Source organism: Neomesorhizobium albiziae, from assembly GCF_900114255.1.
Taxonomy (GTDB): Bacteria; Pseudomonadota; Alphaproteobacteria; order Rhizobiales; family Rhizobiaceae; genus Neomesorhizobium; species Neomesorhizobium albiziae.
In genome coordinates, this window is record NZ_FOSL01000026.1 from 1 (window position 1) to 55,800 (window position 55,800).

56 protein-coding genes and 10 pseudogenes (1 of these 66 only partly in view) are annotated in these 55,800 nt (G+C 60.3%); 34 read left to right on the forward strand and 32 right to left on the reverse strand.

The annotated features are described in order from the left end of the window. The 4 genes and pseudogenes from F3H98_RS25755 to F3H98_RS25770 all read left to right on the forward strand — a co-directional run. Positions 1–219: pseudogene (locus tag F3H98_RS25755) on the forward strand (IS110 family transposase); the annotation flags it as partial. Between the two features lie 672 nt (positions 220–891). Continuing rightward, positions 892–2,367, forward strand: a complete 1,476-nt coding sequence (locus F3H98_RS25760; protein WP_188130560.1) for a coproporphyrinogen-III oxidase family protein — start codon at positions 892–894, stop codon at positions 2,365–2,367. A 17-nt stretch (positions 2,368–2,384) separates the two neighbouring features. After that, a complete protein-coding gene (locus tag F3H98_RS25765) occupies positions 2,385–3,578 on the forward strand; it encodes a hypothetical protein (RefSeq protein ID WP_149763199.1) in 1,194 nt (397 codons plus the stop codon). Between the two features lie 74 nt (positions 3,579–3,652). Continuing rightward, positions 3,653–4,141, forward strand: a complete 489-nt coding sequence (locus F3H98_RS25770; RefSeq protein ID WP_149763200.1) for a GNAT family N-acetyltransferase — start codon at positions 3,653–3,655, stop codon at positions 4,139–4,141. On the opposite strand, the pseudogene F3H98_RS32600 reads toward F3H98_RS25770, so the two are convergent. From F3H98_RS32600 to F3H98_RS25790, 5 genes and pseudogenes are all read right to left on the reverse strand, one after another. After that, a pseudogene (locus F3H98_RS32600) lies at positions 4,105–4,359 on the reverse strand (ATP-binding protein); the annotation flags it as partial. The gene F3H98_RS25770 and the pseudogene F3H98_RS32600 sit on opposite strands and share 37 nt — an antisense overlap. An 835-nt stretch (positions 4,360–5,194) precedes the next feature. Next, a complete protein-coding gene (locus tag F3H98_RS31915) occupies positions 5,195–5,536 on the reverse strand; it encodes a hypothetical protein (protein ID WP_244621902.1) in 342 nt (113 codons plus the stop codon). Further along, complete coding sequence (locus F3H98_RS25780; RefSeq protein ID WP_244621903.1) at positions 5,533–6,828, reverse strand: S8 family peptidase; 1,296 nt, start codon at positions 6,826–6,828, stop codon at positions 5,533–5,535. Before F3H98_RS25780 ends, F3H98_RS31915 begins: the two co-directional genes overlap by 4 nt. A 27-nt stretch (positions 6,829–6,855) precedes the next feature. Then, positions 6,856–7,536 carry a hypothetical protein gene (locus F3H98_RS25785; protein ID WP_149763201.1) on the reverse strand — a complete coding sequence of 227 codons (681 nt, stop codon included), beginning with the start codon at positions 7,534–7,536 and terminating at the stop codon, positions 6,856–6,858. 12 nt (positions 7,537–7,548) lie between these two features. Further along, positions 7,549–8,544 (reverse strand): AAA family ATPase, encoded by a 996-nt coding sequence (locus F3H98_RS25790; RefSeq protein ID WP_149763202.1) that lies wholly within the window; start codon positions 8,542–8,544, stop codon positions 7,549–7,551. A 713-nt stretch (positions 8,545–9,257) separates the two neighbouring features. Here F3H98_RS25790 and F3H98_RS25795 point away from each other — a divergent pair. Next, a complete protein-coding gene (locus F3H98_RS25795; RefSeq protein WP_149763203.1) occupies positions 9,258–9,683 on the forward strand; it encodes a hypothetical protein in 426 nt (141 codons plus the stop codon). On the opposite strand, the gene F3H98_RS25800 is transcribed toward F3H98_RS25795, so the two are convergent. Beyond that, the gene (locus F3H98_RS25800; RefSeq protein ID WP_149763204.1) at positions 9,680–10,069 is read right to left on the reverse strand and encodes a hypothetical protein; all 390 of its coding nucleotides are present in this window, start codon (positions 10,067–10,069) and stop codon (positions 9,680–9,682) included. The genes F3H98_RS25795 and F3H98_RS25800 overlap by 4 nt on opposite strands. A gap of 866 nt (positions 10,070–10,935) precedes the next feature. On the opposite strand from F3H98_RS25800, the gene F3H98_RS25810 reads away from it, so the two are divergent. Both F3H98_RS25810 and F3H98_RS25815 read left to right on the forward strand, forming a co-directional pair. Then, positions 10,936–11,190, forward strand: a complete 255-nt coding sequence (locus tag F3H98_RS25810; RefSeq protein WP_149763205.1) for a helix-turn-helix domain-containing protein — start codon at positions 10,936–10,938, stop codon at positions 11,188–11,190. 15 nt (positions 11,191–11,205) lie between these two features. Then, on the forward strand, positions 11,206–11,583 hold the full coding sequence (locus F3H98_RS25815) for a hypothetical protein (RefSeq protein ID WP_149763206.1): 378 nt from the start codon (positions 11,206–11,208) through the stop codon (positions 11,581–11,583). Positions 11,584–11,674: 91 nt separating this feature from the next. Here the strand turns inward: F3H98_RS25815 and F3H98_RS25820 are convergent, their stop codons facing one another. From F3H98_RS25820 to F3H98_RS25910, 19 genes are all read right to left on the reverse strand, one after another. Further along, positions 11,675–13,588: an ABC transporter ATP-binding protein gene (locus F3H98_RS25820; RefSeq protein WP_149763207.1), complete on the reverse strand. Its 1,914-nt coding sequence runs from the start codon at positions 13,586–13,588 to the stop codon at positions 11,675–11,677. Next, entirely contained in the window at positions 13,588–15,456 is a 1,869-nt protein-coding gene (locus tag F3H98_RS25825) for an ABC transporter ATP-binding protein (protein WP_149763252.1), read from the reverse strand. Before F3H98_RS25825 ends, F3H98_RS25820 begins: the two co-directional genes overlap by 1 nt. A 73-nt stretch (positions 15,457–15,529) precedes the next feature. Next, positions 15,530–16,435, reverse strand: coding sequence for an SIR2 family NAD-dependent protein deacylase (locus tag F3H98_RS25830; RefSeq protein ID WP_149763208.1), 906 nt, complete (start codon positions 16,433–16,435; stop codon positions 15,530–15,532). A 42-nt stretch (positions 16,436–16,477) separates the two neighbouring features. Beyond that, on the reverse strand, positions 16,478–16,690 hold the full coding sequence (gene nifT / locus F3H98_RS25835; RefSeq protein ID WP_149763209.1) for a putative nitrogen fixation protein NifT: 213 nt from the start codon (positions 16,688–16,690) through the stop codon (positions 16,478–16,480). Then, a complete protein-coding gene (locus F3H98_RS25840) occupies positions 16,687–17,007 on the reverse strand; it encodes a nitrogen fixation protein NifZ (protein WP_149763210.1) in 321 nt (106 codons plus the stop codon). The genes nifT and F3H98_RS25840 overlap by 4 nt, the downstream gene beginning before the upstream one ends. Before the next feature lie 98 nt (positions 17,008–17,105). Next, positions 17,106–17,300, reverse strand: a complete 195-nt coding sequence (locus F3H98_RS25845; protein WP_149763211.1) for a 4Fe-4S binding protein — start codon at positions 17,298–17,300, stop codon at positions 17,106–17,108. Between the two features lie 32 nt (positions 17,301–17,332). Next, positions 17,333–18,814 (reverse strand): nitrogenase cofactor biosynthesis protein NifB, encoded by a 1,482-nt coding sequence (nifB, locus tag F3H98_RS25850; RefSeq protein ID WP_149763212.1) that lies wholly within the window; start codon positions 18,812–18,814, stop codon positions 17,333–17,335. Between the two features lie 239 nt (positions 18,815–19,053). Continuing rightward, on the reverse strand, positions 19,054–20,823 hold the full coding sequence (nifA, locus tag F3H98_RS25855) for a nif-specific transcriptional activator NifA (RefSeq protein ID WP_149763213.1): 1,770 nt from the start codon (positions 20,821–20,823) through the stop codon (positions 19,054–19,056). A 99-nt stretch (positions 20,824–20,922) separates the two neighbouring features. Next, entirely contained in the window at positions 20,923–21,222 is a 300-nt protein-coding gene (locus F3H98_RS25860; RefSeq protein ID WP_149763214.1) for a ferredoxin family protein, read from the reverse strand. 12 nt (positions 21,223–21,234) lie between these two features. After that, a complete protein-coding gene (locus tag F3H98_RS25865) occupies positions 21,235–22,542 on the reverse strand; it encodes an FAD-binding protein (RefSeq protein WP_149763215.1) in 1,308 nt (435 codons plus the stop codon). An 11-nt stretch (positions 22,543–22,553) separates the two neighbouring features. Continuing rightward, positions 22,554–23,663, reverse strand: a complete 1,110-nt coding sequence (locus F3H98_RS25870) for an electron transfer flavoprotein subunit alpha/FixB family protein (RefSeq protein WP_149763216.1) — start codon at positions 23,661–23,663, stop codon at positions 22,554–22,556. 16 nt (positions 23,664–23,679) lie between these two features. Further along, entirely contained in the window at positions 23,680–24,531 is an 852-nt protein-coding gene (locus F3H98_RS25875; protein ID WP_149763217.1) for an electron transfer flavoprotein subunit beta/FixA family protein, read from the reverse strand. Positions 24,532–24,716: 185 nt separating this feature from the next. Continuing rightward, positions 24,717–25,097, reverse strand: a complete 381-nt coding sequence (gene nifW, locus F3H98_RS25880; RefSeq protein WP_149763218.1) for a nitrogenase stabilizing/protective protein NifW — start codon at positions 25,095–25,097, stop codon at positions 24,717–24,719. Beyond that, positions 25,094–25,804: a serine O-acetyltransferase EpsC gene (epsC, locus tag F3H98_RS25885; RefSeq protein ID WP_244621904.1), complete on the reverse strand. Its 711-nt coding sequence runs from the start codon at positions 25,802–25,804 to the stop codon at positions 25,094–25,096. The genes nifW and epsC overlap by 4 nt, the downstream gene beginning before the upstream one ends. An 8-nt stretch (positions 25,805–25,812) precedes the next feature. After that, the gene (nifV, locus tag F3H98_RS25890; protein WP_149763219.1) at positions 25,813–26,964 is read right to left on the reverse strand and encodes a homocitrate synthase; all 1,152 of its coding nucleotides are present in this window, start codon (positions 26,962–26,964) and stop codon (positions 25,813–25,815) included. Then, positions 26,961–28,178, reverse strand: a complete 1,218-nt coding sequence (gene nifS / locus F3H98_RS25895; protein WP_149763220.1) for a cysteine desulfurase NifS — start codon at positions 28,176–28,178, stop codon at positions 26,961–26,963. Before nifS ends, nifV begins: the two co-directional genes overlap by 4 nt. A gap of 11 nt (positions 28,179–28,189) precedes the next feature. Then, positions 28,190–28,456 (reverse strand): NifU family protein, encoded by a 267-nt coding sequence (locus F3H98_RS31920; RefSeq protein ID WP_149763254.1) that lies wholly within the window; start codon positions 28,454–28,456, stop codon positions 28,190–28,192. 33 nt (positions 28,457–28,489) lie between these two features. After that, a complete protein-coding gene (nifU, locus tag F3H98_RS25905) occupies positions 28,490–29,146 on the reverse strand; it encodes a Fe-S cluster assembly protein NifU (RefSeq protein ID WP_149763221.1) in 657 nt (218 codons plus the stop codon). 24 nt (positions 29,147–29,170) lie between these two features. Further along, positions 29,171–29,491, reverse strand: a complete 321-nt coding sequence (locus F3H98_RS25910) for an iron-sulfur cluster assembly accessory protein (RefSeq protein WP_149763222.1) — start codon at positions 29,489–29,491, stop codon at positions 29,171–29,173. A 727-nt stretch (positions 29,492–30,218) separates the two neighbouring features. Between F3H98_RS25910 and F3H98_RS25920 the strand changes: the two genes are divergently transcribed. From F3H98_RS25920 to F3H98_RS25945, 7 genes and pseudogenes are all read left to right on the forward strand, one after another. After that, positions 30,219–31,280: a hemin-degrading factor gene (locus F3H98_RS25920; RefSeq protein ID WP_149763224.1), complete on the forward strand. Its 1,062-nt coding sequence runs from the start codon at positions 30,219–30,221 to the stop codon at positions 31,278–31,280. Between the two features lie 11 nt (positions 31,281–31,291). Next, positions 31,292–31,894 (forward strand): annotated as a pseudogene (locus F3H98_RS25925) (ABC transporter substrate-binding protein); the annotation flags it as partial. A 450-nt stretch (positions 31,895–32,344) separates the two neighbouring features. Continuing rightward, complete coding sequence (gene fdxB, locus F3H98_RS25930; RefSeq protein ID WP_149763226.1) at positions 32,345–32,659, forward strand: ferredoxin III, nif-specific; 315 nt, start codon at positions 32,345–32,347, stop codon at positions 32,657–32,659. 31 nt (positions 32,660–32,690) lie between these two features. Further along, the gene (locus tag F3H98_RS25935) at positions 32,691–33,311 is read left to right on the forward strand and encodes a nitrogen fixation protein NifQ (protein ID WP_149763255.1); all 621 of its coding nucleotides are present in this window, start codon (positions 32,691–32,693) and stop codon (positions 33,309–33,311) included. Between the two features lie 141 nt (positions 33,312–33,452). Further along, positions 33,453–33,617: pseudogene (locus tag F3H98_RS25940) on the forward strand (ABC transporter permease); the annotation flags it as partial. Further along, a pseudogene (locus F3H98_RS31290) lies at positions 33,595–33,774 on the forward strand (phosphorylase family protein); the annotation flags it as partial. The pseudogenes F3H98_RS25940 and F3H98_RS31290, both read left to right, overlap by 23 nt. A gap of 25 nt (positions 33,775–33,799) precedes the next feature. Further along, positions 33,800–34,390, forward strand: a complete 591-nt coding sequence (locus tag F3H98_RS25945) for a hypothetical protein (protein ID WP_244621905.1) — start codon at positions 33,800–33,802, stop codon at positions 34,388–34,390. Between the two features lie 52 nt (positions 34,391–34,442). Here the strand turns inward: F3H98_RS25945 and F3H98_RS25950 are convergent, their stop codons facing one another. From F3H98_RS25950 to F3H98_RS25960, 3 genes are all read right to left on the reverse strand, one after another. Beyond that, positions 34,443–35,660, reverse strand: a complete 1,218-nt coding sequence (locus tag F3H98_RS25950; RefSeq protein ID WP_149763227.1) for an MFS transporter — start codon at positions 35,658–35,660, stop codon at positions 34,443–34,445. A gap of 56 nt (positions 35,661–35,716) precedes the next feature. Beyond that, positions 35,717–37,156: an RNA polymerase factor sigma-54 gene (gene rpoN, locus F3H98_RS25955; RefSeq protein WP_149763228.1), complete on the reverse strand. Its 1,440-nt coding sequence runs from the start codon at positions 37,154–37,156 to the stop codon at positions 35,717–35,719. A gap of 76 nt (positions 37,157–37,232) precedes the next feature. After that, positions 37,233–37,781: a peroxiredoxin gene (locus F3H98_RS25960; protein WP_149763229.1), complete on the reverse strand. Its 549-nt coding sequence runs from the start codon at positions 37,779–37,781 to the stop codon at positions 37,233–37,235. A 1,326-nt stretch (positions 37,782–39,107) separates the two neighbouring features. Between F3H98_RS25960 and F3H98_RS25965 the strand changes: the two genes are divergently transcribed. From F3H98_RS25965 to F3H98_RS25995, 8 genes and pseudogenes are all read left to right on the forward strand, one after another. Then, on the forward strand, positions 39,108–40,325 hold the full coding sequence (locus F3H98_RS25965) for a cytochrome P450 (RefSeq protein WP_149763230.1): 1,218 nt from the start codon (positions 39,108–39,110) through the stop codon (positions 40,323–40,325). A gap of 39 nt (positions 40,326–40,364) precedes the next feature. After that, positions 40,365–40,610, forward strand: coding sequence for a ferredoxin (locus tag F3H98_RS25970; protein WP_149763231.1), 246 nt, complete (start codon positions 40,365–40,367; stop codon positions 40,608–40,610). Positions 40,611–40,703: 93 nt separating this feature from the next. Continuing rightward, positions 40,704–40,808: pseudogene (locus F3H98_RS31925) on the forward strand (IS6 family transposase); the annotation flags it as partial. A 49-nt stretch (positions 40,809–40,857) separates the two neighbouring features. Then, positions 40,858–41,397, forward strand: coding sequence for a nuclear transport factor 2 family protein (locus tag F3H98_RS25975; protein WP_149763232.1), 540 nt, complete (start codon positions 40,858–40,860; stop codon positions 41,395–41,397). A 76-nt stretch (positions 41,398–41,473) separates the two neighbouring features. Continuing rightward, positions 41,474–41,926, forward strand: coding sequence for a flavin reductase (locus F3H98_RS32605; RefSeq protein ID WP_149763233.1), 453 nt, complete (start codon positions 41,474–41,476; stop codon positions 41,924–41,926). Positions 41,927–41,951: 25 nt separating this feature from the next. Next, positions 41,952–43,547, forward strand: a complete 1,596-nt coding sequence (locus F3H98_RS25985; protein ID WP_149763234.1) for an SDR family oxidoreductase — start codon at positions 41,952–41,954, stop codon at positions 43,545–43,547. Then, the gene (locus F3H98_RS25990; protein ID WP_149763235.1) at positions 43,544–43,837 is read left to right on the forward strand and encodes a hypothetical protein; all 294 of its coding nucleotides are present in this window, start codon (positions 43,544–43,546) and stop codon (positions 43,835–43,837) included. Before F3H98_RS25985 ends, F3H98_RS25990 begins: the two co-directional genes overlap by 4 nt. Before the next feature lie 32 nt (positions 43,838–43,869). After that, complete coding sequence (locus F3H98_RS25995; RefSeq protein WP_149763256.1) at positions 43,870–44,925, forward strand: LLM class flavin-dependent oxidoreductase; 1,056 nt, start codon at positions 43,870–43,872, stop codon at positions 44,923–44,925. Between the two features lie 21 nt (positions 44,926–44,946). Here F3H98_RS25995 and F3H98_RS31585 read toward each other — a convergent pair whose 3' ends face one another. Then, positions 44,947–45,102, reverse strand: a complete 156-nt coding sequence (locus F3H98_RS31585) for a hypothetical protein (protein WP_210249710.1) — start codon at positions 45,100–45,102, stop codon at positions 44,947–44,949. Positions 45,103–45,247: 145 nt separating this feature from the next. Here F3H98_RS31585 and fdxB (F3H98_RS26000) point away from each other — a divergent pair, with 145 nt between their 5' ends. Further along, positions 45,248–45,532, forward strand: coding sequence for a ferredoxin III, nif-specific (gene fdxB, locus F3H98_RS26000; RefSeq protein WP_149763236.1), 285 nt, complete (start codon positions 45,248–45,250; stop codon positions 45,530–45,532). Here fdxB (F3H98_RS26000) and F3H98_RS26005 read toward each other — a convergent pair. After that, positions 45,529–45,726, reverse strand: a pseudogene (locus F3H98_RS26005) (RNA polymerase factor sigma-54); the annotation flags it as partial. The gene fdxB (F3H98_RS26000) and the pseudogene F3H98_RS26005 sit on opposite strands and share 4 nt — an antisense overlap. A gap of 140 nt (positions 45,727–45,866) precedes the next feature. On the opposite strand from F3H98_RS26005, the gene F3H98_RS26010 reads away from it, so the two are divergent. From F3H98_RS26010 to F3H98_RS26025, 4 genes are all read left to right on the forward strand, one after another. Next, complete coding sequence (locus F3H98_RS26010) at positions 45,867–46,997, forward strand: Fic family protein (RefSeq protein ID WP_149763237.1); 1,131 nt, start codon at positions 45,867–45,869, stop codon at positions 46,995–46,997. Beyond that, positions 46,957–47,820, forward strand: a complete 864-nt coding sequence (locus tag F3H98_RS26015; RefSeq protein WP_149763238.1) for a DUF2971 domain-containing protein — start codon at positions 46,957–46,959, stop codon at positions 47,818–47,820. Before F3H98_RS26010 ends, F3H98_RS26015 begins: the two co-directional genes overlap by 41 nt. Continuing rightward, the gene (locus F3H98_RS26020) at positions 47,817–48,776 is read left to right on the forward strand and encodes a lipase family protein (RefSeq protein ID WP_149763239.1); all 960 of its coding nucleotides are present in this window, start codon (positions 47,817–47,819) and stop codon (positions 48,774–48,776) included. The genes F3H98_RS26015 and F3H98_RS26020 overlap by 4 nt, the downstream gene beginning before the upstream one ends. Before the next feature lie 364 nt (positions 48,777–49,140). After that, positions 49,141–49,614: an ArdC-like ssDNA-binding domain-containing protein gene (locus F3H98_RS26025; protein ID WP_149763240.1), complete on the forward strand. Its 474-nt coding sequence runs from the start codon at positions 49,141–49,143 to the stop codon at positions 49,612–49,614. Here the strand turns inward: F3H98_RS26025 and F3H98_RS31930 are convergent. Continuing rightward, positions 49,524–49,731, reverse strand: a pseudogene (locus F3H98_RS31930) (SMC-Scp complex subunit ScpB); the annotation flags it as partial. The gene F3H98_RS26025 and the pseudogene F3H98_RS31930 overlap by 91 nt on opposite strands. Before the next feature lie 205 nt (positions 49,732–49,936). On the opposite strand from F3H98_RS31930, the gene F3H98_RS26035 reads away from it, so the two are divergent. From F3H98_RS26035 to F3H98_RS32610, 5 genes and pseudogenes are all read left to right on the forward strand, one after another. Continuing rightward, complete coding sequence (locus tag F3H98_RS26035) at positions 49,937–50,464, forward strand: antitoxin Xre/MbcA/ParS toxin-binding domain-containing protein (RefSeq protein WP_149763241.1); 528 nt, start codon at positions 49,937–49,939, stop codon at positions 50,462–50,464. Further along, on the forward strand, positions 50,461–51,138 hold the full coding sequence (locus F3H98_RS26040; RefSeq protein ID WP_149763242.1) for an RES family NAD+ phosphorylase: 678 nt from the start codon (positions 50,461–50,463) through the stop codon (positions 51,136–51,138). Before F3H98_RS26035 ends, F3H98_RS26040 begins: the two co-directional genes overlap by 4 nt. Before the next feature lie 380 nt (positions 51,139–51,518). Next, positions 51,519–52,205: pseudogene (locus tag F3H98_RS26045) on the forward strand (IS6 family transposase); the annotation flags it as partial. Positions 52,206–52,621: 416 nt separating this feature from the next. Continuing rightward, entirely contained in the window at positions 52,622–53,488 is an 867-nt protein-coding gene (gene aepX, locus F3H98_RS26050) for a phosphoenolpyruvate mutase (protein WP_280178026.1), read from the forward strand. A 53-nt stretch (positions 53,489–53,541) separates the two neighbouring features. Next, on the forward strand, positions 53,542–53,829 hold the full coding sequence (locus tag F3H98_RS32610; protein WP_425294873.1) for a hypothetical protein: 288 nt from the start codon (positions 53,542–53,544) through the stop codon (positions 53,827–53,829). Here F3H98_RS32610 and F3H98_RS26060 read toward each other — a convergent pair. Continuing rightward, positions 53,769–54,566: pseudogene (locus F3H98_RS26060) on the reverse strand (IS5 family transposase). The gene F3H98_RS32610 and the pseudogene F3H98_RS26060 sit on opposite strands and share 61 nt — an antisense overlap. 200 nt (positions 54,567–54,766) lie before the next feature. Between F3H98_RS26060 and F3H98_RS26065 the strand changes: the two are divergent. Together F3H98_RS26065 and F3H98_RS26070 are read left to right on the forward strand one after the other, a co-directional pair. Beyond that, complete coding sequence (locus tag F3H98_RS26065) at positions 54,767–55,561, forward strand: phosphocholine cytidylyltransferase family protein (RefSeq protein WP_149763244.1); 795 nt, start codon at positions 54,767–54,769, stop codon at positions 55,559–55,561. A gap of 29 nt (positions 55,562–55,590) precedes the next feature. Then, positions 55,591–55,800, forward strand: partial view of a pyridoxal phosphate-dependent aminotransferase gene (locus tag F3H98_RS26070; protein WP_149763245.1) — the start only. 987 nt of this gene lie beyond the right edge of the window; 210 of the gene's 1,197 nt are visible here — the first part of the coding sequence; it begins with the start codon at positions 55,591–55,593; its stop codon lies off the right edge, out of view.

A 55,800-nucleotide genomic window follows, 5' to 3' on the forward strand; every position in this document is an offset into this window, starting at 1 on the left:
CGCGGAGACACCCATGTGCGTTCCCTTCTCTATGAAGCCGCGGTAGTGATCCTGACACGCAGCCAGGCCGACAGCGATCTGCGTAGATGGGGTATAAAACTACGCGAGAAGATTGGCTTCAAACGCTCCGCGGTCGCTGTCGCCCGCAAACTCGCCGTCATCATGCATGCGATGCTTCGCTCCGGTGAGCTCTTCAACAGGGCGACAGCCACCACCTAACTCTCTAGCTCTGTAACGCCCATGGCGGGAAGAGGCGTCCCTGCCGGGACCGAGGCTGGTCCATTCCGTTAAGACCGTTGCACCACGAGTTTGCTCGGAGCGTGCGAGACATACATTGGAAGGACCCGTCCCGCGAAGCACCATAATGCGGCGACCCATGTCGACCGCGTAGACGACCATGCTCTCGGCAAACAGCCTCTCACACCTAAAAAGGCGCTTGCAAATCTCGCTATTAGACGACGGTCTAACTGTTCAGCCGTGTCCGGTTAAAGACGTGTATGTTCGAAAGCCGACGCTGAGGCGCGAGTATTCCGTCGGCGGGGCCACGCGGTGCACATGGTTTTCCCGTCTTTCAAGCAAGGTCCGCAAAAAAAGTCTTTGGTGGCACGTCGATTGCAAGGACACGGTAAAGGACCCGCACGACCACGGCGGTCTCCCAGTTGTCGCCGCAGGAGTTCAAATGAAACTTCCTCGATTGGTCCAAATCAATACCATGGACGCTGCACTGTTGAGTGCGTTCCCGCCTAAACCTTCGCCCGCGTCGACTGGGAGCCAGCGACTCCGGATCGCTGATCGAAATGCACTGCTTCGCCAAGAGAAGACAGCGATGTAGCGCGAACGCAACTGCCATCGCGCCTTGCCGTCCCACGAAAGCCAAAGGAGGTCCTAAAGATGCACGTGCCGAGCTATTCCGAGGCCTTGGAAGCTGCGATCGACCGCTCGTACGACATCAATCTAGATATGTTGAGGTCGCGAAATTTGCAGCTTGACACGTACAACGATTATCTCGTCGGCACATATCCTCCCCTCAAGGCAATGGGCGACCTCAATGCCGAACAGTTGTTGGCTCAGGTTGCATCGTCAATTGACCTATATTTCCACATTCCCTTCTGTAACCAGTATTGCACCTTTTGCCACTTCGGCAAGGAAATCAATCCATCCTCCGAGCGAGTGGAACGATATTTGGCGGCCCTATATAAAGAGATGAGTTGGTCAGACGCAGCGCTTGATGGCAGAGCTATTGAAACTGCTTTTTTTGGCGGTGGCACTCCCTCATTTTTGACCAACCATCAACTCAAAACGCTATTTGATATGACGAACAAGCGCTTTGATCTATCGAAATCCGAAGTAAGTTTCGAATTGCATCCCTCCCTTGTAAAGCATGTGGATGCTGCGGATCGTGTATCCACTCTACTTAGAGGCGGCGTAAACCGCTTCGTTCTGGGCGTTCAAACTCTAGATCGGAACATTCTGCGCATATTAAACCGCGGGCACGGTGTGGAGGAGGTGATACAACTCGTAAAATTACTGAATGAGATGGGCGTTGAGAACCTATCCCTTGACCTTATGTATGGGCTGCCGGAGCAAACGCTCCGGAGCTGGTACGACTCACTTATCGGCTTATTGGACATGGGAATAGAGAAGTTCAATATATTCCCATTGATGTTCAAATCGACGGACCCCGTAGCCCGCCAATTGGCTAGTGGACGATATCAATTCGCTGGGGCTAAGGAGCGCATCATAATGCATTTTATGGCAGAGCACATCCTCACGAGGCTTGGCTATCGCCATGGGCCGATTTTCTATTGGACTAAGAGGTCGCAGCCGCACTCCGTTCAACAGCGCCGTAAATACGATTCCTGGAACGACAATAATCTTGTCCCGTTTGGAGTTGGCGGATTTGGCTACATGAGTCAGTGCCAGTTCTATAACGAGGCAGATTTGGATCGCTATCTGTCTAGAGTTGAAGCGGGCGAAAAACCAGTGTGGAAAGGTGCTGTACTGTCGCAAGACGATCTCATTCGCAGAACAATAATGTTTGCCTTGCGAAGCAGCGGAGTGTTGCTCTCTCGCTTCGAGCAGGAATTTGGGGTTTCAATGGAAAAATACTTTGGCCGCGAGATTAAAACCTTAATGGAGGCGGGACTCGTCAGCATCTCAAACGATGGCGTGCTTTCGTTAACTGCAGCCGGCATTATCAATTCGGGCGCTGTATCGCTGCTATTTTTCTCGGACAATGTGCTTGAGCGGGTCGCGTACAACGATAGCAGGATAACAGACAAACGAACAGATCTGCTCGAAAAACACGATTACTCGCCGGCGGGAAGATACGGGTCAAGTGCAGAAATGCAAGCTGTCTTTCGGTGAAGTCGGGGGGCTCGTCAATGGTCGTTAGGTCGTCCTTTTCTGTCCCGGACCAGACGCCCCATCGGGCGCAGGGGATTTTTTCTCATCTGACCGACAGCATTGATCGCCGGCAGCGAAAACGCCCGCTTGGGATTGTTAGCGATTTTGTCGCCGACCAACTCCCGCACTATATTGCGGAGATCAAAGGTAGTGAACGGCCAGATGAAGCGGTCAAGGCGCTTGGGCATAACATTAACGCGATGATAGCGGGAACGGACTATGAGGCGCACCTACTGAATCTGCCCCAGTGCGAGTTTGGGGTGGCTAAGACAGACATCCAGTATCTCGTCAATTGTGCTTATCAGATGTCTGCGTTTGCTGGCCTTCATCCCGTCGATGCCGAGTTAACGGTGGGAGAGTCGCTAAGGCGTATTGCACGCTTAAGTTGTCAGCGGCAGCCCAGCATTGATGTTCTCTCCTATGAAGATATGATCCTTACCAATCCGCTGGAGAGCGATCCTCGCGTATATTGCCTCGGCTCAGCTGGGGTCGAGGAGCGAGATTTTTGCCTGGGTCATCAACTCATTGAGAGCGACTTACAGTCGGCAATGGACGCTCTACTTGAGTTGCGTGACGCGGTCGGGGCGGATGCGCGCCAGTGTCTTGCGCTGTGCGTGAAGTCCCTGGAGGCGGCGAATTATGTTCTGGCGCGCTTTTATGAACATATGTCGCCCGATCTATTCGGCGAATTTCGTATGTTCTACGGAAAAAGCCCTTACAAGGATAGGCTTGGCCCAAGCGGCCGTTTCTCTGCCCGGATCGTGGCGGTCTCGGTGCTACTGATCGGTGAAGAACTCTTCCACCAGAAACCGCAATTTTATAGGGATGTATATCGGCTGTCAGAGTACTATCCGCAGGGATGCATTCACGAGGTGTTCCGCTGGTTGTCACCAGACAAGGGGAGCGCGGGGCTCCAGCCAAGCTGGCTAGAAGGAAAAGCGGACTTTCCTAAGTTTGCAACCATCTTGCCCGTCTTGGAGCGCCACGGCAGTGAAATCAGAAAGCTGCGCGCGTCTTGTGTTTGTGCGCTGGATCGGTTTACCCGGATGCACCGCAGTACGGCATTGAAATATACGATTGAACCGGGTCGTCCAATCGTCGGAGTTGAGGCGGCGGAAAGCGTTGAGGCTGTACTTTCACAGCGGCTGTTAACGGCGGCGCATCAAAGCTAACGGCGGTACTTGCCTAGGTAAAAACATATCATGATGCCACGCACAGGCGTCCGACACCAGAAAGGTGATGGTCGATGTCTCAAGACGAAGTGATCTTTCGTCGGTTCGAGACAGGGGATGCCGATGATGTATGGCATCTGCATAGAAGCGCATCTGAGGCTGTTGGTGTGTGTGGTCCGCAAGGGGTGTGGGAGGATGATTTACGCAATGTCGGAGAAGTATACATCGCGTCAGGCGGAGACTTCGTAGTTGCCCATATTGGCCCCCAACTCGCTGCTATGGGTGGATTGAAACCTATTAACGACGGTGTCGCAGAGCTGAAGCGTATGCGGGTCGATCCCGCCTTTCAACGACGAGGGCTTGGAAGGAGGATTCTTAGTGAACTGGAATCGCGAGCCGTTGCTCTGGGATTCAAGTGGATAGTGCTCGACACGACAACCATCCAAATAGGGGCTCAAAGAGTTTATGAGACGGCTGGCTATATTCGCCGCAGGGAAGGGATGTTGCACGGATATGCAGTGATCTTCTACGAGAAGCGGCTCGCCGGCCAGGATGACTGTTGATTTCTGCTGAGAAATGACCCGGGATTTTCACCGAGAGCTGACCCGCCTTTTATGTATGTTTCGAGTTTCGGGTTGAGGTCGAGTTTGGGGGCCTCTCCTTTCGGTTCGTGGGCGGTGCTGTTTTTGAAGCGGAAGCTGTCGTTTCCGGTTTCGAGGATGTGGCAGTGGTGTGTGAGACGGTCGAGCAAGGCCGTCGTCATCTTGGTGTCACCGAAGTTGTCATGATGCCTCCAATGAAAGAACTCAAGGGACAAAGCACCCTCTTGCGGTGCCGCTCCTTGGGTTCGGTTTGCGTTCTGACCGGCGTTGGGGGCCGGTCGGCTAATATTTCCCTGCGCGCAGAGCTGACCTTGCTCTGCGGTTCTTGAACCATTCTCCAATCCGTGACCCTGATGCCGTTGTCTCTTTGGCTTCGGTCACATAGTGGCGTTCGGCTCCCGGCTTCCCATTCTCCTTCAGGAGCGCAACCCGGCGCTGCCGAGCTCGCTAAGGCGTCATCAGGACAGTCGGGATATCGTGGACGCGCATTCCTGGCTTTCGATTGCCCACATCTCTTGCGGGGCATGAATCATGCGTGATTCCTTGTCTGGCACCGAATCGCGGAGGACGGTGCCATGGAGGGAACGGCAGACGCATGGTTTGATCGTGAGCTTAGCGCGCGGTTTCGCCCGACTGCAGTCAAAACCGGGACCACACGGGATCCGAACATCGGCTCGTAGTTCCAAACATGATCGATAAATGCCTCAGCCAGAAACAGATACCATCCGAACGTATCCCGGGAATCGAGGAGCCGCCCTTTGACGTCAGGGTCGGTCATTCCATAGGCGCGTCGGTGTAGGAGCACGAAAGCTGCGACTCGCCGGGCATGCCATTCCTCTTCCGGCATCAACGACTTGAACCAATCCATTGCGGCTCGGAGGTCCGGGTTGTCCGGCCACTCTGGTCCGCGCGGTTTGGGTGGGCCGAAGACGCCGTCGGGCAGTTCCGGCGGATTGTCTGGGGGGCGCGTTGAGGAAATCTTCTCTTGAAAGGGCCACGATTAAGTTAGCCCCTTTAACCGCGCAGCTGGATACGGTGCCGTATCTGCTGGTAAATCTGTATGTTGGCCTCGTGCGCGACTTCGACGACGAGCGCGAATCGTTGGCTTGCAAGCTCTGTCGCCCATCCGGATTCGCATCGCACCACGACGTAGTAGCGGTCGCCGTAGTTTGAAATGTCCGTCTTGAACGTGGCCACGGCCGATTGCAGGATGCTCTTTCCCCGAAGCTGCGGGCTTGGAGCCATCTTGCACTGGAAGCGTCCGGCGATTTCCGGCACCTCCTCATCGCGCGGGCGCCGCTTGTAATGCTCCGAAATCAGTGCAGGCTCGCAGCCGCGCACCAGACGGAAACTCATACCAACGCAACGCCGGCGTAGTCGTTCCGGCTATGCCGAACGGGTGGATCGAACGCGAGCGTAATCTTTATTGTTCGACGACCATTGGTGCTCTGGAAAAGTTGCGGTATTGGCAACTCGTAGATCGCGAAATGATCGATCGCAAGCTCATCCTCTGCATAAAGGACCACGCGCGCATCGTCGGAGAACGCGGCATGTTCCAGTTCGACCTGTCCGTAGCCGCACACGCTTCTGATGGCCTCGTCACCCAAAGGCGCCAAGCGCGCTTGAGCGGCTTCAGGAACTGCGGCCGACGACGCCAACAACGCACGGACGAGATTGGCGGACGCGTCGGGAACGCGAGTTAAGATCTGCGCAGCTTTGAACGCAAGGATCGGTGCGGCATATGAAGTGCCGGAGCCGCTGGTAATTAGCTGCTCTACGGGGCGATGATGGAGGGTCAGGAGGCCCGCGCTGGCGACATCGCGGCCGTCGCGAAGCCGCTGAACAAGGGGATCGAGCACCATCGTGCCGCCCAGATCGATAAAGTCCGGTTTGATCGATCCCTCGACGCCAGGTCCAATCCGTGTGAAAGGTGAAGGCTCGCCCTCCTCCGTGATGGGACGGACGGCGATCTCGGTGCCCAGACGTGCATCCAGCCCATTGCCGTGCGAGATTGAACCTACGGTCACGACGTTGATCGCACCGGCCGGTTCAAACAGGCGATTTCCTTCTTCCGTCAGATAGCGCGGGTATTCGGTTACAGCTTGTTCGATCCTATTGCCACCGCGCGGTGCCCGATTGCCTGCAGAAACTATAATGACGACGTCGAGCTCCCGTGCGAGTTCATCCAGCGTGGCTGCCCAGGTTCCCACCTTTCCGCCGTCGTAGACGCGCTTCGTATCGGCAAGGGCAATCACGAAGAGCCGGCACCCAAAGCGTGCATTGAGCGTCGCAACTGCCTCGCGCATTTGCGACGGTACGAGCCGACGATCGTCGAACTCACCTCTTTCGTTCACGACCTTGGCGGCGCAGAGCCGCGCGCCTCGAGCCAGCCCGCCGTTCGCGAGCTGCGCGCGAAGATCTCCGAATACAGCCACGCCGCCGACCCGCGTGCCATGGCCCCATTCGTCCGCCGTACCCAGCCGCTCGGGAACCCCGATGGCGCCGACCAAGATGTCTTCGATCAGCGGGTGGTCGTTCACGCCGCTGTCGATGATGCCAATCAGGGGAGCATCGTCACTGAGCGAGTCGAGTTGAGGAAGGTCGCCAAGTTCGAGGCGCAGGGCGTCAACCGTGGCGACATCCGGCACCGGAGGCAGATCGATGCTTGCGATCTCCTAGAGCGAAAGCAATGCCCGGAAGACCGCTCCACTGGCGCGAACGCGTGCCATGGTGATCGAGGGGCCGATGTATTCATCCAGCCACTCACCGCCTAGGGCGACCACGTATGCCTCAATCTCGCCCAGCTTGCGCTGGCGAAGCTCGCGCCTTCCGAAATCCCAAAGCTCGATGTCGGCCACCAATTCGGGAACTGCATCGAAGTCGCTTGGTTCTACGAATCCATCACTCCGCAGGCGCAATCCGATTCGGTCCATGGGTTCCACCGTTCCGATCGATTCAATTGAGGCGACGAAGTTTGCATAGGGAGCTCCAGCTTGGCCGGCCGGTATCGGACCGCTATAGGCAGCAACCCGCGCTCGCAAGTCGCGCATTTCATCGTCGGAGGAAAAGAGCACAAGCGTACGGTCGGCATCGCTGGAAAGGACGGTAAGGCCAAGGGCCTCCCAGTCGCTCTCCAACAGGGATCCCGTCATTCGGACACGTAGGATAAGCGATGGATTGACCGCGTCAGGAGGACGGCGTCGCTGCTGGGTTGCGACCGCCTGGTCGAGCTCGGCGGTAATCCGCCTGCCGTGTTGCTGCCGATCGCGAGCAGGAGCGGCGCCAAAGCCAGGGCGCTTGCGACGTTCGAGTTGTTCCGGCAGCCTCACCAGCCGCAAATGATCGTACCGCGCCATCGGAATGGCGCCTTACGGTTGTGTGGCTAGCTGGGATCGGCCTGCTCGGCGACGCTTCTCGTCGAGAAGTGCGGTGTTCAAGTCCTTCTCTCGCACTTCCTTGCGTTTCTCGATTACGGCGGCTTTCATAGCCTGTATGCAGACCCGCTCGATCTCCGCGTACGAGAAACAGTCAAACTCCCTTGCCCGCGACGTGACATCAAATGCCGTCGGCACGTTACGAAACTTCATCCGCAGGTAGCGCTCAACCAGCTGGCGGTCAGGCTTGCCGAACCAGATAACTTCATCGAACCGGCGCCAGATCGCGGCGTCGAGCGCGTGGTCTAGATTCGTGGCAGCTATGAGGAAGCCCTGCGGTTTGAGTCGATCAATGAACAGCAAAAGGCTGTTCACGACCCGGCGCAGTTCGTTGTGTTCGCTGGAATCATCACGGGACCGTGCGAGCGCGTCAAACTCATCAAGGAACAGCACGCAGGGCTGTTTCCGTGCGAAATCGAAAATCTTGCGCAAATTCGTCGCCGTCTCACCTAGGTAGGAAGATATCAGCTGGTCGAGCTTCACCGCGTACATCGGCAGTCCCAGCTCCGCAGAAAATACCTCCGCACAGATCGTTTTTCCGCAGCCAGGAGGACCGCAGAACAGGAGCTTGGACCTGACTGGTAGACCTCTACGCCGAATGTCATCTGCCCGTCGAAATTCCTTCAGCAAGCCGATGAACACGCGGGTGTTGGCCGCGCTCAAAATGACGTCTTTGGTTGTGTGGATGGGCTCGACCCGCTCCACCAAGTCCTTGGCGGCTTCGGGAAAAGGAATGAGCGGCGCAAGCGACCGCATGGGTTGCGGTCCCTTTGGGGCCGGCCCGCTTTCGAGCGTTTTGCGGAGGCTACGCGCCAGGACCTTGTTGTTTTTCTGCTCTTCTTCGATGATTATCTGTTCGGCGACGGCCCGAAACTCGTCGTCGCGACCATAGCTCGCCAGCAATTTCTTCATTAATTCACCGCGAGCCATTCACTATTCCTTATCTATCGATCGTCCTAGTTGAACTACATCTCCGCGCTGCGGAGCTCCAACGCAGCTGCACGGGGTGGCAGAATCGACCTTATAACAATTTACTAGCGAATCACGCCCGTCGGAAGCGGTCATGTGTCGTTTGGGTATTTTGCCAATGGCTCCGCGATGGCGCAGCGACGGATCTCGATACGCGTCTTAGCGCACAAGCCGAGTGCGCGTGCCTTACTGGTGATCGTGGGGCTCACAGGGGAGGGGCCCGCTCCTGAGTCGCGGATGAGGGCCTGGAAACGAACGGTCGACATCTGGTGCCGGCGCTTCCGCGGCAGGCTTGACTCTTCCTGCAAGAACGACGCTTTCAACTGCGCAATGCGCTCCTCGATTGCTCATCGGCGTGGGTGCAGCGCGCCGCGGTCGCTCGGTGTACAACTTCGACACACGAAGTTATTCTGCGAGCCAACAGCGCGCTTCGCAGGAAGTGGTCGAATAATTTTCTTGGTTCTGTCAAGGGGTGGGGGATAGTCGACTTTGGCCGCGGCTTTCTTGGATTTCGAGTTCATAACGGAAAGTGCTGTTCGTACGCCGCCGCGCTTTTCGCCGGGCTGGCTTTTTCCTTAGCCAGCCCTGCGCTCGAACCTGCAAGGGCCGATCCCAGCCCGGAGCAATGCACCTGCGATGTTCCGGACGCCAACCCACGCACTGGCGCGCAGGTGGTGAACGCAGCGAGCTGCGTACTTGAGCCGCGTTACCCGTGGTGTGACATTTATCTTGCGACGACTGAGAACACTCCCGCCCAGTCGACTCTTGTCGGGAGTCTGAAATCGGTTCCCGGCAGCAGCGATCCGCAAGCCCTTCGCGCCATTCTCATCCCTATGTTCGAGCAGTTTGTCAGCTCATCCCCTCAGACATCGCCGGAGCTCTACGAGGTTCGCAAGAATGACGCGGGCGTGATCGGCGCGGTGATCGACAAGAACTACGAGCAAATCGTGGTCTGCATCCAGAACTTCGACAAGCGGGAGCCTGTCAGTCAGGAAATGCCGGATGCGCGGTGCAGCGTCGGCCAGGAAAGCAAGTGGCTCAGGATCATCCTTCTTGTCGAGGGCCGAACCTACATCTTCCTCTTTTCGCCAAACGCCTAACCGCCATGCCGGACGACGACAAGTTCGATCCGCAAAAGTGGTTCGGGGAATTTCTGGACAATCCCCGCAAGGCCATCGTTGCTCTCGCATGGGCACTTGTTGCGATCGCTGTCGTCGGTATAGGCGGCGGCATCGGAGGATGGTTCGGAGACCGGGCGCAGGAAGTCCTGTCCGCCGCGTGCGCGTCGGTTCACGTTTTGCACGAGCCCCGAGGAGGAACAGGAGTAACCCGGCGCGATTGTATTTTCGACCCAAGTGAAAAACTGCCTTATTGGCAGGATCGCGCATAAATTCAGGGACTGGAGTCCACCACCGATCTGGGAGAACGGCGCGGATCGGCTCATCGTCTGCACCGACGCGTCACAGCCGGCCATCAAATCCGACATGCCTGAAAAGCTTCAAAAGCTCGTGCCCGGCTGCTTGTCGGTAAAGCGAGATGGCGCAGTGTGCGAAGAAGGAGACTGGGATATTTCTCCGGGTATTCCGACTGCAGCCGCGCCGGCAATTCCCGGCTCGTTTGCCACGGCCCTTCTTCAAACCAGCCACGTAGCTCGTGGGTGACCCCTGCAAATGGATCAGGACGCCGCCGTTCCCGCTTCTGTTTTATTTTCGGCTTCGCAGTAGGTCGTATTTCGCCCTCCCTCCACGTGCGGAACGTAGACCGACCATCGTCAAGCTGTCGCCGGCTGATGTGGCCGGCAAGGTTGCTGACGCTGGAAATCACGCAGGAGATCAGTCCTCCGCTATTGCGGGCATGAACAAATCGTCCTGCCGGCATCGTAACCTCAACTCCGCTTAGATAGTGGTGTGCGAACCAGGCTATCACCCCGAGCCGTTCGTGATCGATATTATCACCGCCACGCGAAGCGCTCACGGATGCGTGGTCGAACCTCTATGCCCGGCTACGCAGTCCGCCCATGGGGCTGGGCGGCCAGCGTCCGATTGACCTGCTGAAATCGCCCGTGGGCAACAGCTCGTCGAGCACTTTCTCGCCCGCCTCGAGTACTGGGTGTATCAGTGACCCTTTTCGCAGGGCGGGACTCGCCTGGACCGGCGATTGGGCACTCGGACTTGATCGGAATCGGGTGAACCTCCATATTGGACCGGCCGCCAGTTTTCAGTCGCGGCCCTTTCCATGGATGAGGCCGATCAGGCCGCCTGACATCCATTTTGTTGCATTTTGCTGGGTTCGCCAGGCCGAGAGGAAATCCTCGATCGTCAGACGCTACCCTGGTTTTTAAGGAGCTGCCACGTGAACGATTCGCGCATTCCCGAGACGGTCTTGAAAGCAATTTCCGAGGGGACGCACATCGTCCGGGCATACCGCGAGCACCTGGGCTACTCGATTGAGGAAATGGCAATAGCCTGCGGACTTGCCGCCGAGGAGATCGAAAACATCGAGTCCGGCCTGAGATACAACAAGGGCTATCGTGACCGGATCGCGAGGTCACTGTCCTTGCCTGCCGGAACATTCGACGAGTTGTCGGACGTCTCGGATGCTGCGTGATGTGTCAGCTAAAATTTGCAGCCATCTGGCGATGCCGTCCTGCTGGTGCTCAATATCTCGCTGGAAACGCTGAATCCTGAAGAGCGCAAGGCAATAGCTTCTGCAGTGTTGGCCTACTGGACCAATTTCGACGGCAGGATTCCTCGCGTCTCGCCGTCGGAAAAGGAATGGCTTTCTCGTGAATTGAACACTCAGGACGCAGGACGATTGGCAGAAGCGGTCAATTCGAAGGGATATGCTCTCTGGACACTTGAGGGACTAACCTCAAAACTGTCTCGATCTGTTTGGGCAACTGTGGAGCGCACCCATCGGCAGCGTGAGCTTTACATGTGGATGAAGGAGGGAATCGCGCTCACGGCCGTGTTGATGATCTCCGACGAGTTCCCCTTCTGACTGCCTGCCTCGTCGTTAACGGCGGCAGCGTCCGTCAGCCCGCCTGAAACGCGTCATCACGGACAGCACCCATAGATATGCCGGGCACACGTCACGTCCGGGAGCCGGCTTGTGCGGAGGCATCGAGTTCCTCCTCGAGGATATCGTCGAACGAGGCGTAGTTGAGGTTGTAGAGCTTGGAGTAAAGTCCGCCCGCCGCCATTAGCTGGTCGTGGTTGCCGGTCTCGATCACCTCGCCGTTTTGAAGAACGATGATGCGGTCAGCGCCTCGGATGGTAGCGAGACGGTGGGCGATGACAAGCCCGGTGCGGCCCTCGAAGAGTTTGATCAGGGCCTTCTGGATCAGCATTTCCGTGTAGCTGTCGATGTTGGCGGTGGCCTCGTCAAGCACGAGGATCTTGGCGTCGGCGACGAGAGCACGGGCGAAACTGATAAGCTGGCGCTGACCGAGAGAAAGGTTGCCGCCGCGTTCGCCGAGTTGGGCTTCATACCCGTCGGCAAGGCTCATGATGAAGTCGTGGGCGCCGACCGCCTTGGCGGCTTCGATCACCTTTTCGCGCGTGGCCTCGGTCTTGTGGTAGCGGATGTTCTCGAAGACCGTTCCGGTGAACAGGAACGGCTCCTGCAGCACCATGGCGACTTGGCGGCCGAGCGATTCCTGGGTGAGATCGCGCACATCATGTCCGCCGACCAGCACTTGGCCCTTCTGGACGTCATAGAAGCGGTGGACGAGGGCCATCGCGCTCGATTTACCAGAACCGGTCGGCCCGACCAAGGCGACCGTCTCGCAGGGATTGGCCCGGAAGGAAACATTTTTCAGCACCGGATGGTTGGGATTGTAGCCGAAGGTGACGTTCCTGAACTCGACCGAGCCGTCCATTTCGCGCGACAGTACTCTGGCATCGGGCTTGTCCTGGACATCGATCTTGACGTCCAGTACGTCGGTCAGGCGCTTGCCGGAGGCCATGGCGCGCTGCATGACCGAATATTGCAGGGTGAGCGAGCGGATCGGATCGAAAAAGCGCTGGATGTAGAAAGGGAAGGCGACCAACACGCCCACATCGATGCGGCCATTCATGACCATCGAACCGCCGACGACGATGACTACGGCCATGGCGAGGCCCGACAGGCTATCGACGATCGGCACCATGACCTGCGCATATTTGGCAGCGGTCAGATGGGTCTTGAGATTGGCATGGGCCTTGTCGTCGTAAAGAACGAAATTCACCTGCTGGCGATCCATGGACTGGACGGCGCGCACGCCGTGAATAGCTTCGGCCAGCGCGCCGTTGGCGACCGAATTGGTCTCGTGTGCAGCAATGAAGGCGTCGCGGGCACGCGGCAGCCAGACGATGCGGACGACGAACAGGACCGGCAGGACCGAGAGCGTCAGGAGGCCGAGGCGAAAGTCGAGCCACAGCATCACGAAAACGATGCCGAAGAGAAGCGCAATATCCCCTACGGAAAATAATGAGGTTTCGAGGAATTCCTGCATGGAATTGACGTCGCCTTGCAGGCGCGACATCAGGCGTCCGACCTCGGTCTTGTCCATGAAGGAGAGCGAAACCTTCTGCAGATGGCCGAACATGGCGCGGCGGATGTCGAAAAGGACATTCTCCGCCATTTTCCCCACCACGGTTTCCTGTGTGTAGCCGGCGGCGAAATTGACCAAAATCGCGAGAAGGAACGCGCCGGCGGCCGCAAGCAGGGCGGGGTGATCGATGCCTCCTGGAGCCATGCCGCGGTTGATCGCGTAGCGGATGATTAACGGAATGAGAAGCTGCACGCCGCTGAAGATCAGCAATGCGACAACCGAGATGACTACCTTGGCCCGGTAGGGACGGACGAAGGCCCAGATGCGCCGGATGATGTTTTTGTCGAAAGCCCGGCCGAACATCTCCTCTTCGATACGGTGCGAGCCGACAACCGCGCGCGGAGGGCGTCTGCCGTCCTCACGGACGTCATTGCGTTCGGCTTCGAGTTCGCCGGCGTGCCCCTGGGCCATCAGCGCGCGCCTCCATGCTCGATCGACATGTCATCACCCGGGCGCAACTGGAGATCATAAAGGGCCTTGTAGCGTCCTCCCTTCGCCAAAAGCTCTTCGTGAGTGCCGCGTTCGACGATCTCACCATTCTCGACAAAAAGGATCTGGTCGGCGTGCATGAGCGAACTCAGCCGGTGGGCGATGATGATTGTCACCCGATCTTTGGCGAAACGCCGTATCACCGCGCGGATGCGCTGCTCGGTGGCGGCATCGATCGCGGCGGTCGAGTCGTCGAAAACGATGACCGAGGGGCGCAGCATCATGGTGCGAGCAATCGTGAGACGCTGGCGCTGGCCGCCCGAGAGAGAGACGCCGCGTTCGCCCACGACCGTCTCGTAGCCTGCTGGTAGGCCGAGGATGTAGTTGTGCAGCTGGGCGGATTCGCTGGCGCGTTCGATCCGCTGTTCCTTCGCCCAGGGATCGCCATAAGCGATGTTGTTCTCGATCGTGGTGGTGAACAGGAATGCATCCTGCTGCACGACCGCGACCGCCTTGCGAAGCATCGCGAGGCTGACTTTGCGGATGTCCTGCCCATCAAGCGTGATGGCGCCCCCGGTGACGTCGTAAAAGCGGGGGATCAGGTGAGCCATCGTCGATTTGCCCGAACCCGGCGGACCGACGATCGCGATCGTATCGCCCCTTCGGGCCTCAAAGTTGACATTCTTCAGAATCGCGCGGTTTTCGGTACCGGGATATGCAAACGAGACATTGTCGAAGCGCAGAGTGCCTTTGCTGATCTCGAGGGGTTTGGCGTTGGGAGCATCCCTGATCGTGATATCCTGGTCGAGGAGACCGAAGAGACGCGAACCGCAGGTGGAAGCGCGGGCGAAGGCGTTGACCATCAGCCCGATCTGGCGGACGGGCATTTGCAGGATCGTCATGAAGGTCAGGAACGTCGCGAGCGTCCCGACGCTGATCTCGCCGGCGATGATCTTGTCGCCACCGATCCAAAGGACCAGTCCCATGGCGAAAAGGAAGGAGAAGGTCATCGCCGACGTGTTGGGCACGTAGATGTCAACGCGGTCGTGGGCGAGGCCGAGCGCGCTCTTCGAGGCGCGGTCGAACTTCAGCATCTCATAAGCCTGGGCCGCAAAAGCGCGGACGACGCGGATTCCTACGAGATTTTCCTCCATCACGCGGCTTAGGACCGAAAGCCGCTCCTGCAGGTCGAGCCAAGTGGCGCGCAGCCTAAGCTGTGTGACAGACGAGCGCCACCCGACGAAAGGTACGAAACTCAGCGCGAGGAGACCGAGCACCAGGTCGGTGGAGATCAGCATGTAGGCGCCGATCCCGATCAGCATGGTGAGCAGGACGGCGCGAACCAGGGCGGTGGAAAAATACATCCGCACGCCTTCGAGATCGAGCATGCCGATCGTGATCAAGTCACCTGAGTGCATCTGGTCGTGAAAGGAGAAGCTAAGACGCTGGATCTTCTCGTAGCAGGCGAGCCGCAACTCGTATGCGAGGTGATGCCCGACCGCTTCAGCAAAATAGCTCTGCACCATCGTGAAAAGGCCGCGCAGCGCGCTGACGGCGAGCAGCAGAAGAGCCGAGATCCATAGCGCCTGCTCGGCGGCCGCCCCGGAGATACCACCCTCGATGGCTTTCTGGGCCTGGTCGATGGCCCGGCCGAGAAGCTGGGGGATGAGCAACTGGAGGATTACCGCTACGAGTGTCGAGCCGATAGCGAAGGCGACCTGCCACGGGTGCCGCAAATTCATGCGCGTAATGCGCAGCAGCGTGCTCAGGCCCCGGCCCCAGCCGGCCGCTTCCACGTGCACGAACGAATTCAGAGGCTTCGTCGCGCTGCCAATAGGATCACTGTTCACGGGTGTGTTCCAAACTGAATTTTGCGCCTTCTGAGGCAAGCCGGATGACTCACCACCAAAGGCGCCCGCCATGTTAATCCTGGCCACCATCTGCTGCGGTGCCTGCTCCGCCAAGCAGAGCCGCGGCTTCACCTGCCGGCATGTCGATGACCGTGATTGCGCTTGCTGCAAGGAAACGGCGTTCGTTCTTGGTCAGCAGTACAGCATCGATTACAGCAAAATGTGGGCCATTGGAGCGCTTCATGATTTGTCGGGCGTAGGTCCGCAGCATCTGATCGTCGAAGCGGCAGCCTACGAAAAAAAGGCCACGGTTTATGCGCCGTTCCTTCACCACGTCAGGGATCGGCGTCTGGATATCGATTTCGGTTAGGACTTCGACATAGTCGGAATCAGCGATGAGGAAGTTTGCGGCCGGCCTAATACTGCCGTGAGGCTTATAGAGAACCGTCTTTGCCGCTGATCCGGGTTCGAGTTCCCTCCCGGACAGATCGTAGGTTTTCGTCCAAATGTTACCAATTTCGTTCGCTCGCGTGACGCCTTGTATCTCGACGACGTCGGTTCGGGCGGCCTGTGCGAGGGCCGCGCGCATGGCGCCGTCGTACCAGCTGTCAACGATGAGGGAGAGCGGCAGCGTTGCGAGCCAGCTGTGGAGCACGCTCGGCGGCACGGGCGCTGCGAATATCTCGGCCATCCAAGCTTGCAGCGTCCGGCGGTGCCGGCGCTGTTCGATGAACTGAGCGACCGACCACATATTGGTGCGGATCTTGGAAGGGGCTGGCGCCCGCGTGTTGAGTGCCGCGGCAACGGCTTCTGGCGTATGCGGCACAGGCGGTTCCGCGGAGCTGAGCCTAAGCAGACCCGGACCGAGATAGGGGATCACCTCATCGGCGGCGAGCCCTTCCTTCAGTAGGCCAAGCCGCTTTTCGGCAAAACTGTCCCGAATGACGACGAGATGGCCCGAGGTCAGGATCGTGTTCATGCTCGTTTCCTCTCGCCGCTCTCACCTTATCAACCCGCAGCGTCAGTCCTCATCGGAAATCTTCCTTGCCTCGACGGTGATCGGCAAACGCGTATCCCGCGGAAGGTCGGGTAGGACGAGCCGCCAGCCGTTCCTGAGCGTCACGGCCCCGCCCCACAAGTCTTCATTCTCGACCTTGATGATCGGCTCTTCGAGATCCTTCTTGGGGACATACGCCGACAAGCCAGCACCGGTCCTGCGGATCATTACTTTCATCTGGCCGTTCCTTCATTAGCAGTGCTTTGGGCACTGCAAGGAGCCTCGGCTTTGTCGAGGCTCATCAATTCACGCGCTCGCATCCCGACCACCGTGCCACGATCGACCCATTCGACCGCATAGATGAAGAACTGCTGGAGAAAGGTGCCAACGTCGCGCACATAACCCTCGTCGCCCTTCCGCACGAGGTTTTCGCCGACCTCCCTGCCAGGATAGGTGCCGTCATTCTTTACGTGGCGTGTGGCACGGACCCGCTCACCCGGCATAAATCGTGGAGGCTTGCGGATTTCGACCTCCTGTTCGCGTCCGAGGCCCATGGCCGTTCCTTCCTTTCTCGCGGCTGCACGTTGTTGACAAAGGTGTTCAAGGCGTCCTCCGGGCGCGCGCCCGATCGTGTCGGTAGCCGAATTTGAGGTCAGGCGGGAATGCAGGTCTTCGGCACCGGACATACCGTGGCGCATTGCTGCGTATCGGAGACCCCCTTGCATTCTGTGCACTTGTCCGGATCGATCACGTAGTTCTCGCCCTTGAACTTGATCGCGCCGGAGGGACATTCGAACTCGCAGGCACCGCATTGGGTGCATTGGGATGCGATGATCTTGAAAGCCATTTTTACTCCTGGTTCGGTTGGAATGAGACGGCTTAGGCCGTCGCCGCCAGCGGTTGGACTCCAAACTCGGCGGCGTAAAGCGCGCTGATTGCGGTCTCGATGTAGTCATGGCCATAAGCTTCGGTTACCCGGATTCCAGCTTCCGCGAGCCGATCCTTGGGGCAATTTCCGATCTTGGCGCACAGCACGATGTCTATGCCTTCCAGCGCAGCGATGATGCCTTCGAGGGTGGTGTTTTCGCCCCAGCCGCCGAGGCAATACTGCTCAACCTTGCGATGCCCGACGAAGCTGATCCCTCTGGGCGAGGCTTCATAAACCTGGAATTCCTTCGCATGGCCGAAGTGTTCGTTGACGCGGCCGCCGCCCTTGGTCGCCGCCGCGACGAGAAGGGACTTTCCGGAGCTCACTGCCTTGACCGTTCCGACCGCCTCGCTCCTAGCTGCCACGTGATCACGGCGCTCGTGCGCGACCACCTCCCGATAAGCCTCGCGCTTGCTGGCGTCGTAGGTGACCTCGCCGAAAATCTGGTCGATCGTGAATTCCTGGCCACGATCCTCGCCGAGCAGGCCGACGGCATCGGCCCGGCACTGCCGGCAATGGCGCATCAACTTGGCGCCGCCTTCGAGACGGTCCTGAAGTGCCTTGAGCTCCATTGCATTTGGGCCGCGCCGCCCGGTCAGGCCGTAGAGCGTACCGTGCGCCGGGTCGGAAATCAGCGGCATGACGTTGTGCAGGAACGCTCCGCGCTCCTTGACCCATTTATTCACGTCGATCAGATGCTCGTCGTTCACGCCGGGGATCATCACCGAATTGATTTTGGTGAGGATGCCGCGCGCGGTCAGCATTTCCAGGCCCAACATCTGCCGCTCGTGCAGGATCCGGGCGGCTTCGATGCCGCCGTAGCGGCGGTGATCGTAAAAGATCCAAGGATAGATCCTCACGCCGATTTCCGGGTCGACCATGTTGATGGTGATCGTCACGTGATCGACATTCATGTCGGCAAGCTCGGCGACATGGTCCGGCAACGCGAGCCCATTGGTGGAGATGCACAGCTTGATGTCGGGGATTTCTCTGGCGACTCGTTCGAACGTTGCCTTTGTCTTCTTCCAGTCGTAACAGGCGTCGCCCGGTCCGGCGATGCCGAGCACGGAAAGCTGCGGCACTTCGTTGGCGACCGCGATCACCTTGCGTAGCGCCTGGTCGGGCGTCAGCTTTTCCGAGACGACTCCAGGCCGGCTTTCGTTGGCGCAGTCATATTTGCGATTGCAGTAGTTGCACTGGATGTTGCAGGCTGGGGCAACCGCCACGTGCATGCGCGCAAAATAATGGTGCGCTTCTTCTGAAAAGCAGGGGTGATCCTTGATCTTCTCCCAGATAGCCGGATCCATGTCGTTCGGCTTTCCCGACAAGCCGCAGGATGAAGATGCGCAGCCACCGGATTTCGCGGTCGCGAGCAACTCGTCGAAGGATGTCGTGCTGGTAAGACTCTCAAGCGAAATCATCGGTACGGACATCGAATGGCTCTGTTCCTGGTGAACGTCACGATTCAAAGGGCAAGAGCTATACCAACGCCAAAAGCGGTTTTAGTTCAATAAGTTGGCTTTCGTGTCCGATTCTGTCTGTTCACTACCGAACAGTTTTGTCACGCTTCTGACAACAGACAAGCGAATCGGGTCGCGAAAGTTACCGCCCTCAGGCACACAGAGAGCGAGGAGGGGTATCTCCGGCGTGACGTTGACGTCACCCAGGACCTTTAGAACTTCTTCACCTCGATACGATGCCGGCGCAGAGCATAGCCGACCTGCCGCGGCGTGAGGCCGAGGATACGAGCCGCCTTGGCCTGAACCCAGCCCGCCTTCTCCATCGCGTCGATCAGCCGATCGCGTTCTGTCAGACGCGGGCCCATTGCCGGCCCAGCGAAATCGTTGGGATCGCAGGCCTTGACGGACGATACCTCGCCCTCCGAGACGCCGATGCGCCCGGCCGGTAGCGGCGATCCAATCGGCATCATGTTGCCCCGGACGAGTTCGTCGGTGGTACTGCCGCCATGTGAATGGCCGGCTCCTTTCCAGAGGAGCGAAGCAAGGCACCGGCTATTCTTGCAGGCAAAATCCGATGGAGTGATCGTCCTTGAACGCGCAAGTGTAGCCGTCCTTTGCACGCAGTTTTCCAGCTCACGGACGTTACCAGGGAAGTAGCATTGTGAGATCAGGTCGAGCGCCGCCGGCGCGAAGGCGAGCTCGCGATGGTTCTCCCTGTTGAATCGGTCGAGGAAGGCTTTCGCAAGGCGTGGAATATCGCCGGGCCGCTCTCTGAGCGGGGGCAGGATAATTGGCACCACATTGATGCGGTAATAAAGGTCGGCCCTGAACTCCCCATTCACGACAGCCGTCTCGAGGTCCTTGTTGGTGGCGCATATGAGGCGGGCGTCGACCTGTAGCGTCTTGGTGCCGCCAACTCGCTCCAGTTCGCCTTCCTGCAAGACGCGCAACAGCTTGGCTTGAAAGGCAGGCGAAATCTCGCCGATTTCATCAAGAAGCAGCGTTCCGCCATTTGCCAATTCAAAACGGCCGGCGCGCTGGGAGATAGCCCCAGTGAAGGCGCCCCTTTCATGCCCAAACAGTTCCGATTCCAGAACGCTTTCAGGCAGTGCGGCGCAGTTCAATTTGACGAAAGACTTCTTCCCCCGGCGTGAGAGCTTATGAATGGCTTGCGCAAAGAATTCCTTGCCGGTGCCGCTTTCGCCCCGCAGGAGCACGGTGGAATTAGTCCTTGCTACGACCGAGACGGTTTCGAGCACCCGCTTGAGAGCGGCACTTTCCCCGATGATCCCGTCGATTTTGACATGCGGATGCCGGGCGGAGTCGGTCCTCTCCTCGTCGAGCGATTTCTCCGGTCTCCATTGCTCATCGACACGCCGCTCACGATCTTTACTCAGGATGCGATGGAGACGGATGGTCCGACCGACAAGGTTGGCGACCATGGTCAGGAAGCCTATGTCCTCGTCGTAGCGGAAGCCGGTGGCACCGTTCCTGACGCGGTCGATCGATAATGTTCCAAGGATCTTATGCTCGGCCTTTACGGGGATACCGACAAAGGCAATTGGGATGGTGCCGCCGCTCGAAGACGTTTGAAGGTCAGCCTGAAATAGTTGGGACTTGCTGATGTCCGGTATGATGAGCGGCGTCCCCGTAGCGACGATTTGATCCAATACGGCCTCTGGTATGACGCGGCGAGTGCCTGATTGACGTGGGTGGGTGTTGTCGGCAGTTGCGGCAATCTCCGGCTCTCCTTCAGCGTCCAGGACAACGATTGCTCCGTGACGCATTTGCAGAAACGACGGGAGGATGTTCACGACATTGGCGAGCTTGATCTCCAGCTGGGCGGGAGCGGTCAGGACCTTCGATATCTCGTAGATTCCCCTGAGCGAGATATCGGCTTTGTGCATCGTTTTGATGGATGATTCGGGCCCGGTGTCCCGAGGTCCTACTTCATCGATCCGATCCCGCAGCATGTGAGCCATGGAAACACCTCACGGGGTTGTCCAGGATGCTCCTCCCAAGCGCCCTTATTTTTTGAACTCCGACAGCATAGTGTTCACGTGAAACGGTGCGTTCGCCAGTTATCCGAATTTGAAGAGGACACCGAAGCCGCCGCGGGGATAGTTCCACTCGATCTCGCCGCTGGTCTCGCACAAAACCCGGCAGGTGCCGCACTCCATGCAGCCGTCGGCGGTGATCTCCACTTGGCCCTCATCGTTCAACTCATAGCATTTCGCCGGGCAGACGTGGGTCAGGGCGAGCAGGTTCGCGCTCGGCCTCTCGTGCGGTCGCACTTTGATATGCGGGCGGCCGGGATCGACCAGGTAGCGGTTCTGGTAAAGCTTGTCCTCGACGCGTAACTTCGTCACTGCGATCGTCATCTCGTCTCTCCCTCAGCGCCACGCGAATGCTAGGCGAACCGCGTCGCTGACCAGCCCCCAGCGCGAACGTGCCTTGATGAAGGCGGCCGTGGTCGCCTTTTCCTTCTCAATCTTCGGCGTGCCGTCGACACGCATGAAGTTCTGTGCGGCCTGCGATATCAGCTGCGGATAAGTCGTGAAGAAATTGCTGGAATTCGTGTGGAGCAAGGCCGGAATGTCTTTGTATTTCCTCAGGTCTTTGACCACGAAGGACTTGTCCAGCATGGCCTTGTAGAGGGTGAGGTTCCGTTTGGTCATCGGATTGTTGCGGCTCTTGACCTGGACGATTGCCTCAGCCGCGATGCGGCCGGAGGTCATGGCGAGGTTCGAACCCTCACGATGAACGGCGTTGTTCAATTGCGCGGCATCACCGACCACGACCCAACCGTCGCCAAAGAGCTGCGGAATCGCCTTGTGGCCGCCTTCGGGAATGAGATGCGCGGCATATTCTTTGACCTCAGAGCCGGCGATCAGCGGCCGGATCGAAGGGTGGTTTTTTAAGGCATCGAGGAGGGCGTAAGGGCTCTCCATCGCCGTGGCGAAATCGGAGACGAGGCAGCCGATGCCCAATGAGATTGACTCCTTGTTGGTGTAGAGGAAGCCGAGCCCGGCCATGCCGCGGGAGATCGTGCCCACGGCCTCGATCACACAGCCTTCGTCACCCTTGAGGCCGAACCGCTGCTCAATGACCTCTTCGGGCAGGAAATGCATTTCCTTGACGGCGAGTGCCACGGTTTCGGGCTTCGGCATCTCGCGCAGGCCGGCCCGCGTGCCAAGCAGTCCGGAAACACCTTCTGCGAGAACGACCACGTCCGCATAGATCGCTCCACCGGCCCGATCTGTGCGGACGCCGATCACCTTGCCCTTGGCATCACGGACGAGTTCCGTCACGGTCGTCTCGCAAAGAACCGTCGCGCCGGCCTCGCGCACCTTGCGCGAAAACCACTTATCGAACTGGGCGCGGATGATCGTGTAGCGGTTGGGCTTCGCCTCATTGAAGTCGTCCGACCGATAGTGAAACCCGGTGTGGGACGTGTCGTCCATCACCCAAAGCCGCTGTTCAACCAGATGCCGCTCGAGAGGCGCATCATCCCGGAAGTCCGGGATGATCTTCTCCAGCATGTTCGCGTACATGATGGCACCCTGGACATTTTTTGAGCCCGGATATTCACCGCGCTCCAACTGCAGCACCTTCAGGCCGTGGCTTGCCATGGTGTAAGCAGCTGCGTTCCCGGACATGCCGGCCCCGATGACAATGGCGTCGAATTCTTCCTCGATCATGTCCATCTCCCTTAGCACGCAAGCTTGTCGCGGTTGTGCGGCGAAAGCCGCCGGGTGAAGGCTTCCGTCAGTGCGGGCAGGAAGCGGATTGCATCGGTGACGATGCCAAGGTGGGCGAAATCGAAAATTGGCGCGTTCGGATCGGTGTTGATGGCCACGATGAGATCGGCCCCCTCGACGCCAACCCGGTGCTGGATGGCGCCGGAAATCCCGGCCGCTATGTAAAGCTTTGGCCGGATGGTCTTGCCAGTCTGGCCGATCTGCCGATCAGCCGGCATCCAGCCCTTCTGGACCAGCGGGCGCGAACAGCCATGTTCGGCGCCGATCGCTCGAGCGAGGTTCTTCACAAGCTGCAGGTTCTCCGCCCCGCCGAGACCGAGGCCTCCCGCAACCACGACGTCGGCATAGGCGAGATTTGCCTTTGCCGACTGGCTGTCCGGCAGGAAGCCGAGGACTTTGGTGACGATCTCGTCCTCGGCTACCGACAGCTTATGCTGGATGATACGCCCGACCGGCTTATCCGCCCGCTGCGGCATGGGCATGACCCTCGGTCGCACTGTCGCCATCTGCGGCCGGTAATTGAGCGTATAGATCGTGCACAACAAGGAACCGCCGAAAGTCGGACGGGTCGCGGCGAGCGAACCGTCCGCATCCACGTCGAGTTCGGTGCAGTCGGCCGTGAGCCCTGTCTGCAAGGTCGTCGCCACGGAGCCGGCAAGATCCCTGCCGAGTGTGGTCGCACCGAGAAGAAGGATCTCGGGTTTGTGGGTATCGACCAGATCCGTCATCGCCTTGGTGAAAGGCTCGTTCCGATAGTCGGCGAGCAGCGGCGCCTCGACGATGTAGACAAGGTCGGCGCCATAAGCGAAGGCCTCGGCAACCGCATTCCGGGTGGCCTCTTTCTGCGGTCCGAGCACGACGCCCGCAAGCTGGACGCCAAGCTTGTCGGCTAGCTTGCGGCCTTCGCCGAGCAGTTCGAAGGATACGGGATGGACCTGGCCGCGTTCGAATTCGATGAAGACCCAGACGTGCCGGTAGTCCTTGAAATGATCGGGCAGTTCCTTCTTTATGCCGGCACGGCCGGCGGCAGGGCGAGGGGTTTCTCGGTTCGCGGTCGACATTGTTTGCTCCTGGCCGTCACGCGCCGCTGTTGAAGGCGAGTTCATGTTCCAGCGCCGGCTGGCGGGTGAGGATTGCGGCGATGAGTTCGTCAGCGATATCGCGCAGCGTCTTCTCGGCGGTGTCGATTTGCGCCGCCTTTTCCGCCCGCGCGGTAGGGGCAAAAACGCGCTTGACGACTGTCGGCGAGCCGCGCAGGCCACATCTGGTGAGGTCCTCAATGCCGGCGTCGGCCGCACTCCACTTCAGGACCCGGCTGCGCGCCGCGCACAGGGCGTCCTGGAGCGAGCCCCGGCGGATCTCGTTGGTGCCCTCCAGCATGGTGATGAGGCAGGGGAGCCTGCTCTTCAGCATCTGCGTGCCGCCTTCGGAGCGGCGCTCGACCTTGATCTCGCGCGCAGCGAGATCAATGGAGGCGATCTTCGCGACGTAGGTGAGTTGCAGGAGATCGAGGCGCTTGGCGATGCCGGGCCCGACCTGGGCGGTGTCGCCATCGATCGTCTGCTTGCCGGTGAAGACGATGTCTGGGGTGCCGAACGTCTCGCCAACCTTCGCAATTGCCTGGGAAAGAGCGAAGGAGGTTGCCAGCGTGTCGGAGCCGGCAAAATAGCGGTCGGTCAAGAGCACCGCGCGGTCGGCGCCGTAACCGAGCGCCTTGCGCAGCGCGTCCTCTGCCATGGGCGGACCCATACTGAGCACGGTGACCTCGCCACCATAAGCGTCACGTAGTCTGAGTGCTTCTTCGAGGGCGAACAGGTCGTAAGGGTTGATGATGGTCGGCACACCTTGGCGCATGATCGTGTTCGTCACCGGATGGACGCGTATCTGTGCCGAGTCCGGCACCTGCTTGATGCAGATTACGATGTGCATTGGCGGTTTCTCTAGGCTCCTATCGGGATGCGGGCTTGGCAATTCATCTCCTTCGTGCATCATTCATGCCAACCGTTGTGCGTTCCGCTATTCCTTTGAAATTCGGTTGGTTACTGCTGAAGACGCCGGCGGGATGACCGGATTTGTCGGCTTCTCGACATTGTCGCGTCGCAACCGTGTCGCGCTCAGTCCTTCCCGAACGGCTTCAGGACGGAATCGAACGGGACGAAGGCGCGGCCCGGCGTGGCGGGTTTGTCCGGATCGTGATCTTTGAGCACCTTGAAGACCCGGTGCGTGAGCGGCGAGTAAGTCGCGAAGTCCTCGTAGGCGCGTTCTAGCGTGGCGCGCACCCGCGCGGCGATCACCGGGTCGGGCAGACCGGAGAAATCTTCTTCGGCAAGGTATTGGCCCATGCGCTTCATGATATGGAGCCGTGAGACATTGAGGACCTTCGGGTCATAGGAGACACCAAGGGCTGCGAAGAACTCCTCCGCAGCCGACAGACCTTTCAGCCGCGCGAGGATGTCGGTGACATCGATGGGACGGCCGTCAGCGGAACAACTCATTGCATTCTCCCTGGTCGGAAAACTGTGGTGTCGGATGCGTTCGTCGCACGGCTGACCTGCAGCCGTGAAATTCGCGGTTCGAGGCATGAGATGCGGTCGACCAGCCAGGCAATCGCGTCGCCGACATGGTCGGGCAGGTGATGATCGAGATCGATCCGGCCATTAACGATGCGGGGGGCAATGCCGACCAGGGTCATGCCGGGCGGGACGTCCTCCATAACCACCGCATTGGCGCCACCCCGGCAGCCGGTTTCGGCGGTGATGGCACCGAGTATCTTGGCGCCGGCACCGACGAGGACGCCGCTCTTGAGAGTCGGATGGCGCTTTCCCGGCGCCCAGGACGTGCCGCCCAGCGTGGCGCCTTGATAGAGGGTCACATCGTCGCCGACCTCGGCGGTCTCTCCGATGACGAAACCGGCGTCGTGATCGGTGAGGAAGCGCCGGCCGAGGCCGGCCGCCCGGGACAAGAAGCGCGCCGGGAAGCGGAAGCCCCATCGCCACAGACGATTAGCGAGTCGGTGCGAGGCGATGACGTGGATGCCGGGATAGGTGAGCACGATTTCGCGTGTGCCGCGCGCGGTCGGATCGCGCGCCTTCACGCAGGCGATGTCCTCGTGGATCATGGCCACCAGAGATGGCGGAACGGCTTTTGCGTCGCGCCACGCGGCTACTAAGCTGGAGGAAGTGGTGGTGAAGATAAGCGACATCGCCGGCCTCACTCGGTTTTAAGGGTTCGGCCGGCGGACGCGCTGCACAGGCCGTCATAGAGATCGACCAACTGAGCCGCGGTGACGGTCGATTTGGTCTCGGCCGCCTTGCGCCGGACGCGCGCGACCATGGCGGCGGCCAGGTCCGGATCGACCTCGCGGCCGTTTTCGCTCAAGACATGGGCGATCGCGGTGGCGCCGGAATGCTTGCCGATGACGATGCGGCGGCGCCGTCCGACCATGGCCGGATCAAGCCCCTGATAGGTGCGGGAATCCTTGAGAAGCCCCGCGACATGGATACCGGATTCGTGGGTGAAGACGTCGGAGCCGACGACCGGCTTGATGGCCGCTGTCGACCGGCGGGCGGCCCGCGCGACCTGGGCGGCGAGGTCGGGCAGTGCGGTCAGGTTGATGCCGGTATCCACGCCGTCGAGGACTGTCAGCGCGGCAGCCACCTCTTCAAGAGCCGCATTGCCGGCACGCTCGCCGAGCCCGCCGACGGTGACGGAGACGTGGCTGGCCCCGCCGCGGATCGCTGCCAGCGTGTTGGCGGTGGCGAGGCCGAGGTCGTTGTGCGCGTGGAATTCGAGGTCGATGGGGGATGTCGTCGCGAGGCGGGCAACAAGCTCGAAGGTCGAGAAGGGGTCAAGCACGCCGACCGTGTCGGCTAGCCTGACGCGGCGTGCGCCTGCGCCGGCAGCGGTCTGGATCACGCGGGTGAGGTGATCGCGCTCGGCGCGCGAGGCATCCTCGCAGCCGACCGCGACGAAGAGACCCCGCGCAGCGGCACGACCGACCATGTGCTCGATGACCTGAAGTGCCGCGCCCCGGTCGATGCCGAGCTTGGCGGCGAGCTGGATGTCGGAGGCCGGCAGCGACAGGTTCACGGCACTGACGCCGGTCTCGATTGCTGCGTCGAGATCCTGCGACGTCATCCGGCACCAGGCCGTGAGCCGAACCGGGAGACGCCGCGCGACCGCAGCGCGAATTGCTTCGATCTCGTCGGTGCCCATGACCGGCGTGCCGATCTCGATTTCTGGGACGCCGGCTGCCGCGAGGGACTCGGCGAGCTCCAGTTTTTCCGCCGCAGTGAAGGCGACGCCGGGTGCCTGCTCGCCATCGCGCAAGGTCGTATCGTTGAGAAAGACCTGACGGTTCATGAGCGACTGCCGGTTCTTCTGCTGCTCAGGCATAGACCTGATTGAAGGTCTTCGGCACTTCGCTCACCCGGCCCAGAACTGGGAAAGCCACGCAGCCTCTCCACGATTGCCGGCAGGACCTCGAGCACCCGGTCGACGTCCGCTTCGCTGTTGTAGCGCGAGAAGGAGAAGCGGACTGCCGCGTGTGCCGCGTTCATCGCCCTCAGGACATGGCTCGGCTCCAGTGAGCCGGAGGTGCAGGCGGAGCCGGAGGAACAGGCGATGCCCACGCGGCTGAGTAAAAATGGGATTGCATCGCCTTCGATATTTTCAAAGGCGATGTTTGCGGTGTTCGGCAACCGCTCCAGCGGATCGCCAGTGACGAAGGTGTTTGGGATGCGCTGGAGAATCCCGTTCTCGAGGCGGTCGCGGAGCCACTTTACCCGTGTGTTGTCGTCGTCCATGAATTTCAAGGCGAGTTCGGCTGCCATGCCGAGCCCAACTATGCCGGGCGTATTCTCGGTGCCCGCACGCCGGTCGTGCTCTTGGTGACCCCCCTTGATCAGCGAGCGGAAGCGCACGCCACGCCTTACATAAAGTGCGCCGATCCCTTTCGGGCCATGCAACTTATGGCCCGAAAGCGACAGCATGTCGATTGCGGTCGATTTCAGGTCCATCGGAAGCTTGCCGACCGCCTGCACAGCATCGGTATGGAAAAGGGCGCCGACTTCCTTGGCCAAGCCGGCAAGCTTGGCCACGGGGAAGATCGTACCAGTCTCGTTGTTCGCCCACATGATCGAGACGATTGCCACGTGTGGGGTGAGGGCGGCCCTGTAGGCGTCGAGGTCGAGCCGGCCATGGCGATCCACCGGGATCCTGTGCACCTTGACGCCGCGCGTCTTCTCAAGATGCGCGCAGAGCGTCAGCACGGCCGGATGCTCGACCGCGGAAGTCACGATCTCTGTTCGGTTAGACATCACCTCGAGCGCCGAAAGAATCGCTGCATTGTCGCTTTCCGTCCCGCCCGAGGTGAAGGTGATCTCCTGGTCGAGCTCCGCGCCGATCAGTGCTTGCAACTGCAGGCGCGCCTTTCTCACCGCCGCAGCGACGGCGGCGCCAAAACTGTGCATCGAAGAAGGGTTGCCGAATTGATCCGTAAAGAACGGCAACATCGCTTGAACGACCTCAGGATCGACCCGTGTCGTTGCGTTGTTGTCGAGATTGATAAGCCTCATGGGTGCGATCCTCAGTTGACCGGAATGACGCGAAGCGCGAGGCCGGTCGCCTCATTGAGCGCCTGGCGCATGCCGTTGATGGTGACGGAGGCGAGCTGGCAGCCGGCGCAGGCGTCCGACAGTTTGACGTAGACCTGGTCGCTCTCGACATCGACAAGTTCGCAGTCGCCGCCGTCAGCCCGCAGGTAAGAACCATGCCCGCGACAGCGTTTTCGATCAGTCGAATTTGCTGCAGCGTCGCCATCTGGCGGCCGGCAGCTTCGGGTCCCGCCAGGAATGGAACTGTTTCGGGCGGCGACGTTCTCCGCATCCTAACGGAAGCGATCGCCGGTTCCGAAATCGACTTTCGACCTTGCCTTGTTCTTGAGGGCGCGGACATCTGTTGTGCCGGCCGCATAAGCCTCCTCTGTCTTAATGAGGCCTTCGGCGGCCATCGCTGCATTGACTCGCGCAAGCACTTGCTCGATGGCTTCGAAGCATGCGAGGCAGCCGTGGCCAGCCTTTGAGCCTGTTGATACGACGGCCCGCTCGATCATCCCTTGATCGACACCGAAGCATTTGCAGACGAGGGCGCCTTCCTCGTGATCGTCGTCCCATTCCTCGCCGTGGTAGTTGGCGATCGCTGCCTGCAGCGCCTCATAACCCATTACTGAGCAATGCATCTTCTCCGGCGGCAGGCCGAGAAGGTCCGCGATGTCCTGATTAGTGATCCGGAGGGCTTCATCGACGGTTTTGCCGATGATGAGTTCGGTAAGCGCCGACGAGGAGACGATCGCGGAGCCGCAGCCGAAGGTCTGGAATTTCGCGGCTGTGATCGTTTCCGTCACCGGATCGATGCTGATCATCAATTTAAGCGCATCGCCGCAGACGATGGCGCCGACCTCACCGACTGCATTGGCCGTTTCCAGAACGCCGGCATTCTTCGGGATGAAGAAGTATTCCTTGACCTTTTCGCTATAGTCCAACATGGCCCTTTTCCTTCTCTCGGGCGATCAGCCGAAGGACTTGCCGCAGCCGCACTTCTCCCGCGCGTTGGGATTGTCGAAGACAAAGCCGGAAGATTCGAGCCCCGTGACGAAGTCGACGGTCATGCCGGCGACATGGGGTTGGGAGCCTACGTCCACGAACACCTTGACCCCATCTGTCTCGATGATCGCATCGCCCTCGCGCGGGACGCTCTCCAGGCCCATTAGGTATTTGAAGCCGGCGCAGCCGCCGGCCTGGACCATGATGCGAAAGCCTTCCGCCGGCTCGCTGGTGCGGGAAAGAGCGGTCTTAACGGCGGCAACAGCGTTGTCGGTGAGCGTAATCATGGTTCGATTTATCCTCAGTCCGTGACGTGTTTGCGGATCACCTTGCATGGACTGTGCCAAAGGAAAAACCGTTTCAAAACAGTGCTATGTCTCTAACACTGCTATGAATCTTGTGCGCCATTGCTGGCAAGACGTTGGGTAACCGACACGCACTGTCGGGTTTGTCGAGTCCGCCACACGGGGGTGTTCGGCCTGAGTTCCTGCGGCACCCTCACGTAAACCGTTGACTGGTATGCAGAAGATTTTTCTGAGCTTGCTTCTGCGCAATTGGCACGACTTTTGATGCTCCCTTGGCGAGGCGACCAGAACTGCCAATCGATATTCATGTCGTGGGTGCCCTCGGGATCGATGCAACCAAGGAAGGAAAGCAACATGTCAGGTCTGCGTCAGCTTTCTATGGGAAAGCAGCACCGTCCGTGGAATCCGAATGCCCGATCGGCCGATTGGCGAGGACACCCACAATCGCTTACCACCGGCCAGCGGCCATCGACCGACTTGAAATGGGATTCGACCGGCATGTGCCTGCCAGTGTCATCGCGTCCGCCGTTCAGACAGCACGCCCGCGCGTTTCGAGCGGGTGACGACGGCGGTGAGGACGCTCTCCAGCAACACTCTGTTCCTGGGCAAGCTCGGGATCGGGATCGAGCATCATGGCGCGCTCTATTGGCTGAAGATCGCCCGGCAGGGCAGCTGATGCTCAACAAGTAGATGGAAGCAGGGGTAAGACATGGACCGGAGCGTGAAACCCTCGCCGGACGAAATCCGGCGGGCACGGGAAGACAGTCCAAAAATACGCGAGCGCGATCTCGCCGCCCAATTGGGCATTTCGGAAGCGGAACTGGTTGCGGCCGATTGCGGTCTCGGCTCGTTGCGCATCGAGCCGCGCGTCAATGATCTGCTGAACGGACTCGAAGCGGTCGGCGAGGTGATGGCGCTGACCCGGAATGAAAGTGCCGTGCACGAGAAGATCGGCGTCTACGGCAAGGTGGTCACCGGCAATCACCACGCCATCGTGCTCGGCGACGACATCGACCTGCGCATCTTCCCGAAAGTGTGGGCGCATGGCTTCGCCGTCGAGAAGCGCGACGCCGGCGACATCCGCCGCAGCCTGCAATTCTTCGATGCCGCCGGCGAGGCGGTGCACAAGGTGCATCTCAGGCCGGCCTCCAACCTTTATGCCTATCAGAAGCTGGTGGCGGAGCTCGAATCCACGAACCAGCAGCCGATCGCGTCGGTTAAAGCGAGCGCAGCCGACGATGACGCGGAGGTTCCGGACCAAGCCGCCACGGTCGATGACCTACGCGAGCACTGGAGCGGGCTGACCGACGTGCATCAGTTCTTCGACATGCTGAAGACGCTGAAGCTCAGCCGCTGCCAGGCGATGCGCATGGTCGGCCAGGATTACGCCTGGCCGCTCGACAAAGATGCCGTTGGCGCCATGTTCCAACACGCGGCCGAAGGCGAGATGCCGATCATGTGCTTTGTCGGCAATCGTGGCTGCATCCAGATCCATTCCGGCCCGATCAAGTCGCTCAAGCCGATCGGGCCGTGGATCAATGTGCTCGACGAGACCTTCCACCTGCATCTCAGGACCCACCACATCCGCGAGGTCTGGGCCGTGCGCAAGCCGACCAGGGACGGTCACGTCACGTCACTCGAAGCCTATGGCGCCGACGGCAAGATGATCATCCAGTTCTTCGGCACGCGCAAGGAAGGCGAACGCGAGCGCGGCGACTGGCGGTTCCTGGCTGAGAACCTGCCGCGTATCCCAAGCCCGACCGCCGCGTGAGGTAAAGACCCATGAGTGTTGCTTTCCGTTTCCGCTTGGTGCTCGCGCCGATGCTCGGCGTCCTGCTGGCCACCGCTTTGCCTGCTGAGGCCAATGAGGGCGTAGCTGTCTCTTCCGGTCCGTTGTGGATCGCCTCGATCGGCGGCTCCATGACCGAAATCGTCTACGCGCTTGGCGAGGAAAGTCATCTCGTCGCTCGCGATTCGACGAGCCTTCCGAAAGCCGCGCTGAAGCTGCCCGACGGCGGCTACATGCGTCAGCCGTCGCCGGAGGGTGTTCTGTCGGTTAATCCATCGGGGGTTATCGCCCTGCATGGCAGCGGAGCGAAGAAAGCGGTCGACGTGCTGAAGAAATCGAACGGGCCCTTCATCGAAGCGCCCGAGCATTACAGCCATGAAGGCATGCTCGAAAAAATCCGCGTCGTCGGCAAGGCGCTCGGCGTCGAAGCCAAGGACGAAAGGTTGGCGGCCGGGATGGATGCGAAGCTGAAGGCAGCCGAGAAGCAGACCTCATCGATCAAGGAACGCAAGCGCATCCTGTTCGTACTGTCGACAAAGGGCGGCAAGATCCTTGCACCTGGCAGCAGCACCGCTCGCGACGGCGTCATGCTGCTACTACGCCAGCGACCGCGGGGCGAAGATCGACAGCCATCTCGACCATGGTGCCCGCTCCTAGCGCCGGCTGTCTGAAAGACTGGTTCAGCGCCGCAGCAGAGCCAGTATGCGATGTCTGCAGGAAACGCCGAGGCAGCAGGGTTTGTTGTTCGAGACTATGCGCGAGACGTGCCGGTCGGCAGCGTGAACGCACGGTCAACGGTAGGGCAAAGGGACGGAACCTACAGGTCGCTTTTGGCGGACGGTTGGGGTGCATATGCTCGAAAATGCATTTGGAAAGGAGGATTGGAAGAATGCCTTGTCCATGGCTTCCATCTTTTTCCTATGGTCTCCGGCCGGAACCCAGCATTCACCATGCTACTCGCACAGTGAGGATGCAGCTTCAGGATGGCGCTGGCACGAAGGGCGCTCAGCAGTTGCAGGAGAGCTCGCAGCCTTGGAGAATTCACGATGAGCGCTTTCGTCACCCGCGACGGCTCCAGATGGATGCCGCAATATCTGACCGCTATCGATGGCGCCACTTGTATTGGCTGCGGCCGCTGCTTCAAGGTCTGCTCGCGCGAGGTCATGCATCTTTACGGCGTCGATGACGCGGGTGAAGTCCTCGGCGCCTGCGACGGCGAGGACGACGACTTCGATGGCGAGCTCAATCGTATGATCATGTTCGTCGACAATCCCGGCCGCTGCATTGGCTGCGGAGCCTGCGCCCGCGTCTGTCCGAAGAACTGCCAGACCCATGTTGCGGCCGATGAGCTCGCTGCATGATCTGACGGGACAAAACCAGGAGAACGGCACCATGTTTGCCCATCACCATGGCTGGCTCCGCACCCGCCAATGGCCGCGGATTGAGCTGGAGAGGGGGTTCGACCAGCATGTGCTTGCCTGTGTCTTCTCGCGTGTGCTGAAGGAGGTCGAGGCCGGCGAGGCGACTGCGACGGAGGCAACCGGCCTTTCGCGTGCCGAGCTGCAGGATGTCCTGACCCGCAGTTTCCCCGCTATCTCTGCCAACGCCTTCGCCTTGGAAGAGGTGAGCGAGCCCGAGCCGGGTATGGAGGAAGAACTTCTGCGCGGTCTGCTGCTAGCGCATGCCCGGCCGGGCGATGAGGCGAGCGCCCGGTTCGCCAAGATCATCGCCCGGCGTGCCATGCGCGATGACCATCTCTGGCAGGACCTTGGTCTTTTTAATCGGGCCGAGCTCGGCCGCTTGCTTGCCACGCATTTTCCGACGCTGGCGGCCGGCAACACCAAAAACATGAAATGGAAAAAGTACTTTTACCGCAAGCTCTGCGAGGCCGAAGGTTTTTCGCTATGCACCGCGCCCAGTTGCCGGGAATGCAATGATTTCAAAAGCTGCTTCGGCCCGGAGGAAGGCGAAAGCCGCCTCACACGGATCAGGAACGGGATCGCCTTGGATTAAGAGCCGCTTTCGTCAGTCGTACGGGCCGCCAGGGCTCGCGCCGCGCCATATGTCTCTTGTCGAACCGACGCCTTGAAGGATTCGAATGCTGCGCCTGCTGTTCCGGTGGTCGCGATGCTCGCTTTGGCGGTCGCCGTCATCATGGCGGTGCTGGACGCGACCCGCACCATCGCCGCCGAGCAACTGGCGTTTTCCGTGCCGCTGCTGTTCGCCTGCCTGGCCGGGCTCTATTCGGAGCGGGCCGGCGTCTTCGATATCGGGATCGAGGGCAAGATGCTGGCCAGCTTTCGAGGCGGCGGCGCAAGCGACCGGCACGAAGCTGCACAAGGGCGTCTACATGTGGTTTTCCGGCCCGTCCTTCGAGACGCCGGCCGAGATACGTATGGCCCGCGTGATGGGCGTGACCGCGCTCGCCACCAGCCTGGTCGAGATGGCCAACGGCGCGGGGCTGAAAACCTCGGCGCTGATCACTGGCATGAAACGAGCCGTTGGCTTCGGCTGCCGGTAACGCCGTCGAGGTCGAGAACGCCGTTGAATTCCTGACCGGAAGGTTCCGCGATGAGCGCCTGGAAGAAGTAACCCTGGCCCTCGCCGCCGAGCTGCTGCAGGCCGCCGGCACTGCCGGATCCAACCGGGAAGGATGGATCGCGCCGTCCGGGCGTTGCAGGGCGGCAAGGCTGCGGAAGTTTTCGGGCGCATGGTGGCCGGACTCGGCGGACCGGCGGATTTTGCCGAGAAACGCCGGCATTATCTGCCCAAGGTCAAGGTCGAACGCCGTCAGTGCACCGAAGTACGGCTACGTTGCAGGTGTGGCGACCCAAGAGATCGGCCTCGCCGTCGTTACCCTCGGCCGCGGCCGCATCCGGCCGGAAGACAGCGTCAATTATTCGGTCCGCATCACCCATCTGCTCCCGGTCGGCGCGGAGGTGAAGGCCGGCGATGGGCTGGCGCTGGTCCATGCCCGATCGGAAGCCGACGCGGAAGAGGCAGTAGCCGCGATCCAGTCGGCCTATACGATCGGCGAGACGAAGCCTGCAACCGCCAAAGTAATCGTGCGCAGGATCGCGCCGCGCGGCTGATACGATTGCATCTCTCGCCGCGCTGCGCTGAGGACCTCTTCTGTCAGGGGGTCTAGGTTTCGCGCTTCGGGCCGAGCAAGAACACTGTCAGGGCGGCGAGGAACGTGGCAACCGCGCTGTAGGCAACGGCACTGGCAACGCCGGCACTATCCACCAGTAGTCCGCCGAAAATCGCGCCGGCTGCGATGGCCACTTGGAACGTTGCGGCCATCAGCCCACCCGCGCTTTCGGCCTGCTCGGGAGCGGCGCGCAGCACCATCCACGTCTGTAACCCCACCGGCACCGCGCCGAAGGCAAAGCCCCATACGGCAACCGCAATCGCCGAGGCCGAGGCCGATGCTCCCACAGTCAGCAGCGAAACAGCGGCTATCCCTATGAGCAGGGCAGGCAGGGCCGCGACCGCCTTGAGGCTGTGCTCGGCCAGGAATCCGGCGGCTAAATTGCCGAAGAAGCCGCCGATGCCAAAGGCGAGCAACACTAGCGAGATCGTCTCGATATCGAGCGCGGGAACCTCCTCGAGGAAGTCGCGGATATAGATGATGCCGGCGAAGTGCCCGGAAACGACCAGCAGGACGACCAAAAGCGCGACCTTGATCATCGGATTCTTGGCCACGTCCAGCAGACTGCGGAAGTTAGCCATTCCAACCGGAGGCAACCTTGGAATAGTTATGAGTTGCACCAGCAGTGTAACGGCACTGACGACTGCGGCGATCATGAAGGCGGCTCGCCATCCCCAGATGTCGCCGACATAGGCGCCGATTGGAGCCGCGCAAACAGTGGCGACGGAGCCGCCGGTAAGGATGATCGACATGGCGCGCCGCAGGAGGTGACTTGGAACGAGCCGCGTCGCCAGCGCTGCCGAAATCGACCAGAAGCCTCCGAGCGCTATGCCGAGCACGACGCGTGCGGTCAGGAAAACCGGCAGCGACCACGCGACGGCCGACAGAACGTTCGACAGGATCTGCAGCAGCGTCAGCGCCCACATGACGATCCTGCGGTCCAGGCGCTTTGTGATGATGGCCATCGTCGGCGCCGAGATCGCCCCAACGATCGCGGTCGCTGTCAGCGCCTGTCCAGCCGCACCCACGGTGATACCGAGATCACGCGCGAGCGGCGTCAGCACGCTGGCAGGCAGAAACTCTGCCGTCACCAGCCCGAAGGTGCCCAAGGCAAGCGAAATGACCGCACCCCATGCGGGACCAGACCGTTGATCGGGCTTTTCTGGGTCGTGCAGAACAGCGTCCATGAAGCCTGTCGCGGATTCGGTCATGAATAGGGTCTCCAGTTTGGATGCGCTGCAACATAGGGTGGCTGCGTTGACCCGCATTAAAGACAGAAGCGCCTTTCCCGGCGGCGTTGCACGGAGGAGGGGATGTTCATCGCCTCGCGATATTTTGTGACGGTGCGGCGCGCAATATCGATGCCGGCTTCCTTGAGGCGGACGACGATGTCATCGTCGGAAAGCACATCATCGGGCGATTCAACGGCGACCATCCCCTTGATCCGATGGCGGACAGCTTCGGCGGAATGCGCGTCGCCGCCTTCGGAGGAGGCGATCGCGGCAGTGAAAAAATACTTCAGTTCGAACACACCGCGCGGGGTAAGCATGTACTTGTTCGACGTCACCCGGCTTACCGTCGACTCGTGCACGTCGATCGCGTCAGCGACAGTCCTGAGATTGAGAGGCCGCAGGTGGGCGACGCCATTTTCCAAAAAGGCATCCTGATGGCGGACGATTTCAGCCGCAACCTTAAGGATCGTCTTAGCGCGATGATCGAGGCTGCGGATTAGCCAGTTCGCGTTTTGGAAGCATTCGTTGAGAAATGTCTGATCTTTCGAATTTTGGGGGGACAGGCGTGAGACTTCGGCAAAATAGGTTTGGTTGATCAGCAGCTTGGGCAGTGTGTCTGGGCTAAGTTCGATTTGCCATCCACCTCCGGGCGAGGGCAGGACCCAGACGTCGGGTATGATGAATTCCGGCCTTGCGGATTGGAATCGGTTTCCGGGCTTCGGATCGAGCGCACGGATTTCATGCCACATGTCGAGAAGGTCGTCTTCATCGACCCCGCAATGGCGCTTCAATGCCTGAAATTTGCGTTGCGCAAGCATCTCAAGATTGGCAACCAAAGCTGCCATCGCCGGGTCGAACCGGTCTCGCTGGCGCAACTGTATCTCGAGGCATTCGCTGAGAGTTCGCGCAAAAATTCCCGGGGGATCAAAGCGCTGCAAGGTTCCGAGAACCCGTTCCACATCAGCCTCCCGGACATTTAGGCTCCCGGCCAGCTCCGAAAGGTTTACCTGAAGGTACCCAGTGTCTTCCAGATGAGCGGCAAGCTCGCCAGCAATCAACCGCTCCTTCGGTGTGAATGCAGTGAGTGCGATCTGACGAGTGACATGGTCGTGCAATGTTTCGGTGGGGGCAGCAAAATCGTCTAGGACCGGGCTTGCCCCTGCCGGGATGTTGGGTGTGTCGCGCTTTGATTTCCATTGCATGAGCCCTTCCGGGGTCCCGCCCCCGGTCGGCTCATCAACGTCGTTTGCGCGTGCGCCGATGTGCGGATCATCCCCCGAAATCGACGAAACATCGCCAGAAGCCCCGCCATCGTTTGACGCCAGCTCCAAAAGCGGGTTCTTCTCGATTTCCTGCTCCACGAACTGACGCAGTTCGGCATGCGCCAGTTGCAGCAAGCGAATCGACTCAATGAGTTGAGGCGCCGCGACCATAGATTGCTTCTGACGCTGAAGCAGGCTTGCTGAGGACTCCATGGTTAGCGCGAAACTCCAATCGAGCGACGCACTTTGCAGTGCGTAATGGGAGCAGTGAGATGTTGACTCTTTCGGGTCATGCGACGGCTGCGGTTTTAACGGTCCTCAGCGTTTCAAGAACGTTCTGCGGCGACGAGACGCCATAGGGGTCGGTCTCGCAGTTGTCGGAGAAACCGTCCTCCTCGAACCACTGCTCCACCACGCCATTATTGATCACGGCGGCGTAGCGCCAGGAGCGCATACCGAAGCCGAGATTGTCCTTGGCGACCAGCATGCCCATCTTGCGCGTGAACTCGCCCGAGCCGTCCGGGATGAGCTTGACCTTCTGCAGCCCCAAGGCCTTGCCCCACGCATTCATGACGAAGGCATCGTTGACGGAGACGCAGTAGATCGCGTCAATTCTTTCCTTCTCAAACTCATCATAGAGCTTTTCGAAATCGGGCAGTTGGTAGGTCGAGCAGGTCGGGGTGAAGGCGCCAGGCAGCGAGAACACGATGACGCGCTTGCCGCCGAAATAGTCGTCGGATTTCTTTTCGTCCCAGCGGTATGGGTTTGGCCCCTCGATGGACTCATCGCGAACGCGTGTGCGAAAGGTGACGGAGGGAACCTTCTTTTTCACGGTCATCAATATTGCTCCTTTGGAAGGTAACTGGTGCATTGCCTCTCGGTTGGCTGACGCAACACCGAGCTGGGGCCGGCATGCGGGCACGAGATGAGACCTTGGCGGCTCCCACTTTTTCCCGTCCGGTTGTGTGGGAACGTATGGCTCCTGGTCTTGGTCTCTTCGGCGCTCACATGCTGAAGAGGGCCGGTAAACGGCAATTGGGCGATCGCCACGCCTAGGCCTGTCGGTCTCGAACCAGCCATGCCCAAAGCAGCTACCGAGCACGGACGCCTGGAGGGGACGATGTCCCGATGTTCGGCGGGAATGGGCACGGTCTCCTTAGGCGCTTGTATGGAGCTTTGCGTCTCAGCCATGATTCTGTTTGTAGCTTTCTTCGTGCTTGATGGACTCTAACGGATGAAAGCAAGCGCCATGCCATTTCACTTGAAGGCACCGAATCGGACTACTTTTTATGCAGAGACCCTTTTGGCTCGAGCAGGAGAACCGTGCCTTCGCCGAGATCGAGCGCGCCGCACAATCGCTTGGTCACCCGGACCGAGCAAAGTTGCTGTATGGTCGGGGTAATCAGCACTCCCGCACCGGCTCGGGAAAGACGAAAACCGTTCCGGACAGGCCGAGCCAATGCATTGCCGCACACCCGCGGGCACCGCAGCGACTGCGCAGGGCTTTGTCTCCAGCGTGTTCTTGCGCGAAGGCACGGCGATCTGCGAAGACACCGCTGTCCCAGCATCTACGATCGCGCGCTGTTGCTACTCCCGCCCCTGTCGAGGAAGGTCTTTGACACCTTCCATCTCTTCAGCAAGCGCAGACCGGTCCGGACGCGGCGAGGATCGAGTTCGGCTCGGGTCACGGCGTTTGCATGATTGAGATTCCTTCATTTGCTCTCCCCGTGCGTTTCTATCCGCAAACGTTCTTGTGTCCGAAGCCGGACAAGAATGTCGCAAGCCCGACCAAAAGGTGGCCAAGGCCGGGCCGCCGGTACCGGGCAAGTGGTGCAACGCCAACTGTGCGCTAATCGGCACGCAACTTGCTCCGATAATTTCGTCAGGGAGGACGTCAGCAGTGCTTCATGGAGCTCAGCAGTGATTGACCAATCTGCCAACCTTGACGCGAACAAGCCGCGGCGGTGCTTTGGACCAAGGACGACGTCGATATCCTGTGCTTGAGTTCGCGACCGATCTCATCCGCGCTTGCGCTCAGGTGGGCTGCATCGCGAAACAGAACTCTCAAGGCGCCTGAGCCGGGACGTACCACATGCTGGTAGTCGACTTTGTGACCAGCCGTGCGATCTCGCGCGTGAATGCCTGACGTTCAGGAGAAGCCAAAATGGCGACCAACCCGGTTCCAGATCACGTCCCGCCCGAAATGGTGAGGGACTTCAGCCTGTTCACGTCGCCTGGCATGCCACCGACGCCCAACGGGGATCCGCACGCAGCTGTCGCTTGCGTCCATGCCGGTCTGGCGATCTTTTATTCCCCCTACAACACGCGCGATGGCCTGGGTACCTGGGTCGTCACGCGCGCCAAAGACCAGCGCAGGGTCCTGCAGGACGCCGAAACGTTTTCCAGCCATCGCAGCATCTTCGCCTCCGCGCTCGGCGAAAACTGGCCGATGATCCCGCTGGAACTGGATCCACCGGCCCATGGCGTCTTTCGCTCACTACTCAATCCGCTGCTTTCGCCTAGGCGGGCGATGGCGCTGGAACCGACTGTCCGTAAGCGAGCGATCGCTCTGATCGACAGGATCGCCGCATCGGGCACAAGCTGCGACGTCATGAAGGATTTCGCCTTTCCTTTCACGGTCAACATCTTCCTTCGCTTTCTGGGGCTATCGGATGACCGACTCGATATATTTGTCGGCTGGGGGCACGATCTGCTTCACGGCGACGATGTCAAACGACCGGTGGTGGCCCGGACGGTTCTGGCGTTCATTGACGAACTTGCAGCCATGCGGCGCAAGGAACCGGTCGACGATTTCATGACGTTCATCGTGCAGGCAGAGGTCGAGGGCCGCCCGCTGACCGATGAGGAAGTCCGTGGCATCGGCGTGCTTTTGTTTGTCGCGGGACTCGACACGGTCGCAGCAGCGATAGGCTTTGACTTGGCCTATCTCGCGCGCAATCTCAAAGACCAGGAATTGCTGCGGAGCGAACCGAACCGGATCGTGATTGCAGCCGAAGAATTGCTGCGCGCCTATCCGACCGTGCAGATGATCCGTGTGGCAACGAAAGACATCGACTTCGAAGGCGCGCCTATCCGTAAGGGCGACTATGTTTCCTGCGCCACGATGATTGCCAATCGTGACCCCGCGGAATTCGAATGCCCCAATACGATCGATCTGGCGCGAGAGGACAACCGCCACGCCGCCTTTGGCTATGGTCCCCACCGTTGCCTTGGCTCACACCTTGCCCGGCGGGAGATTGTCATTGGCCTGGAGGAGTGGCTGGCTCGCATCCCGGCCTTCCGGATCAAGGAAGGTACGGCGCCCATCACCTATGGGGGCCATGTGTTCGGGATCGAAAATCTGATCCTGGACTGGTCCTGAAGTCGCCCGCGCGGAGGGCACCGACATGGAGGCAGCGCCATGCGCATCATCGTCCACAATGCCAAATGCCAGGGTCACGCGCGATGCTGGGCGCAAGCGCCGGACATCTTCAAGCTGGATGACGAGGGCTACATCTTGCCCGGTGACATTAAGGTTGCGGAGGGGGAGGAACTGCTTGCGACACGAGGTGCGCGATCCTGCCCCGAACGTGCGCTGGAAATCGATCGCACACCCGCTGAGCGGGTTGAATCGGTCGTTCTTCAATCGAGATTCTGGCGGGCTTAAATCGGGGTCGACGCGACGTAGCTGCACACTGGAAAGGGTGGCGCGCGGCAACTGTCCTGCCTCGGTCCTCGTGCAACTGCGCAAGGGGTCATCCTCTTCGGCATCGAACCGCTCCACATGATGCGCAGACGAAAGGCGAGGTTCACATACAGTCTGTCTCCGTCAATCGCCGAACAGTACGAAATCGCTGCTTTATAACTGAAGGCGCGAAAACGCCTCTTCCAATCTCAGAATTTGCGACAAATCGATGGGCCAGGCAAAAATTACCGAACTACTCGACCGTGAGGCGATCCGTGACTGCCTCTATCGGTACTGCCGCGGGATAGACCGCGCGGATGAGGCGGCGCTGCGCAGTTCGTACTGGCCCGATGCGTATGACAATCACGGGGCCTATTCCGGCTCGGCCGAGGGCTTCATCCAGTTTGCGCTCGGTGTCTTCAAGACCGGAGCGCGCAACATTCACCAGATCACGAACGTCCTGTTCGAATTCATCAGCCCGGCAGAGGCCGTGGTCGAGAGCTATTTCATCGCGCTGCAACGCGGACCGGACAACGCCGGGGAGGTACGCCAGGTGCTTCTATGCGGCCGTTACTGTGATCTGTTTCAGAAGAGGGAAGGGGAGTGGCGGATCGCCGAACGGACGGTGGTCTACGATTGGCTCGAGAATCAGACCCCGCCAGCGGCCTCCGAGGCAGAACGGTTCGGCTCCCGGCAGCCGATCGGAGCACCGCATCCGGACGACCCGGTCTACGCGCTCGGGAAGCGCCGCATTGCTTCGAGAATATGAAAGGTAATGCATATCGCCACAATGCCTTCAGACGTTCCAAACTGGAGAGCCGCATCGGCAGCGGAGAAGAAAGACCATGACAATTCTGCAACGCCTCGCCGCTGCTTCCTGCGAAGGCCTGCCCGGTGAGGATGCGGCCGAGAGGATTGCCTTTCCGACCCGGAACGGCATCACTGCGACAGCGGTCTGCTCCGTCACCACGAGCCCGCCGACGATGCTGGTGTGCATCAATTGTGGGGCCTCGGCAGGGTCGCTCACAGAGGCGAGCGGCGCCTTCGCCATCACTTTCCTGACAGGCAGTCTTCGACGTCCAAGCTCAGCCCGGAGGATCGGTTCGCAGGGGGAAGTGGCTCACCCTGGAAACCGAATCGCCCGACCTCGAAGGGTCGGTCGCCAGCTTCGACTGCCAAATCGAGAGTCGGACCGCTGCTGGAGCGCACCACGTCTATCTTGGACGGAAACTGGCCGTCACCAGGACGTGCTTGCTTACCGCGACGGGTCATTCCGCCGCCTCGCGTCGCTGGGCTGAGATCGCTGGTCCCGGAGAAGTTTTCATGAAGCAGGCAGGACGCATCGTCATCATTACAGGCGCGGCAGGCGGGATCGGTCGTGCGCTGGTCGATATTCTTGCCGCGGATGGAGACACTCTTGTTGCGGTGGACCTTCCGGGCCGCGGCGTGGTTGAACTGGCCCGTGGTCTCGGCTACCCGCATCTCGGCCTCGAATGCGATGTCTCGCGAGAGGAGGATATCCTCGCGCTTTATGGCCGGGTCGAAGCACAGTTCGCCCAGATCGGCATTCTCGTCAACAACGCGGCGTTGGGGCCAACCATAGCTGCGACTGTCGACACCGGTGTCGACGCCTTCCGACGCGGCCTGGAAGTAAACCTGATCGGGCCGTTCGTCATGGCCCGCGAAGCGGCGAGGCGCATGCGGCCGGGCGGTACCATCGTCAACGTCGCTTCGCTGGCGGGCGTGCTCGGCAATCCCAAGCGCAACGCCTACGCCGCCTCGAAAGCGGGCATGATCTCGTTGACGAAGTCGCTTGCATGCGAGTGGGCTTCGCGCGGCATCCGCGTGACGGCGGTAGCGCCGGGCTATGTGCACACGCCGATGGTCGCGGAACTGGAACGCGCGGGCAAGTTGGACCTCGCGGCGGTGCGCCGCCGCGTGCCGATGGGGCGCATGGCGCGCCCCGATGAGATCGCCAGGACCGTGCGTTTTCTGGCCAGCGCACAGGCGGGTTACATCACCGGATCGGTGCTGGCGGTCGACGGTGGCTGGATGTCGTTCAACCAGGCGGGCGACGCGCATCCGCCGGTGGATGGGACGCCCCGAGCCGAACTCTCCCGTCCTTGCACCGATGCGCGAATCGTGCTCGTCACGGGCGGCGCGAACGGCATAGGCGCGGCCGTCGTTCGCCGCTTTGGCGCGAACGGTGATACCGTCGTTATTGCTGATAAAGATGGCGCTGCAGCGGCAGAGCTCGCTGGATTGCTCGGCTGCAGGCACCTGGCGAAATCCGTGGACGTGGCCGTCGAGAGCGAGGTGGTGGCGCTGTTCGAGGAGCTGCGGGGGCGCTTCGGTCGCATCGACGTGCTCGTCAACGGTGCTGCTGTCGCCGACACTTTTGTGCCGGGCATCGAACAAATGCCGGCAGAGATCGAACACGTCCTGGATGTCAATCTCACCGGCGCCTTCACTTGCGCGCGCGAGGCAATCAAGGCGATGTGCCCCGGCGGCGTGATCCTCAATCTCGGATCGATCAACAGCTTTCTGCCCTTAGCGCCGCGCCATGCCTACGGCGCCTCGAAGGCGGGGATGGACATTCTGACCCGATGCATGGCGGCCGAACTCGGGCCGGTCGGCATTCGGACAGCCACCGTCGCTCCTGGCTACATCCGCACGCCTGGCGTTGCTCAGTTGGCGAAGGCCGGCCGCATCGACTCGACAGCGATCGGACGACGCATCCCCATGGGCAGGATGGGACGACCGGAAGACGTCGCCGACGCGGCGTTTTTCCTTGCTTCGGCTGACGCCTCATACATCAACGGCTCGATCCTCTACGTGGACGGCGGCTGGACCTCGTTCGGTGATGCGGGAAACGCCAGCGAACTCTATGACGAATGTTTTGCGGAGGCCGCGGGTTGATTATCGACTATTCGCCAGGCGACGGGCTGCGGCTCGTCGAATCCGAGGATTTCAAAGGCTTCAAGCTCCAGCTGCGTGACGCGCCCGAAGCGCGGTCCGCGATCGAGGATGTCGTCTTGGTCGATGACGGAAACATCCTCATCGCGGAAGCAGTTCCAAGCCTTCCGGGCGCGTATGCAACCGCCGAATGGCAAGCGGCTTACCGCGGGATGGTCGACAACGTCGCCGCCAAGGGCTGGATCGACACCGCGGCCAACGCAATCCACGCGCATGCCGAGCGCATCCCCTGATCGGCCAATCTCTCTGTAAACGAGGAAACACCATGGAGTTCGCGACATTCATTCTGGGCGCCCAGCGCGGCTATCATCAATCGTCCGACAGCGTCATTCGCAACTCCATCGAACAGGCCGTCGTTTCGGAGCAGGCTGGCTTCAACACCGCGTGGTTCGCCGAGCACCACTTCAACAATTACTGCCTGGTTCCGTCGCCCTTGATGATGGTGGCGCACTGCGCCGGCTTGACGAGCACCATTCGCCTCGGCACCGCCGTCTGCGTGCTGCCGCTCTATCAACCACAGCGGCTGCTCTCCGAGATCGGCTTCGCCGATGTCGTTGCGGACGGGCGTCTCGAGCTCGGCGTCGGCTCGGGATACCAGCAGTTCGAGTTCGAGCGCTTCGGCGTCAATGTCGATGAGGCGCCGGCCGTCTTCTCGGAATACCTGGATATCCTTCTCAAGGGCCTCAACCAAAAAATCTTCGAGCACAACGGCCAGTATAAGAAGATACCTCCGACGGCGATTTCGCTGCGCACCGTCCAAAAGCCAACCCCGCCGATCTGGATCGCCGCCGCGTCGTCGCGCAGCATGAGCCGGGCCTATCGTGAGGGACACAATCTCTTCGTCACGGCATTCCACAACGGCTTGGAGACTGTGAGCACGCTGCGCGAAACCATCGAGAAGGCGGCGGCTTCGGAGAGTAAGAATGTCACGGACGCCAAGATATCGCTGCTTCGCTGCTGCTATGCCAGCGACGACGAGGCGGAGATCAACAGCTATCTCGACAACGCCCGCTTCCAGCGCCGGCTGTCTGAAGCACTGCATCACCGCCGCCAGCAGAGCCACGACGGCTATCTGCTGGAGGAAACGCCGACGCGGCAGGATCTGTCGTTCGAGACTATGCGCGAGAACCTGCCGATCGGCAGCGTAAATCGCGTGATTGATCGCTTGCTGGAAGAGATGGATATCTTGAAACCGGACCAGATTGCAATTCAGACCCAATTGGGGGATTTCGACCAAAAGACGATGCTGCGCCAGATTGAGCTCTGGGGAGACAAGATCATCCCAGCGGTCAACAAGTCGCTCGGTCATGCGGGGGGTTGAAGTTCGCAACGGCTTGAACTCTCACCTCGCCTGCTTGATCGTTTCAAAAGGCATTAAGCGCGCGGTCAACAGTAGGGCACAGGGACGGAACCCACAGGTCGCTTTTGGCGGACGGTTGGGGTGCATATGCTCGAAAAATGCATTGGGAAAGAAGGATTGGAAGAATGCCTTGTCCATGGCTCCCATCGTTTTTCCTATGGTTTCCGGCCGGAACCCAGCATTCACCATGCTACTCGCACAGTGAGGATGCAGCTTCAGGATGGCGCTGGCACGAAGGGCGCTCAGCAGCTGCAGGAGAGCTCGCTGCCTTGGAGAATTCACGATGAGCGCTTTCGTCACCCGCGACGGCTCCAAATGGATGCCGCAATATCTGACCGCCATCGATGGCACGACCTGCATTGGCTGCGGCCGCTGCTTCAAGGTCTGCTCGCGCGAGGTCATGCACCTTTACGGCGTCGATGACGCGGGTGAAGTCCTCGGCGCCTGCGATGGCGAAGACGACGACTTCGATGGCGAGCTCAATCGCATGATCATGGTCGTCGACAATGCCGGCCGCTGCATTGGCTGCGCAGCCTGCGCCAGCGTCTGCCCGAAGCTTGATCGTTAAAGACAGAAGCGCCTTTCCCGGCGGCGTTGCACGGAGGAGGGGATGTTCATCGCCTCGCGATATTTTGTGACGGTGCGGCGCGCAATATCGATGCCGGCTTCCTTGAGGCGGACGACGATGTCATCGTCGGAAAGCACATCATCGGGCGATTCAACGGCGACCATCCGCTTGATCCGATGGAGCGAACGCTCGGCGCGTCAAGAATCCTTGCGTCGACGGGGCCGGTTGCGCGGCAGGCGGTGAATGGGAGGGCTATTTGCCGCAAGCGATGCGGCGATTATCCTCGTCTTTGCGGTGAATAACGGGTATAATCTCCGCAAGGAGTGCGGAGATTATACCCGTTATACATGAATTGCCAGAATGGCCGGCGTTTCGCTGGGACCACAAGGTTCTGGCGGAGCCACTTGCGGCCGTGCGGCACCGGCAGGGGCGGCTGATCGGACGAATGGAGGGGCTCGGCTTCGGGCTGCGTAATGAGGCCATGCTCCAGACCCTCACGGAGGATGTTCTCAAATCCAGCGAGATCGAGGGCGAAATTCTCGACCGCGATCAGGTTCGCTCCTCCATCGCGAGGCGGCTCGGCATGGATATCGGCGCTTTGACGCCGGCAGACCGCGACGTTGAGGGCGTCGTCGAGATGATGCTCGACGCAACCCAGAAGTACGATCAGGAGCTGTCCGACGAGCGGCTGTTCGGCTGGCATGCTGCACTGTTCCCGACGGGGCGTAGCGGGATGCACCGGATCAGGGTTGGTGCGTGGCGGGACGACAGCTCGGGGCCGATGCAGGTTATTTCGGGGCCGGTCGGGCGCGAACGTGTTCATTACGAAGCGCCGCAGGCACTGCGGGTCGGGGAGGAGATGAATGCGTTTATCGCCTGGTTCAACGGGCAGGACGGCAGCGATCCCGTCGTGAAGGCGGGCGTCGCGCATCTTTGGTTCGTCGCCGTTCACCCGTTCGAGGACGGCAATGGGCGCATCGCGCGCGCGATTGCGGACATGCAGCTTGCGCGCTCCGAGGAGAGTCCGCAGCGCTTTTACAGCATGTCGGCGCAGATACGGCAGGTGCGCAAAGCCTACTATGAGATTCTCGAAGCAACGCAGAAGGGCGATCTCGACATCACCGACTGGCTCCAGTGGTTTCTTGCGTGTCTGGGACGCGCGTTCGATGGCGCGGAGGGCATTCTTACGGGCGTGCTCACGAAGGCACGGTTCTGGGAGGAGCATGCGGCTGGCGCTATCAACGACCGCCAGCGCGACATGCTGAACCGTCTGCTCGACGGGTTCGAGGGAAAACTCACGTCCTCCAAATGGGCCATCATCGAGAAGTGCTCACCCGATACGGCACTACGCGACATCAGCGACCTGCTTGAACGCGGGATTCTGGTCAAGGACGAAGGAGGAGGCCGCAGCACCAGCTATTCCCTTGCCGCGATTGAATCAGGGCAGACAACGAGGGATTCCTGAAATGATGTTGTACAAGTACGTTCCTTTTGAACGCGGACGGCAAATCCTTGAGGGGAGCGCCGTCAGCTTTACGAGGCGTGAGTTTTTCAACGACCCTTTCGACTTTCCCGCGTATCCGCAGGAGCCGCAGGGCGATCCCGTTTCGGGCTTCTTCGCAAATGTGCGGGCATGGGCAAAGGCGCAGACCTGGGCCGAACATACGGGCATCCTGTCGCTGACGAGGACGGCCGCCAATCCTCTGATGTGGTCGCACTATGCCGACCAGCACAGAGGACTGGTGATCGGAATCGACGCGGTTGCGGCTGGGCTGACCGAGGAGTCGCGCAATCTGATCCCCGCGCAGTACGGCAGCGTAATCTACGTTTCGCGGCGCCTCGCTGCGCCTTTCATCACGCCGCCTGAAACCGGGATCGCCGTTGGCAGCACATACCATTTCCCACACGATCATTACGAGAAGCTCCAGCGCCTCTTCCTGCACAAGCCCCTTTGCTGGTCCTACGAGGAAGAGGTGCGCGTCGTGAAGTGTCTCAAAGGCGTTGAAGCCGAACCCAACGGCACCCCGAGCGGAAGCTTTGAGATCATCCGGCACGACGGGCGCGCGACGTGCTGTTACAGGGTTCCGCCGAGCGCGATCCAGGAACTTTACGTCGGCCTCCGCGCCGCGCCGGAGGCGGCGAACGTTCTTGTCGATGGCGCGAAGGCGCGTTTGCCGGGCCTGGCCGTGCATGACAGCTTTCTCGAAACCGGCAGTTTCTCGATCGGGTTCAAGCCTTACGGAACCGCAGAAGAGACAGCGGTCGCCCATGCGAACGAACACGCGTGAACGCCGTGCAGTACTCGTTCGATGAATTCTGGAGCCTTGTAAACGGCCTCTCATCGGACCAGCGGGCTTTGCCGTATGTCTGCGCGCTCGCTTCCGAGCTTGCTTATCACCATGTTCCGCAGTTCGAGATCGACGCCCCCAAACGGGCAAAGCTCGTCGTTCCCTGCGCCGCGTACCGCGCTATCGCCGCCGCAGGTACGGCGACGAACGTTTTCACCGTGCTGCGCGAGCGCGATCTTGCGCGGGCCTTTGTTGCAGTCGACCGGTTCGTCATCGCCGCAGGCTTTGCCGTCGGTGACAAGCTCTTCGTCGGCTTTCGCGGCACCGCCTTTCTTTTTGACTGGCGCATCAATCTGAGCGCTCCGCTTGTGCCCGTCGCGGGCGTGTTCCCCACGACTCTCGGCGCGCTGCTCTGGCCGGGCGCAGGTCGGCTTCATCGCGGATTTGCCGAGGAGGCAGTGCGGATCGCGATCAAGATCCGGGAGGAGGCGGAAAAGATCGGCGGACCGTTCAGCAAGGTCTATCTCTGCGGCCACTCGCTCGGCGGCGCGGTTGCCGCCATCGCCGAAGGGCTTCTCTATCCGCTCGGCGATATTGAGCCGACGCATATTTTCGGTGCGCCGCGTTACGCAGACGTGTCGCACTACTATTCGAGGCGCACGGCGCCGCCGCTTCAGTTCAAACGGGCGGGCGACATCGTCCCCGCTGTTCCATCCCGGCGCATGGGTTATGCCGACCACCCGCGCGAATTCGATACGCAAGGCCGAGAGGATCCGACGCTCCGCGACCGGACCGGCGCGTATTTCCTGTGGCGTACTTCGTTGTTTGCGGCGAGGAGTTTCGAGCCCCACAGCATGGAAGGCTATCGGAAGGAGCTTGGAATCGCTTGCGGCGCAAAACTTGCGGCCCAGGAGCTGACCGATCGCGGCAAGCTCACAACAGAGCACGTTTTCTAATTCCCAGCGGCGCGTCCGGCTACGCCGGATTGGGCGCTACGCGCTGCGCTTCCCAAGCCCCGCAGGGTCTTGGCCATCCGGTAACGATCCCTCGCGCGAATTGTTCGGCCAGCCTTCGGGCTACGGTGGACGAGTCGGCTGAAATTCTTTCGTCGCCCGCTTCGCTGCCGGATGCGCGGGCTTTGACTTAGGGCTCCGCCCTCAGCGCGCTTCGAGGCGCGGTCCGCCCAGCTTCCTCCGCCTTTGGCTCCGTGCAGCCGGTTCCCCGCGACCGGCCCCTCCGCTTGCACACCCGCTGCTCGCCGCGAGGCAAGGGTTGCAGCAACAGCGCTGCGCACCCGCAGCCAAAGAGGAGGAAAGAGCAATGAAAGCGGGTGTTTATGAACGTATTACCAGCCGGGTTGTGGCTGAACTGGAGCAGCGTGTCAGGTCTTGGCTCAAGCCGTGGAATGCCGAGCATGCCGCAGGGCGCATTACCCGGCCCCTGTGCTCTAACGGGGTGCCCTATCAGGGAATCAACGTCGAGGCGACCGGCGAAGAGGCCGAACGCGAGATTCCGTTCTTGAAGGGCTACACGGTTTTTAACGTGGAGCAGGTCGAGGGATTGCCCGCGCACTTCTATGCCGTAGCCGAACCGCGCCTTGACCCCGTGCAGCGTATCGACCGCGCGGAATTGTTCTTTGCCGCAACCGGCGTAGCCATCAGGCATGGCGGCAGCATGACCTATTACAGCGCCGCGGATGACCCATCGCCCTGTCCCGTTGCCGCGCGGATCACGTCGGCGAAAGCCGTTTTCGTGCGGTGCTGCCAGCCGTCGGCGACAGAGACGAGTTCGTAGGGGCGGCCACGCAGTTCCTCGCGGATATCGTCGAGGATCATGTCGAGGTTGCATTCGCTGCCAACGACCCGGTGCGAGGACACTCGGTGTCACTGGCTCGGACGAGGCAAAGATCAAGGGGCGCGCAACTGCGGATTGAAAGGGGCGCGCAACTGCGGATTGAAAGGGGCAAAAAGGCAAAGTTACTAATCTGGACTTGTCTTCCAGCCCGGAAGACTCGTCTGCCAGCCAACTGACAACCCGAGTCGTTAGGGATCATTTGCCTCCATTGCATGATGTCCTAAATTGGACTATATCCAAATCAGGACATCTGAAGGTAGTTATGGCCCGAGCCCTTCCAAAGCAGTCGGCACCCGCCGAGCCAGGACTGCTGCGTCTTGATGCTTCGCGTTTCGCGCCAGCGAACAGGAAACGACTGAGCGCGCCCGGTTTCCGCACTTTTCTTGGGATTGCCGATCTTTGGAGCCTCAGTGAGGAAGATCGGCGCTTGGCTCTCGGCTATCCTTCCCGTTCGACCTATCACAACTGGGCGAGGCTGGCACGGGAGCATCGGGATTTCACATTGGACGTCGACACGCTCACACGCATTTCAGCCGTGTTTGGTATCCACCAAGCCTTGGGAATTCTCTATGCGACCGAACAAGAGGGCGTTGCCTGGCTGCGCAGCCCAAACTCAGGCGCGGTCTTTGGCGGAAATCCGCCTCTGGCCCTGCTAACCAGCGGCTCCTTGGATGCTTTGCTGACCGTGCGCCGTTTTCTCGACGCCGCACGTGGCGGGCTCTACATGGCGCCGAATGCGGTGGATGAAGCTTTCGCGCCGTACGAAGAGGCGGATGTGGTATTTCGGTGACGGAGACTTTCGCGCCGGCGCCGCAGCCAACCTACCGCCTAATTCCGTCTCGATTTCCCCCGATTGGGCTGTTCGATAGCGTCGCGACGGCTGCGGATCTGGCGGCTGTCATGGACCTCGTCGGCTGGACGAATGATCGATTGGTAGCTGGGCGAATTGATCGCCTCCCGCGCCATGAATGGGTCTACGGCCGGCCCAACGCAAGCGTCGTCATGGCAGCATTTCTTCACGTCGCTCTGACCGGCATGCGCTTCAATTCTGCCGACTTGGGCGCATGGTATGCAGCAGCTGATCTGAAAACGGCGGCGGCCGACGTTGGGCATCACTTGCGACGTGAAGCTGTGACGCGAAGCCTGCCTCAAATCAAGCGAACATACCGGGCCTACACGGCGCGGCTTGATGGCGAGTATGCTGACATTCGTGGCCTACAGACAAGCAGACCGGAGCTTTATTCCTCAACGAACTATACCGCGTCCCAGCGGTTTGGGGAAAAGATCCGCGCGTCCGGCAGCGGTGGAATTCTTTACAATAGTGTGAGAATGCGCGGGGGCATCAATGTCGTCGCATACCGGCCCACGAAGGTCGAGAGTGTCGTTCAGACAGACCATTTTGAGATCTCGATTTATGCCGACCTGCATACGATCGAGGTAAAAAGACTCAAGTCCCAGAGTTGAGAGTGCCGGCTGAGCGTCGTCCAGGTGGCCGGGCAGCCCTGCAAACGACCGGCTAGAACGTCGGCTTCAGGGCGGACTTGGATGTGTAGAAACTTCTTGCGTAGCCCGGTGACGCGCCGACGATTTGAGGGTTCAGAGGCCCTCATTGCCTTCATCAACATCCGCGCTCCAGGGATCGCTACCTCCCGTTTGAGGTTGTAGGCGAGGACGTGGTTCCGACGTTGGGTAGGTGGGGTGAGGAAGTGACATCGTCCTATCCAGTCCTGGATGGTCCCGAAGGCATGCTCGACCGTTTGTCGCCGCACCCGCATGGCATCGGGCATGCGGTCGGACATCGCAAAGTTAACTGAGGGCTGACGGATTTGTGCGATGAGGCGTGCATATCCGCGATTGCCCCTGATCCGCTCTATCGCCGTTACCGCTTCCACGCCGAGATCATCGCTCATGCGGTGTGGCTGTATTTCCGCTTTCCGCTCAGTCTGCGCATTGTCGAGGACATGCTGGCAGCCCGCGGCGCCATCGGCACGCATCAGCGCCTGGGGAGCGCAGTTCGGCTGGCATTTTGCCAACCAGATCCGACGCCGCTCGGTGGTCTACTGAGGCGACAAATGGCATCTCGATGAATTTGTCGTCACCGTTGCCGGGAAGAAGCAGTGGCTGTGGCGGCCGTCGATCAGGACGGCTTCGTGCTCGATGTTCTGGGGCAGAGTCGGCGGAATGCCAAGGCCGCAAAACGTCTGATGAAAAAGCTCCTGAAGAAGCAGGGCCATGCACCACGGGTGATGGTTACCGACAAGCTCGGCTCCTATGCCGTTGCCGGACAGGGGCTCATGCCCCACGTCGAGCATCGCCGGCACAAGGGGTTAAACTACCCGGCCGAAAACTCGCACCAGCTGATCCGACGACGGCCGGAGATCATGAAGCGCGTCAAGTCGCCAGGCCAGCTGCAGCGTTTCGCCTCCATCCACTCCCCCCTCGCCAACTGTTCCCGTCCCCGCCAGGCCCTTTCATCCGCCGACCAGCGCGACCTGCGCAATATCGCCCTGGCCAAATGGCGTCAGATCGCTCACGTCGCGGCTACTGCCGGAATTCGCGACCCCATTGGCCATCAACATGCCCGACGCGATGACTTTACGATAGTCGTCTCCTTTAACGCCATCCGGGACGCCTCCTGTCGGGTCCGCGACACAGGCTTGTTAGCCAATCTCTTGTTGAGCTCAGGCTAAATAGCTGAAAAGTAAACACAAAATTTCATCTTCGGTTCGATCAGCCAAATTGGCACGAGTTTTGAAACCCTTCGTAGCGAGGCGGCAGGAGCTGCCGACCAATATTCATGTCGTGTGTGATATCGCGATCAATGGAACGAAGGGAGGAAAGCAGAATGTCAGGTCTGCGTCGGACCCGCGTACTATCGGAAAAGGGGCATCCCCCGTGGAGTCCGGGCGGCAATGCAAGCGAAGGTGTAACTACCCTTCGTGACCTCATTCGCATCCATGACAGCCCGTCATTCCTCATGGAGGCCCATGATGCGCTGTCCGCAGTGATTGCCGAAAGGGCCGGTTTCAAGGGGCTTTGGGCCTCAGGCCTGTCGATCTCGTCGAGCCTCGGCTATCGCGATGCCAACGAGGCATCCTGGAGCGAAGTGGCCGATGTGGTGGAACGCATGGCTTACGCCGCCAGGATTCCCATTCTCGTCGACGGCGACAGCGGCTTTGGCAATTTCAACAACGCTCGCCTTGTCGCCGGCCGCCTGCGCAAGCGTGGTGCAAGCGGCATCTGTATCGAGGACAAGGCCTTTCCGAAAATGAATTCCTTCATCAGCGATCGTCATCCGCTCGCCGACATCGAAGAGTTCTGCGGCCGCTTAAGGGCCGTTAAGGACACCGTCCTCGACCCCGACTTCGTGTTGGTGGCGCGGATCGAAGCCCTCATTGCCGGCCACGGTCAGGACGAGGCACTTGACCGCGCGCATGCCTATGCCGAAGCTGGCGCTGACGCGATTCTCATCCACTCGCGCAAATCCGATCCGACCGAGATCCTGGCATTTGCCGGATCCTGGCAGAACCGCCTTCCCGTCGTGATCGTGCCAACGAAATACTTCAGCACGCCGGTCGCCGAATATCGCGCTGCAGGCATTTCGACCGTGATTTGGGCAAACCACAATATGCGCGCTGCGATCGCCGCGATGCGCAATATTTGCAACCGCATCATTCACGAGGGAGGCATAGCCGGCATCGAGCCCGATATCGCCCCGCTGGAGGAGCTCTTCGAATTAATGGCTTATGACGAGCTCGCTGCCGCCGAAACACGTTATCTGTGGCCGAAGGCCGGAAACGGTGCCGATAGCTGACCGGAAACGGTCGGCCGTTTTGAAAGTGCAATTTGCAAACGCAGGAAGCGCCAATGCTGGCCCAACGGACAAGCTTGTTCAAATCCTCGGGAACCGCGGCCGCGCGCACCGCCGCCAGCGAAATCGTCGATCTGACGGCTTGGGAAATCTGGCGCGATCTGGCCGCGACGATCCGGGACGGGGCGATCGACGCCATTCGAAAGGGCGTTAATCGCTATACCGACCCGGTCGGGCTGCATCAGCCCACGAGGCGCGCAGCTCTTAGAGTCTGTTTTGAAAATCAGGGATGGGCATTTCGTCGGATGAGGTTTCCACCCATGACGACGAGGATCATGGCGTGAGAGACGTCGATGCGCTGCTCATAATCGCGCACGAGGCGTCGCCAGCGCGTCATCCAGCCGAAGGTGCGCTCGACGACTCAGCGGCGGGGCAGGACCTGGAACCCTTTCTAGTCGTCGGATCGACGGATGATCTCGACCACGAAGACGAGATAGGCGGCTTTGTCTATAAGCTTCAGCCGGTCATAGGCGCTGTCGGCGAACAGATGTTTCACCCAGGGCCAGCGCTTGCGGATGCCGTCCAGGATCGCTTGCGCCCCGGCACTGTCGGAGATGTCGGCGGTGGTGAGGTTGACCATCAAGAGCCGCTCATCCGTATCGACGGCAATGTGTCGCTTGCGGCCGACAATCTTCTTGCCGGCGTCGTAGCCCCTTGTTTCAGCTTGCGGAGCCTTGACCGACTGACTGTCGATCACGCCAGCCGTGGGACTGGCCTCGCGCCCGGACCGCTCGCGATCCAGCATCAGCGCCACGTCGTGGATGGTTTGGAACAGAAAGCGCCGCGCCAACTCGCGGAACCAGCCGTAGGCCGTTTGCCACGGCCCGAAATGGATCGGCAGCATTCGCCAACCGCAACCGGCGCGGACCAGGTAGCGCACGGCGTTGATCACCTCCCGGAAATCAACCTCGCGCGGACGGCCGCGACGCCCAGGCCTGGGCATCAGCGGGGCGATCTGCTCCAATTCCTCGTCCGTCAAATCGGACGGGTAGCGCTTGGTTTTCTTGGCGATCTGGGCCATTCGCCCGCGGCTCTGCTTGCTCCAAATCCAGAGCTTGAATCACAAATCGCCTCACCGCAAAACCCACTCCCTCGATTTTCCAAACGGACTCTAAGCCATTCCGCCGAAAATCCCGACCCGGCCCGCGCTGGCTCGCTGATGGCTACAGCGCCTGGGAACCACGAATATTCCGCAAAGCATCGCACTTAGGGGATAACCAAATGACCGATAATCTTCCGAGGCAAGCCGTTATTCTCGCTGCTGGCTTCGGCTCGCGTCTGCGACCGCTGACCGACCTGCGGCCCAAGCCCCTCGTTGAAGTCAATGGCACCCCGATCCTCCATAACGCGCTGCGAAACCTCGAGGCGGTTGGGGTAGAAAAGGTCACTATCGTCGTCGGCTATCGCAAGGACGCAATCGAACATTCCTGCGGCGACCGCTTCGGAAGTCTCGAAATCAGTTATGTCCAATCGGATGTTTTCGACAGAACCGGTAGCGCCTATTCGCTCTGGCTGGCGCGTCACGCGCTTTTGTTAGGCGATACTTACCTTCTCGAAGGCGATGTCTTTTTCGAGCCGGACGCACTTCGCTACCTCGCAATGGCAAAAAATGCCGCAGCCGTCGCCCCGTTCGGCGCATCGATGGAAGGTTCCGCCGTGGTCCTGACGGATCACGGTTATATCGCCGAAGTGCGAATGGGACAGACTGCTGCAAACCTGATGGACGGTTCACCGCGGCTGTTCAAGACCATGAATCTCATCCGCTTTTCCGGCGAGGACCTGCGCACAACGATCATCCCGCACCTCGACGATCTCATCGGCGCCGGCGCCGTCAAATCCTACACCGAGGAGCTGCTGTCTCAGCTGGTTCAGCAGAAGGGACTGCAGATAGCGGCGGCCCGGTGCGACGATCTCAAATGGTACGAGATCGACAGCGAAGAGGATCTTCTGATCGCCGAAAGGATCTTCGCGCCAGAGGGCCTGACGGCAGCCCAGCCCCTGCGGGCTGAGCCCTAGCAGAGGCGGGCAACAGACAGGAGACAGACATGTTGGCGCATCGAATTTCTCTCCTTTCCGGATCAGGGACCGCGGCAGCTCGGGAAGCCGCAAAGGCAGCGGCAGTCCAAGGTCGCGAGATTGTGGACCTTGCCGCCGGCGAGGTGATCACCGAGCCACCGGACTCGGTTCGCGAAGGCGCGATCGCCGCCATAAATGCCGGTGCAAACCGTTATACTGAATCCATTGGCCTGACGTCC

Excerpts from the sequence above, each read along its gene's own strand:
- F3H98_RS25760 (WP_188130560.1), top strand. The coding sequence starts at position 892 with ATGCACGTGCCGAGCTATTCCGAGGCCTTGGAAGCTGCGATCGACCGC.
- F3H98_RS25765 (WP_149763199.1), top strand. The coding sequence starts at position 2,385 with ATGGTCGTTAGGTCGTCCTTTTCTGTCCCGGACCAGACGCCCCATCGG.
- F3H98_RS25770 (WP_149763200.1), top strand. The coding sequence starts at position 3,653 with ATGTCTCAAGACGAAGTGATCTTTCGTCGGTTCGAGACAGGGGATGCC.
- F3H98_RS31915 (WP_244621902.1), bottom strand. The coding sequence starts at position 5,536 with ATGAGTTTCCGTCTGGTGCGCGGCTGCGAGCCTGCACTGATTTCGGAG.
- F3H98_RS25785 (WP_149763201.1), bottom strand. The coding sequence starts at position 7,536 with ATGGCGCGGTACGATCATTTGCGGCTGGTGAGGCTGCCGGAACAACTC.
- F3H98_RS25790 (WP_149763202.1), bottom strand. The coding sequence starts at position 8,544 with ATGGCTCGCGGTGAATTAATGAAGAAATTGCTGGCGAGCTATGGTCGC.
- F3H98_RS25800 (WP_149763204.1), bottom strand. The coding sequence starts at position 10,069 with ATGTCGGATTTGATGGCCGGCTGTGACGCGTCGGTGCAGACGATGAGC.
- F3H98_RS25820 (WP_149763207.1), bottom strand. The coding sequence starts at position 13,588 with ATGGCCCAGGGGCACGCCGGCGAACTCGAAGCCGAACGCAATGACGTC.
- F3H98_RS25830 (WP_149763208.1), bottom strand. The coding sequence starts at position 16,435 with ATGAACACGATCCTGACCTCGGGCCATCTCGTCGTCATTCGGGACAGT.
- nifT (WP_149763209.1), bottom strand. The coding sequence starts at position 16,690 with ATGAAAGTAATGATCCGCAGGACCGGTGCTGGCTTGTCGGCGTATGTC.
- F3H98_RS25840 (WP_149763210.1), bottom strand. The coding sequence starts at position 17,007 with ATGGGCCTCGGACGCGAACAGGAGGTCGAAATCCGCAAGCCTCCACGA.
- F3H98_RS25845 (WP_149763211.1), bottom strand. The coding sequence starts at position 17,300 with ATGGCTTTCAAGATCATCGCATCCCAATGCACCCAATGCGGTGCCTGC.
- nifB (WP_149763212.1), bottom strand. The coding sequence starts at position 18,814 with ATGTCCGTACCGATGATTTCGCTTGAGAGTCTTACCAGCACGACATCC.
- nifA (WP_149763213.1), bottom strand. The coding sequence starts at position 20,823 with ATGGCTCACATGCTGCGGGATCGGATCGATGAAGTAGGACCTCGGGAC.
- F3H98_RS25860 (WP_149763214.1), bottom strand. The coding sequence starts at position 21,222 with ATGACGATCGCAGTGACGAAGTTACGCGTCGAGGACAAGCTTTACCAG.
- F3H98_RS25865 (WP_149763215.1), bottom strand. The coding sequence starts at position 22,542 with ATGATCGAGGAAGAATTCGACGCCATTGTCATCGGGGCCGGCATGTCC.
- F3H98_RS25870 (WP_149763216.1), bottom strand. The coding sequence starts at position 23,663 with ATGTCGACCGCGAACCGAGAAACCCCTCGCCCTGCCGCCGGCCGTGCC.
- F3H98_RS25875 (WP_149763217.1), bottom strand. The coding sequence starts at position 24,531 with ATGCACATCGTAATCTGCATCAAGCAGGTGCCGGACTCGGCACAGATA.
- nifW (WP_149763218.1), bottom strand. The coding sequence starts at position 25,097 with ATGAGTTGTTCCGCTGACGGCCGTCCCATCGATGTCACCGACATCCTC.
- epsC (WP_244621904.1), bottom strand. The coding sequence starts at position 25,804 with ATGTCGCTTATCTTCACCACCACTTCCTCCAGCTTAGTAGCCGCGTGG.
- nifV (WP_149763219.1), bottom strand. The coding sequence starts at position 26,964 with ATGAACCGTCAGGTCTTTCTCAACGATACGACCTTGCGCGATGGCGAG.
- nifS (WP_149763220.1), bottom strand. The coding sequence starts at position 28,178 with ATGAGGCTTATCAATCTCGACAACAACGCAACGACACGGGTCGATCCT.
- nifU (WP_149763221.1), bottom strand. The coding sequence starts at position 29,146 with ATGTTGGACTATAGCGAAAAGGTCAAGGAATACTTCTTCATCCCGAAG.
- F3H98_RS25910 (WP_149763222.1), bottom strand. The coding sequence starts at position 29,491 with ATGATTACGCTCACCGACAACGCTGTTGCCGCCGTTAAGACCGCTCTT.
- F3H98_RS25920 (WP_149763224.1), top strand. The coding sequence starts at position 30,219 with ATGGACCGGAGCGTGAAACCCTCGCCGGACGAAATCCGGCGGGCACGG.
- fdxB (WP_149763226.1), top strand. The coding sequence starts at position 32,345 with ATGAGCGCTTTCGTCACCCGCGACGGCTCCAGATGGATGCCGCAATAT.
- F3H98_RS25935 (WP_149763255.1), top strand. The coding sequence starts at position 32,691 with ATGTTTGCCCATCACCATGGCTGGCTCCGCACCCGCCAATGGCCGCGG.
- F3H98_RS25950 (WP_149763227.1), bottom strand. The coding sequence starts at position 35,660 with ATGACCGAATCCGCGACAGGCTTCATGGACGCTGTTCTGCACGACCCA.
- rpoN (WP_149763228.1), bottom strand. The coding sequence starts at position 37,156 with ATGGAGTCCTCAGCAAGCCTGCTTCAGCGTCAGAAGCAATCTATGGTC.
- F3H98_RS25960 (WP_149763229.1), bottom strand. The coding sequence starts at position 37,781 with ATGACCGTGAAAAAGAAGGTTCCCTCCGTCACCTTTCGCACACGCGTT.
- F3H98_RS25965 (WP_149763230.1), top strand. The coding sequence starts at position 39,108 with ATGGCGACCAACCCGGTTCCAGATCACGTCCCGCCCGAAATGGTGAGG.
- F3H98_RS25970 (WP_149763231.1), top strand. The coding sequence starts at position 40,365 with ATGCGCATCATCGTCCACAATGCCAAATGCCAGGGTCACGCGCGATGC.
- F3H98_RS25975 (WP_149763232.1), top strand. The coding sequence starts at position 40,858 with ATGGGCCAGGCAAAAATTACCGAACTACTCGACCGTGAGGCGATCCGT.
- F3H98_RS32605 (WP_149763233.1), top strand. The coding sequence starts at position 41,474 with ATGACAATTCTGCAACGCCTCGCCGCTGCTTCCTGCGAAGGCCTGCCC.
- F3H98_RS25985 (WP_149763234.1), top strand. The coding sequence starts at position 41,952 with ATGAAGCAGGCAGGACGCATCGTCATCATTACAGGCGCGGCAGGCGGG.
- F3H98_RS25995 (WP_149763256.1), top strand. The coding sequence starts at position 43,870 with ATGGAGTTCGCGACATTCATTCTGGGCGCCCAGCGCGGCTATCATCAA.
- F3H98_RS31585 (WP_210249710.1), bottom strand. The coding sequence starts at position 45,102 with ATGGACAAGGCATTCTTCCAATCCTTCTTTCCCAATGCATTTTTCGAG.
- fdxB (WP_149763236.1), top strand. The coding sequence starts at position 45,248 with ATGAGCGCTTTCGTCACCCGCGACGGCTCCAAATGGATGCCGCAATAT.
- F3H98_RS26025 (WP_149763240.1), top strand. The coding sequence starts at position 49,141 with ATGAAAGCGGGTGTTTATGAACGTATTACCAGCCGGGTTGTGGCTGAA.
- F3H98_RS26035 (WP_149763241.1), top strand. The coding sequence starts at position 49,937 with ATGGCCCGAGCCCTTCCAAAGCAGTCGGCACCCGCCGAGCCAGGACTG.
- F3H98_RS32610 (WP_425294873.1), top strand. The coding sequence starts at position 53,542 with ATGCTGGCCCAACGGACAAGCTTGTTCAAATCCTCGGGAACCGCGGCC.
- F3H98_RS26065 (WP_149763244.1), top strand. The coding sequence starts at position 54,767 with ATGACCGATAATCTTCCGAGGCAAGCCGTTATTCTCGCTGCTGGCTTC.